Source organism: Pseudomonas sp. LBUM1651 (assembly GCF_059716135.1).
Window position 1 is genome coordinate 3,550,784 of sequence record NZ_CP166805.1, and the last position, 53,681, is coordinate 3,604,464.

61 protein-coding genes and 1 pseudogene (2 of these 62 running past the window's edge) are annotated in these 53,681 nt (G+C 58.9%); 29 read left to right on the forward strand and 33 right to left on the reverse strand.

The features are described from left to right. The 3 genes in view from yghX to ACA066_RS16450 are tightly spaced (at most 59 nt apart) and all read left to right on the forward strand, a layout consistent with a single transcriptional unit that may run on beyond the window. A protein-coding gene (gene yghX / locus ACA066_RS16440; RefSeq protein WP_497695757.1) for a YghX family hydrolase crosses the window boundary here: on the forward strand, positions 1-759 show its 3' portion. It extends 150 nt beyond the left edge of the window; only the last 759 of its 909 coding nucleotides appear in the window; the start codon falls outside the window, past its left edge; the stop codon is at positions 757-759. Positions 760-792: 33 nt separating this feature from the next. Continuing rightward, complete coding sequence (locus tag ACA066_RS16445) at positions 793-1,620, forward strand: glycosyltransferase family 2 protein (RefSeq protein ID WP_497695758.1); 828 nt, start codon at positions 793-795, stop codon at positions 1,618-1,620. A gap of 59 nt (positions 1,621-1,679) precedes the next feature. Next, positions 1,680-2,483 carry a 2OG-Fe(II) oxygenase gene (locus tag ACA066_RS16450; protein ID WP_497695759.1) on the forward strand — a complete coding sequence of 268 codons (804 nt, stop codon included), beginning with the start codon at positions 1,680-1,682 and terminating at the stop codon, positions 2,481-2,483. Between the two features lie 10 nt (positions 2,484-2,493). Here the strand turns inward: ACA066_RS16450 and ACA066_RS16455 are convergent, their stop codons facing one another. Together ACA066_RS16455 and ACA066_RS16460 are read right to left on the reverse strand one after the other, a co-directional pair. After that, on the reverse strand, positions 2,494-3,438 hold the full coding sequence (locus tag ACA066_RS16455; RefSeq protein ID WP_497695760.1) for an aldo/keto reductase: 945 nt from the start codon (positions 3,436-3,438) through the stop codon (positions 2,494-2,496). Next, positions 3,425-4,711, reverse strand: a complete 1,287-nt coding sequence (locus ACA066_RS16460; protein ID WP_497695761.1) for an NTP/NDP exchange transporter — start codon at positions 4,709-4,711, stop codon at positions 3,425-3,427. The genes ACA066_RS16455 and ACA066_RS16460 overlap by 14 nt, the downstream gene beginning before the upstream one ends. Positions 4,712-4,810: 99 nt before the next feature. On the opposite strand from ACA066_RS16460, the gene ACA066_RS16465 reads away from it, so the two are divergent. Continuing rightward, positions 4,811-5,599 carry an alpha/beta hydrolase gene (locus ACA066_RS16465; protein ID WP_497695762.1) on the forward strand — a complete coding sequence of 263 codons (789 nt, stop codon included), beginning with the start codon at positions 4,811-4,813 and terminating at the stop codon, positions 5,597-5,599. A 9-nt stretch (positions 5,600-5,608) separates the two neighbouring features. Here ACA066_RS16465 and ACA066_RS16470 read toward each other — a convergent pair whose 3' ends face one another. Beyond that, positions 5,609-5,938 (reverse strand): hypothetical protein, encoded by a 330-nt coding sequence (locus ACA066_RS16470; protein WP_497695763.1) that lies wholly within the window; start codon positions 5,936-5,938, stop codon positions 5,609-5,611. A 143-nt stretch (positions 5,939-6,081) separates the two neighbouring features. Here ACA066_RS16470 and ACA066_RS16475 point away from each other — a divergent pair, with 143 nt between their 5' ends. After that, the gene (locus ACA066_RS16475; protein WP_497695764.1) at positions 6,082-6,243 is read left to right on the forward strand and encodes a hypothetical protein; all 162 of its coding nucleotides are present in this window, start codon (positions 6,082-6,084) and stop codon (positions 6,241-6,243) included. Positions 6,244-6,256: 13 nt separating this feature from the next. Here the strand turns inward: ACA066_RS16475 and ACA066_RS16480 are convergent, their stop codons facing one another. Both ACA066_RS16480 and ACA066_RS16485 read right to left on the reverse strand, forming a co-directional pair. Next, entirely contained in the window at positions 6,257-7,297 is a 1,041-nt protein-coding gene (locus ACA066_RS16480; protein WP_497695765.1) for a GGDEF domain-containing protein, read from the reverse strand. Between the two features lie 188 nt (positions 7,298-7,485). After that, a complete protein-coding gene (locus ACA066_RS16485) occupies positions 7,486-8,505 on the reverse strand; it encodes an ABC transporter substrate-binding protein (protein WP_497695766.1) in 1,020 nt (339 codons plus the stop codon). A gap of 536 nt (positions 8,506-9,041) precedes the next feature. On the opposite strand from ACA066_RS16485, the gene ACA066_RS16490 reads away from it, so the two are divergent. After that, on the forward strand, positions 9,042-9,632 hold the full coding sequence (locus ACA066_RS16490) for a helix-turn-helix domain-containing protein (protein ID WP_497699896.1): 591 nt from the start codon (positions 9,042-9,044) through the stop codon (positions 9,630-9,632). Between the two features lie 127 nt (positions 9,633-9,759). Here the strand turns inward: ACA066_RS16490 and ACA066_RS16495 are convergent, their stop codons facing one another. The 5 genes from ACA066_RS16495 to ACA066_RS16515 form a co-directional block, all read right to left on the reverse strand. Next, entirely contained in the window at positions 9,760-10,269 is a 510-nt protein-coding gene (locus ACA066_RS16495) for a hypothetical protein (RefSeq protein WP_497695767.1), read from the reverse strand. Positions 10,270-10,761: 492 nt separating this feature from the next. Further along, positions 10,762-12,108 carry a glutamine synthetase family protein gene (locus ACA066_RS16500; RefSeq protein ID WP_497699897.1) on the reverse strand — a complete coding sequence of 449 codons (1,347 nt, stop codon included), beginning with the start codon at positions 12,106-12,108 and terminating at the stop codon, positions 10,762-10,764. A 23-nt stretch (positions 12,109-12,131) separates the two neighbouring features. After that, on the reverse strand, positions 12,132-12,686 hold the full coding sequence (locus ACA066_RS16505; RefSeq protein WP_497695768.1) for a helix-turn-helix domain-containing protein: 555 nt from the start codon (positions 12,684-12,686) through the stop codon (positions 12,132-12,134). A gap of 26 nt (positions 12,687-12,712) precedes the next feature. After that, on the reverse strand, positions 12,713-14,002 hold the full coding sequence (locus ACA066_RS16510) for an NAD(P)/FAD-dependent oxidoreductase (RefSeq protein WP_497695769.1): 1,290 nt from the start codon (positions 14,000-14,002) through the stop codon (positions 12,713-12,715). A 150-nt stretch (positions 14,003-14,152) separates the two neighbouring features. Beyond that, positions 14,153-15,355: an NAD(P)/FAD-dependent oxidoreductase gene (locus tag ACA066_RS16515; RefSeq protein WP_497695770.1), complete on the reverse strand. Its 1,203-nt coding sequence runs from the start codon at positions 15,353-15,355 to the stop codon at positions 14,153-14,155. A gap of 268 nt (positions 15,356-15,623) precedes the next feature. Between ACA066_RS16515 and ACA066_RS16520 the strand changes: the two genes are divergently transcribed. Further along, on the forward strand, positions 15,624-16,187 hold the full coding sequence (locus tag ACA066_RS16520) for an RrF2 family transcriptional regulator (protein WP_497695771.1): 564 nt from the start codon (positions 15,624-15,626) through the stop codon (positions 16,185-16,187). Between the two features lie 3 nt (positions 16,188-16,190). On the opposite strand, the gene ACA066_RS16525 is transcribed toward ACA066_RS16520, so the two are convergent. Both ACA066_RS16525 and ACA066_RS16530 read right to left on the reverse strand, forming a co-directional pair. Then, positions 16,191-16,526, reverse strand: coding sequence for a hypothetical protein (locus tag ACA066_RS16525; RefSeq protein ID WP_497695772.1), 336 nt, complete (start codon positions 16,524-16,526; stop codon positions 16,191-16,193). A gap of 70 nt (positions 16,527-16,596) precedes the next feature. Next, the gene (locus tag ACA066_RS16530; RefSeq protein ID WP_497695773.1) at positions 16,597-16,815 is read right to left on the reverse strand and encodes a hypothetical protein; all 219 of its coding nucleotides are present in this window, start codon (positions 16,813-16,815) and stop codon (positions 16,597-16,599) included. A gap of 170 nt (positions 16,816-16,985) precedes the next feature. Here ACA066_RS16530 and ACA066_RS16535 point away from each other — a divergent pair, with 170 nt between their 5' ends. Further along, positions 16,986-17,225: a hypothetical protein gene (locus ACA066_RS16535; RefSeq protein WP_497695774.1), complete on the forward strand. Its 240-nt coding sequence runs from the start codon at positions 16,986-16,988 to the stop codon at positions 17,223-17,225. A gap of 13 nt (positions 17,226-17,238) precedes the next feature. After that, a complete protein-coding gene (gene osmE, locus ACA066_RS16540) occupies positions 17,239-17,598 on the forward strand; it encodes an osmotically-inducible lipoprotein OsmE (RefSeq protein WP_497695775.1) in 360 nt (119 codons plus the stop codon). Positions 17,599-17,651: 53 nt separating this feature from the next. Here the strand turns inward: osmE and ACA066_RS16545 are convergent, their stop codons facing one another. Continuing rightward, positions 17,652-17,855 carry a DUF2188 domain-containing protein gene (locus ACA066_RS16545; protein WP_497695776.1) on the reverse strand — a complete coding sequence of 68 codons (204 nt, stop codon included), beginning with the start codon at positions 17,853-17,855 and terminating at the stop codon, positions 17,652-17,654. A 219-nt stretch (positions 17,856-18,074) separates the two neighbouring features. Between ACA066_RS16545 and ACA066_RS16550 the strand changes: the two genes are divergently transcribed. Further along, a complete protein-coding gene (locus tag ACA066_RS16550; protein WP_497695777.1) occupies positions 18,075-18,437 on the forward strand; it encodes an NUDIX hydrolase in 363 nt (120 codons plus the stop codon). A 14-nt stretch (positions 18,438-18,451) separates the two neighbouring features. Here the strand turns inward: ACA066_RS16550 and ACA066_RS16555 are convergent, their stop codons facing one another. From ACA066_RS16555 to benA, 4 genes are all read right to left on the reverse strand, one after another. Continuing rightward, entirely contained in the window at positions 18,452-19,225 is a 774-nt protein-coding gene (locus tag ACA066_RS16555; RefSeq protein WP_497695778.1) for a 1,6-dihydroxycyclohexa-2,4-diene-1-carboxylate dehydrogenase, read from the reverse strand. Positions 19,226-19,424: 199 nt separating this feature from the next. After that, positions 19,425-20,438 carry a benzoate 1,2-dioxygenase electron transfer component BenC gene (benC, locus tag ACA066_RS16560; RefSeq protein ID WP_497695779.1) on the reverse strand — a complete coding sequence of 338 codons (1,014 nt, stop codon included), beginning with the start codon at positions 20,436-20,438 and terminating at the stop codon, positions 19,425-19,427. 10 nt (positions 20,439-20,448) lie between these two features. Next, complete coding sequence (gene benB / locus ACA066_RS16565; protein ID WP_497695780.1) at positions 20,449-20,937, reverse strand: benzoate 1,2-dioxygenase small subunit; 489 nt, start codon at positions 20,935-20,937, stop codon at positions 20,449-20,451. Next, positions 20,934-22,298 (reverse strand): benzoate 1,2-dioxygenase large subunit, encoded by a 1,365-nt coding sequence (gene benA / locus ACA066_RS16570; protein WP_497695781.1) that lies wholly within the window; start codon positions 22,296-22,298, stop codon positions 20,934-20,936. The genes benB and benA overlap by 4 nt, the downstream gene beginning before the upstream one ends. A 181-nt stretch (positions 22,299-22,479) precedes the next feature. Here benA and ACA066_RS16575 point away from each other — a divergent pair, with 181 nt between their 5' ends. The 4 genes from ACA066_RS16575 to ACA066_RS16590 all read left to right on the forward strand — a co-directional run bounded on the left by ACA066_RS16575 (position 22,480) and on the right by ACA066_RS16590 (position 25,416). Then, the gene (locus ACA066_RS16575) at positions 22,480-22,980 is read left to right on the forward strand and encodes an Hcp family type VI secretion system effector (protein ID WP_497695782.1); all 501 of its coding nucleotides are present in this window, start codon (positions 22,480-22,482) and stop codon (positions 22,978-22,980) included. After that, the gene (locus ACA066_RS16580) at positions 22,961-24,436 is read left to right on the forward strand and encodes a hypothetical protein (protein WP_497695783.1); all 1,476 of its coding nucleotides are present in this window, start codon (positions 22,961-22,963) and stop codon (positions 24,434-24,436) included. Before ACA066_RS16575 ends, ACA066_RS16580 begins: the two co-directional genes overlap by 20 nt. Then, the gene (locus ACA066_RS16585; RefSeq protein ID WP_497695784.1) at positions 24,433-24,819 is read left to right on the forward strand and encodes a hypothetical protein; all 387 of its coding nucleotides are present in this window, start codon (positions 24,433-24,435) and stop codon (positions 24,817-24,819) included. The genes ACA066_RS16580 and ACA066_RS16585 overlap by 4 nt, the downstream gene beginning before the upstream one ends. A 213-nt stretch (positions 24,820-25,032) precedes the next feature. Next, the gene (locus ACA066_RS16590; protein ID WP_497695785.1) at positions 25,033-25,416 is read left to right on the forward strand and encodes a hypothetical protein; all 384 of its coding nucleotides are present in this window, start codon (positions 25,033-25,035) and stop codon (positions 25,414-25,416) included. 58 nt (positions 25,417-25,474) lie between these two features. On the opposite strand, the gene ACA066_RS16595 is transcribed toward ACA066_RS16590, so the two are convergent. The 4 genes from ACA066_RS16595 to ACA066_RS16610 form a co-directional block, all read right to left on the reverse strand. Then, positions 25,475-26,434, reverse strand: a complete 960-nt coding sequence (locus ACA066_RS16595; protein ID WP_497695786.1) for an AraC family transcriptional regulator — start codon at positions 26,432-26,434, stop codon at positions 25,475-25,477. Positions 26,435-26,662: 228 nt separating this feature from the next. Then, positions 26,663-27,592 (reverse strand): catechol 1,2-dioxygenase, encoded by a 930-nt coding sequence (gene catA, locus ACA066_RS16600; protein ID WP_497695787.1) that lies wholly within the window; start codon positions 27,590-27,592, stop codon positions 26,663-26,665. 51 nt (positions 27,593-27,643) lie between these two features. Continuing rightward, a complete protein-coding gene (catC, locus tag ACA066_RS16605; RefSeq protein ID WP_497695788.1) occupies positions 27,644-27,934 on the reverse strand; it encodes a muconolactone Delta-isomerase in 291 nt (96 codons plus the stop codon). A 10-nt stretch (positions 27,935-27,944) separates the two neighbouring features. Continuing rightward, the gene (locus ACA066_RS16610; RefSeq protein ID WP_497695789.1) at positions 27,945-29,093 is read right to left on the reverse strand and encodes a muconate cycloisomerase family protein; all 1,149 of its coding nucleotides are present in this window, start codon (positions 29,091-29,093) and stop codon (positions 27,945-27,947) included. 127 nt (positions 29,094-29,220) lie between these two features. Between ACA066_RS16610 and ACA066_RS16615 the strand changes: the two genes are divergently transcribed. Next, positions 29,221-30,117, forward strand: coding sequence for a LysR family transcriptional regulator (locus tag ACA066_RS16615; protein ID WP_497695790.1), 897 nt, complete (start codon positions 29,221-29,223; stop codon positions 30,115-30,117). A gap of 83 nt (positions 30,118-30,200) precedes the next feature. Here the strand turns inward: ACA066_RS16615 and ACA066_RS16620 are convergent, their stop codons facing one another. Beyond that, positions 30,201-31,100, reverse strand: coding sequence for a polysaccharide deacetylase family protein (locus ACA066_RS16620; protein ID WP_497695791.1), 900 nt, complete (start codon positions 31,098-31,100; stop codon positions 30,201-30,203). 100 nt (positions 31,101-31,200) lie between these two features. Continuing rightward, positions 31,201-32,148: an ABC transporter substrate-binding protein gene (locus tag ACA066_RS16625; RefSeq protein ID WP_497695792.1), complete on the reverse strand. Its 948-nt coding sequence runs from the start codon at positions 32,146-32,148 to the stop codon at positions 31,201-31,203. A 297-nt stretch (positions 32,149-32,445) separates the two neighbouring features. Between ACA066_RS16625 and ACA066_RS16630 the strand changes: the two genes are divergently transcribed. The 5 genes from ACA066_RS16630 to ACA066_RS16650 all read left to right on the forward strand — a co-directional run bounded on the left by ACA066_RS16630 (position 32,446) and on the right by ACA066_RS16650 (position 36,323). Further along, positions 32,446-33,432 carry an aliphatic sulfonate ABC transporter substrate-binding protein gene (locus tag ACA066_RS16630; RefSeq protein WP_497695793.1) on the forward strand — a complete coding sequence of 329 codons (987 nt, stop codon included), beginning with the start codon at positions 32,446-32,448 and terminating at the stop codon, positions 33,430-33,432. Positions 33,433-33,496: 64 nt separating this feature from the next. After that, positions 33,497-34,339, forward strand: coding sequence for an ABC transporter permease (locus tag ACA066_RS16635; protein ID WP_497695794.1), 843 nt, complete (start codon positions 33,497-33,499; stop codon positions 34,337-34,339). 3 nt (positions 34,340-34,342) lie between these two features. Further along, positions 34,343-35,056, forward strand: a complete 714-nt coding sequence (locus tag ACA066_RS16640) for an ABC transporter ATP-binding protein (RefSeq protein WP_497695795.1) — start codon at positions 34,343-34,345, stop codon at positions 35,054-35,056. Positions 35,057-35,096: 40 nt separating this feature from the next. Then, positions 35,097-35,777, forward strand: a complete 681-nt coding sequence (locus ACA066_RS16645) for an SOS response-associated peptidase (protein ID WP_497695796.1) — start codon at positions 35,097-35,099, stop codon at positions 35,775-35,777. Between the two features lie 273 nt (positions 35,778-36,050). Further along, positions 36,051-36,323 carry a hypothetical protein gene (locus tag ACA066_RS16650; protein WP_497695797.1) on the forward strand — a complete coding sequence of 91 codons (273 nt, stop codon included), beginning with the start codon at positions 36,051-36,053 and terminating at the stop codon, positions 36,321-36,323. A gap of 895 nt (positions 36,324-37,218) precedes the next feature. Here ACA066_RS16650 and ACA066_RS16655 read toward each other — a convergent pair. The 3 genes from ACA066_RS16655 to ACA066_RS16665 all read right to left on the reverse strand — a co-directional run bounded on the left by ACA066_RS16655 (position 37,219) and on the right by ACA066_RS16665 (position 38,455). Beyond that, positions 37,219-37,380, reverse strand: a complete 162-nt coding sequence (locus ACA066_RS16655) for a hypothetical protein (RefSeq protein WP_497695798.1) — start codon at positions 37,378-37,380, stop codon at positions 37,219-37,221. Positions 37,381-37,445: 65 nt separating this feature from the next. Next, positions 37,446-37,757, reverse strand: coding sequence for an AzlD domain-containing protein (locus tag ACA066_RS16660; protein WP_193393033.1), 312 nt, complete (start codon positions 37,755-37,757; stop codon positions 37,446-37,448). Further along, positions 37,757-38,455 carry an AzlC family ABC transporter permease gene (locus ACA066_RS16665; protein ID WP_497695799.1) on the reverse strand — a complete coding sequence of 233 codons (699 nt, stop codon included), beginning with the start codon at positions 38,453-38,455 and terminating at the stop codon, positions 37,757-37,759. The genes ACA066_RS16660 and ACA066_RS16665 overlap by 1 nt, the downstream gene beginning before the upstream one ends. 174 nt (positions 38,456-38,629) lie before the next feature. Here ACA066_RS16665 and ACA066_RS16670 point away from each other — a divergent pair, with 174 nt between their 5' ends. Together ACA066_RS16670 and ACA066_RS16675 are read left to right on the forward strand one after the other, a co-directional pair. Then, the gene (locus ACA066_RS16670) at positions 38,630-39,004 is read left to right on the forward strand and encodes a DUF2784 domain-containing protein (RefSeq protein WP_497695800.1); all 375 of its coding nucleotides are present in this window, start codon (positions 38,630-38,632) and stop codon (positions 39,002-39,004) included. 24 nt (positions 39,005-39,028) lie between these two features. Then, complete coding sequence (locus ACA066_RS16675; protein ID WP_497695801.1) at positions 39,029-39,946, forward strand: LysR family transcriptional regulator; 918 nt, start codon at positions 39,029-39,031, stop codon at positions 39,944-39,946. 10 nt (positions 39,947-39,956) lie between these two features. On the opposite strand, the gene ACA066_RS16680 is transcribed toward ACA066_RS16675, so the two are convergent. Further along, complete coding sequence (locus tag ACA066_RS16680; RefSeq protein ID WP_497695802.1) at positions 39,957-41,534, reverse strand: sensor domain-containing diguanylate cyclase; 1,578 nt, start codon at positions 41,532-41,534, stop codon at positions 39,957-39,959. Positions 41,535-41,612: 78 nt separating this feature from the next. Next, the gene (locus tag ACA066_RS16685; protein ID WP_497695803.1) at positions 41,613-42,140 is read right to left on the reverse strand and encodes a DUF3087 domain-containing protein; all 528 of its coding nucleotides are present in this window, start codon (positions 42,138-42,140) and stop codon (positions 41,613-41,615) included. A 212-nt stretch (positions 42,141-42,352) separates the two neighbouring features. Between ACA066_RS16685 and ppnN the strand changes: the two genes are divergently transcribed. After that, positions 42,353-43,726, forward strand: a complete 1,374-nt coding sequence (gene ppnN / locus ACA066_RS16690; RefSeq protein ID WP_497695804.1) for a nucleotide 5'-monophosphate nucleosidase PpnN — start codon at positions 42,353-42,355, stop codon at positions 43,724-43,726. A gap of 211 nt (positions 43,727-43,937) precedes the next feature. Here ppnN and ACA066_RS16695 read toward each other — a convergent pair whose 3' ends face one another. Next, positions 43,938-44,201, reverse strand: a complete 264-nt coding sequence (locus ACA066_RS16695) for a DUF2790 domain-containing protein (protein WP_497695805.1) — start codon at positions 44,199-44,201, stop codon at positions 43,938-43,940. A gap of 296 nt (positions 44,202-44,497) precedes the next feature. Here ACA066_RS16695 and ACA066_RS16700 point away from each other — a divergent pair, with 296 nt between their 5' ends. The 6 genes from ACA066_RS16700 to ACA066_RS16725 all read left to right on the forward strand — a co-directional run bounded on the left by ACA066_RS16700 (position 44,498) and on the right by ACA066_RS16725 (position 48,221). Then, a complete protein-coding gene (locus ACA066_RS16700; protein ID WP_497695806.1) occupies positions 44,498-45,238 on the forward strand; it encodes a response regulator in 741 nt (246 codons plus the stop codon). Then, positions 45,235-45,408 carry a hypothetical protein gene (locus ACA066_RS16705; RefSeq protein ID WP_497699980.1) on the forward strand — a complete coding sequence of 58 codons (174 nt, stop codon included), beginning with the start codon at positions 45,235-45,237 and terminating at the stop codon, positions 45,406-45,408. The genes ACA066_RS16700 and ACA066_RS16705 overlap by 4 nt, the downstream gene beginning before the upstream one ends. 14 nt (positions 45,409-45,422) lie before the next feature. Further along, a complete protein-coding gene (locus ACA066_RS16710; protein ID WP_497695807.1) occupies positions 45,423-46,358 on the forward strand; it encodes an MBL fold metallo-hydrolase in 936 nt (311 codons plus the stop codon). A 204-nt stretch (positions 46,359-46,562) separates the two neighbouring features. Continuing rightward, entirely contained in the window at positions 46,563-46,910 is a 348-nt protein-coding gene (locus tag ACA066_RS16715; protein WP_497695808.1) for a hypothetical protein, read from the forward strand. 243 nt (positions 46,911-47,153) lie between these two features. Further along, entirely contained in the window at positions 47,154-47,888 is a 735-nt protein-coding gene (locus ACA066_RS16720; protein WP_497695809.1) for a substrate-binding periplasmic protein, read from the forward strand. Between the two features lie 108 nt (positions 47,889-47,996). Next, entirely contained in the window at positions 47,997-48,221 is a 225-nt protein-coding gene (locus ACA066_RS16725) for a hypothetical protein (RefSeq protein ID WP_497695810.1), read from the forward strand. 873 nt (positions 48,222-49,094) lie between these two features. On the opposite strand, the gene ACA066_RS16730 is transcribed toward ACA066_RS16725, so the two are convergent. From ACA066_RS16730 to ACA066_RS16745, 4 genes and pseudogenes are all read right to left on the reverse strand, one after another. Next, on the reverse strand, positions 49,095-50,522 hold the full coding sequence (locus tag ACA066_RS16730; protein ID WP_497695811.1) for an FAD/NAD(P)-binding protein: 1,428 nt from the start codon (positions 50,520-50,522) through the stop codon (positions 49,095-49,097). 14 nt (positions 50,523-50,536) lie between these two features. Further along, positions 50,537-51,304 (reverse strand): ABC transporter ATP-binding protein, encoded by a 768-nt coding sequence (locus tag ACA066_RS16735; RefSeq protein ID WP_497695812.1) that lies wholly within the window; start codon positions 51,302-51,304, stop codon positions 50,537-50,539. Between the two features lie 3 nt (positions 51,305-51,307). After that, positions 51,308-52,511: pseudogene (locus ACA066_RS16740) on the reverse strand (ABC transporter substrate-binding protein); the annotation flags it as partial. A 224-nt stretch (positions 52,512-52,735) separates the two neighbouring features. Continuing rightward, on the reverse strand, positions 52,736-53,681 hold the 3' portion of the coding sequence (locus tag ACA066_RS16745; RefSeq protein WP_497695813.1) for an LLM class flavin-dependent oxidoreductase. Its footprint extends 458 nt past the window's final position; 946 of the gene's 1,404 nt are visible here — the last part of the coding sequence; its start codon lies beyond the right edge, outside the window; its stop codon occupies positions 52,736-52,738.

Consider the following 53,681-nt stretch of genomic DNA (forward strand, 5'->3'; position numbering starts at 1 on the left):
CTGAGTCCAAACTATGCGCTGGCCGAGCAGATTGAGTTCACCGACCCGGACATCATCGCCGAATACATCACCTACCCCTCCCCCAAAGGCAACGGATCGGTTCGCGGTTATCTGGTGCGTCCGGCCAAAGCCACCGGCAAGGTGGCGGCCGTGGTGGTCGTGCATGAAAATCGCGGGCTCAACCCGTACATCGAGGATGTCGCACGGCGGTTGGCCAAGGCCGGTTTCATCGCGCTCGCTCCCGATGGACTGACCTCGGTGGGCGGCTATCCCGGCAACGATGACAAAGGTCGGGAGCTGCAGGCGACCGTTGACCCTGAAAAGCTCATGAATGATTTTTTCGCCGCCATCGAGTGGCTGATGAAACACGACGCGAGCAGCGGAAAAGTCGGCATCACCGGCTTCTGCTACGGCGGTGGCGTGGTCAATGCCGCAGCGGTGGCCTATCCGGAGCTGGGCGCCGCCGTGTCCTTTTATGGCCGACAGCCCGAGGCCAAGGATGTCCCTCGAATCAAGGCACCGGTGATGCTTCATTACGGTGAACTGGACACGCGCATCAACGAAGGATGGCCCGCTTACGAGCAGGCTTTAAAAGCGGCAGGCAAGACTTATGAAGCCTATATCTACCCCGGTGCCAACCACGGTTTCCATAATGACTCGACGCCGAGATACGACGAGGCCGCCGCCAAGCTTGCCTGGGAAAGAACACTGAACTGGTTCCGGCGCTACCTGGTTAGCACAAAAAACGCCAAGCAGTGATTCATCTCTATGTTTTTTAGAGTGCCAAATCCCATGAGCAACATTGATTTTCTATCGCAAAGAACCCCACTCTTCAGCATTGTTCTGGTCAATTACAAGACCATCGAAATAACCCGGATTTGCCTCGACCTGCTGCGTCAGCACTTGGGCGAAAGCAACATCCCGGTCTGGGTAGTCGATAACGATTCCGCCGATGAAAGCACCGATTATCTGCGCACACTGGGCTGGATCAACCTGATCGAACGACCCTCTCCCGAAAAGGAACCGGGCCATATTGCACACGGAAAAGCACTCGACATGGTGCTGGAGCGGGTTGAAACCGACTATCTGTTTTTGCTGCACACCGACACGTTCATTTTCGACAAGAATGTGTTTTCGATGATGTTGAGCAAATGCATTAATAAACCGAACGTCGTGGCCATCGGATGCGTAGAACAAATCAACCGCGGCACCACGAGAACCCTTTGGCGCTTTAGCTCACGACTGGTCAAACATCACGTCAGACGCCTGAAACTGTCCCTGGGATTACGCTCCAGAGAGCCAAAGCCCTACAGGGAGGTTTATTTGAAAAGCTTCTGTACCTTATGGAACTGCAAGCTGATGAAACAACACGGCATGCATTTTCTGATGGATGATCGCGTACCCGGTTATACCCTCCAAGACCGCATGACCCAGCTGGGCTATGTTGTTGAACTGTTGTCGACGCGCAAGATATTCAGCTACCTCGACCATATTCAGGCCGGCACCGTCGCGGCCGCTGGTGGTTACGAAACAACGCATAGACGAATGAAGATGTACAACGACATCCTTAAACGCTTGAACAGTGAACACAGCCAGGTTTCGTCTTCACATGAAAAATAGTGCGTGTAACGCTACCTGGAAGTACCCCAGGTTGTTATGAATAGTTTATTGGAGCGGTAATGAGACCCATCACGCAGACACTGCCCATCACCGTTACGCCAGAGCTTGATTTCGACCAGAACGCCGCCAGCTCGCTGGGTCAGTCGCTCGCAGTTACTTACGCTCAGGCCACCCCCTTTCCACACATCGTCATTGACGACTTTTTACCGCAAGACCTGATTGCGAGCATCTGCTCGCACTTTCCAGTCGAGCCAACCAGCAACGAAATGCATTATGAGCGCGGCTACAAAGGTCAGCACAAACGGCAAATCAGCCCCAACGAATGCGATCCCTATTTGAAGACGGTTTTCAACGCCTTCAACTCTGCACCCATGTTGCAGTTTCTTGAAAAACTAACAGGCATCGAAGGCTTGATACCCGATCCTTACTTTACGGGCGGCGGGCTGCATGAAACGAAAAAGGGTGGTTTCCTGGGAGTGCACTCGGACTTCAGGCTCAACAAAAAACTGAATATCGAGCGCAGACTGAATGCCATTATTTATCTGAATCAGGATTGGCAAGAGTCATACGGTGGCAACCTGGAGCTATGGGATGTCGGGATGAAGACTTGCCTTAAGAAAGTCCTGCCGCTCTACAACCGCTGTGTCATTTTCAACACCGACAAGGACAGCAACCATGGGCACCCGGAGCCTCTGACGACACCGGAACACATTACGCGCCGGTCCATCGCGCTGTACTACTACACCGCAGCCACCGTGGTTGCCGACCCTGCGCAAAGAAACAAAACTCATTACAAACCAAGGCCCAAGGATCGTTTGAGCCTCAAGTACTACCTCAACAAGCTCATCAAGAAAAAGACCTGACGAGTCGCGCCTACCCCACCACATCAATCAACTGCTCGCGCTGCGCCCCCGTCAGCATCGGACCGAACCCCGCACCGGCATTTTCCGCCATGTAGCGCGGGTTGCCGGTGCCGGGGATGACGCAGGTCACCGCCGAATGCGCCAGCAAAAACTTGAGCGCCAGTTGTGCCCAACTGGTGACACCGACTTGCGAGGCCCATCCCGGTAACGGCTTGCCCTTCAAGCGGGCGAGCAAATCACCGCCACCGAATGGCCGGTTGCAGATCACCGCCACGCCGCGTTCCCGACACAGCGGCAGGATGCGTTTTTCGACGCCTCGATCATCCAGCGCATAGTTGATCTGCAAAAAATCCAGTGGCTCGGCTTTCAGCACCGCTTCCACTTCGTCGTACGCCGACGCGGTGTAATGGGTGATGCCGATGTAGCGAATGCGCCCTTCTTCCTTCCATTGGCGCAACGTTGGCAAATGGGTTTTCCAGTCCAGCAGGTTGTGAATCTGCATCAGATCGATCCGGTCGGTCTGCAGCAGTTTGAAAGACTGCTCCATCTGCGCGATGCCTTCTTCACGGCCACGGGTCCACACCTTGGTCGCCAGAAACGCCGGTGAGCGCGGCTTGTGGATCGACAGCAGTTCGCCGGTGGTCTGCTCGGCGCGGCCATACATGGGCGAGCTGTCGATCACCGTCCCGCCCTTTTCGAACAACGCACTGAGGACGGCGGGCAGGTTTTTGTAGGCCGGATCGGCAGGCGCGACATCAAAGCCGCGATAGGTGCCCACGCCGACAATGGGCAATGGCTCGTTGCTGGAAGGAATGGCGCGGGTCAGCATGTTCTTGCCTCCTGTTTCCTTCGACGGCGCGGTGGCTGCAAAGGCCGGATCGAAAGTGAGCACCGCCGAAGCACCGGCAGCCAGCGTGAGTATTTGTCGACGCGTGTATCCATCAGTGTGGCTCATGGTTTCGTCCTTCCACTGCTTTGCTGTTTGCCTGTTGCGCCTGCTGCCCGGCCAGCCACACACATAACCCGCCCCACAGCCCGGCAAACGGCACGATCACCAGCGCCACCAGACCAAAACCCGCGCCCAATGCCGTCAAGCCGGCGGACAACCAGCCGCTGGCCGCGTCGCCGCCGCGATACACCAGGGTTTCGATCACATTCTTGGCCTTGTACTTTTCCTCGCGGCTGACCACCGTCCACAGCACTTCACGCGCCGGACGCACGATGGCGAATTCGACCGCACGGCGCAGCCCTTGGGCCATGGCGACGGTTGTTGGCACCGGTGCGAGGGCCATGGCCGCGAATGCCACGATCGTCGCCAATGGCAACGCGGCCAGCGCCCCGCCAATGCCGATCAGCCGGATCAACGGCGCCGTCAACAGCAACTGGAACGTCAAGGTCAGCGCCGACACGGTCAAATCGACCACGGCGAAGAATTGCGTCCTGCTGGCCACATCAGAATAGCTGCCAGCGACGATTCGACCCTGTTCGAAATACAACAAGGTCGCGGCGCTGGTGTGCAGCAGCATGAACGCCACCATTGCCAACAAATATCGCGAGCGCAAAATCAGCATAATCCCCGCCAGCATGCTGCCGCCCAGACGCCGATCATCCAGCGAACGGCGACCGGACTGCGATGCAGTGCGCAGCAACAGCGCCCGATAGCAACGCACCGCGACTTCCAGCAGCACCGCCGCCGAAAAGGTCAACGCCACCGGGCCAAGACGCGTGGCCATCGTCGCGGCCAACAACGGCCCGATAAACGTTCCAAGGGTGCCGCCCGCCGCGATGAAGCCGAACAACCGTCGCCCCTGTTCGCTGGAAAACCGGTCCACCAGCACGCTCCAGAAGATCGAGACGATGAACAGGTTGTAAATGCTGATCCATACAAAAAACACCCGCCCGACGTCTATCGGCGCGATACGGTTGGCGATCAACACGCCAAACAGCAGCATCGACACGGCGATCAGGCGATAGATCAACGGCACGAAGCGCGTGGCCGGCAGCCGCGAGGCCAAGGCACCAAATACCGGCACCATCAGCAGCATCACCACGAAGGTGGCAGTGAACAGCCACTGCAATTTATCGGCGCCGCCCTCCAGCCCCAAGGCATCCCGTAGCGGTCGCACCAGGTAATAACTGGCCAGCACACAGAAATGGAACGCAAAACCCAGCACCAGGGCCGCCCTTTCGCCGGGCAAAACGTCGAGCCATTTGCCAACGATGGGCATCGGTGCCCTCCTCCACGGCCAGGGCCGGCGCGCGCCGCTGTCGTTCAACTACACTCTGACAGCGATCAGCCGTCGCGGTCGTCAGGCCCAGAGTAGTCAATGCCACCCACTAACGTTAGCCGAATGTCGCGCATGCTGATGTATCTCGTCGTCATCGTTGGCGCGTTGTACCTGGCGCTGTGTGTCGCGCTGTTCGTGTTCCAGCGCGCCCTGATCTACTTCCCGCAACCCGCTGCGCCCGGCGCCCCCGGAACGCTGCTAACGCTGACGGTGGCAGACGCACAGGTACAGGTCACCGTCAGACCGCACGCCGGGCCCAATGCATTGATTTATTTTGGTGGCAACGCCGAGGACGTTTCGCGAAACCTGCCGGAATTCTCCCAGGCGTTCCCCGACCATGCGCTCTATTTGCTGCACTACCGGGGTTTTGGCGGCAGCACCGGGTCGCCTTCCGAGGAGGCGATTTCACGCGATGCCATGACCTTGTTCGACAAGGTCTACGACACACATCCGCACATTGCAGTGGTGGGTCGCAGCCTCGGTTCGGGCGTCGCCGTGCGCCTCGCGAGCCAGCGCCCGGCCGCGCGACTGATCCTGATCACACCCTACAACAGCCTTGAGGATCTCGCCGTCCGCCAATACCCGATTTTCCCGGTGAAATGGCTGCTGCAGGACAAGTTCGAATCGTGGAAATACGCCGCGCATATCTCGATACCGACGTTGTTGCTGGCGGCCGAACAGGACGAAGTCATCCCGCGCTCAAGCACCGAACAACTCTACGAACATTTCGCCAAAGGTGTGGCGACCCTGAAGGTCCTTCCGGGCGTGGGGCACAATTCGATCTCCGACAGTCCCGAATACCTGAAGCTGATGGAGGACGGGCTGTAGCGAACTCGATCATTTGCGCGCCAGCTTAAAGCGCACGCAATCTTCGTAGAAACTCTGCCGCAGCGCCGCGGGCTTGATCCGCGACGGGCTGTCGTAGGTTTGCTCGGTAATACCCATCGCCGTCATGCGCATCCACGGCTTGCTGAACTTGTAGGTCTGTAATTTCTGCCGGGCGGCGTACAACGAAACGCCCGCCAGTTTGAGTTCCTGGGCTCTTGCTGCAGTGCCCGCGCCCCAGCTGCACATGTACCGGTCATTGCTTTGAAGCTCTTTGGCCTGGACGGAGACAGCGATGCCAGTCAGGCCCAACGAAATCAGTGCGATCCATACATTGCGCATTTAAAGCCAGCCCTAACCACCTGAAATTAAAGTGATTCTGTCTGTAACTTTCGGGCTTCGGGGCCAGCAAAATGCCTTGATTCAAACCGCGTCAGTTTCCCGAGACCAGTTTGAGGCCGATAACGCCGCCCAGGATGACAACAATGCACAACACCCGCAGCAGCGTGGTGGAGTCGCCCAACACCGCCATCCCCAGAATGGCGGATCCTCGATTGACGGAACCACAATCCGACCGCGCGCTGGTCGAGTGCCTGCTGGCGGCCGGCATCGCCGAGCAGCACCAAATGAATCGGCCAGCGGCTTGAAAATGCGTTCCAACTAGCTATTTACCCGGTTACGCCCATTGCGCTTGGCCTGGTAGAGCGCGTCATCGGCGCGGGTCACCAGGCTGTCCAGACTCTCACCGGATTGCGCAAAGGCCACGCCGAAGGACGCCGTGATCGTATCGAGCACTTTGCCGTCGACACGCGCCTTGATCCGTAACGCCTGGATTTTCACCCGCAGTTGCTCGGCAAAAACCCCGGCACTCGCCAGGTCGGCGCAGTGTTCCAGAATGACGCAGAACTCCTCGCCACCGTAACGCGCCGCCGTGGCGTGGGGTGGCAGCGAACTGCGCAGTACTTGCCCGACATGTTGCAGGACGCGGTCGCCCAACGGGTGGCCGTACTGGTCATTGAATTGCTTGAAGTGATCGATATCCAGCATGACCAGCGCCACGCCCCGGTCAGTATTACTCAGCGCCTGCTCCAGCAAACGGGTGAAGGCTGTCCGGTTGAGCAGCTCGGTCAGGCCATCGAGTGTCGCCGCCAGTTGTGCCCGTTCAAGTTTGCTGCGCAGGTTTTTGATCTCGTTCTGGGCCGAGTGCAACTGGGAGAGGAAGCGTTCCTGCTGGTTCTGCATGAGCTGGGTGCTCTGTTGCAGCTCGCTCAAAATATCCGGCAAACGCTCGGTGGCGGGTAACTCAAGCATTTCCAGGCAACGTCCCAGACTGCTTTGAAAGTTGAGATTGCCCTCGACGCTGCGCGAAACGTCGCGCTGCATGTCATCCACCAGATTGATTGCCTGTTGCTGCCCGGCGCGGGCCTCCGCCAGCTCGTCGCGAATGATGTAGTCGCGAAACAGCCGGGTGGCGGATTCCGGCGGGAAACAATCGAAGTCCTTGACCACCCGGTCCAGGTGTCGATTGAGCTCGGGGTCCAGGCCTTTGCTGTAGGTGTACCAGAGCGCGTAATGCACCGGATTGGGCGGGATGTTGTGACGAACCATCAGCGGGATGGCTTGTTTGAGCAGCGCCGCAGCCTCGCGGGAATCTTCCGGATACAGCGCCAGGGCAGTCGCACGCGTCTCTATTTGGCTCATGTCATCACTGTGGTTGTTAATGATTGGCAAATGCAAAACGCTGCGAGCATAACCAGACGCGTGGCAAACGGCTATCTCAACGTTTAACAACCGACCTTGTAGAAGCTAGCTTGCTCGCGATGGTGTGTCAGCCACATCGGGGTGACTGACACACCATCGCGAGCAAGCTCGGCTCCTACATGGGTTACTCAGCTGCCCGCACCACCGTGCGCCTCTTCGAAGAAGTAGTCCTTCCAGGTGGCCGCCTTGTTTTTCAGTACGCCCAGTTCCTGCAGTTTCTCGGCGTAGATCGCCGTGCGCTGCGGCACAACCGTAAAGTTGATTTCGGGATCGTTGACGATTTGCTCAACCAGCGGCAGGGACAACTTCGATTGCTCGACGCGGATGTAGGTCTGGGCGGCTGCGGACTTGTCGGCCTTGATGATTTTTTCCGCTTCGGCGAGCGCGTCGTAAAACGCCTTGTAGGTCTTCGGGTTTTCGTCGTGGAATTTTTCCGTGGTGTACAGCACGTTGAACGTGGCCTGCCCGCCCAACACGTCGTAGGAACTCAGCACCTTGTGCACGTTGGGGTTCTGCAGTTCCTGGTACTGGAACGGCGGGCTGGAAAAGTGCGAGTTGATTTCAGAACCGCCGGCGATCAGCGCCGCCGTCGCATCCGGGTGGGCCAGGCTGATCGAGATGTCGTCAAATTTCTTGTAGTGCTCATTGCCAAACTGCCTGGCCGTTTCGATCTGCAAGGTGCGTGACTGGAAACCCACCCCAGCCGCCGGCACGGCGATGCGATCCTTCTCGGTGAAATCGGTCAGGCTCTTCACGTTCGGATTATTGGTCAGCAGGTAGTTAGGCATCGAGCCCAGCGAGGCGATGGCCTTGACGTTCTGTTTGCCCTTGGTTCGATCCCAGATAGTCAGCATTGGCGGCACGCCTGCCGATACCACATCCAGCGCACCGGCCAACAGCGCTTCATTCATCGCAGTGGCACCGGAGATGCTGTTCCAGTCGACCTTGATATCCAGGCCCTGTTCCTTGCCGTGTTTCTCGATGAGCTGCTGGTCGCGAACCACATCCAGAATCAGGTAACCGATACCGAATTGCTGGGCGATGCTGATCTTGCCTTCAGCTTGCGCGCCGGGACTGAGTAACGCACTGACCGCTGCTGCCGCGGCTACCAATAATGTCAACGCTGAACGCTTGTAGGGAGTCGGCATGAAGTTCTCGCTGTGAGTGACCCTTACGCAAAAAAAGCGCGACGCCCAAGCGCCACGCTTCGTAGAACAATAAAGCTAAACGATCTTAAAAATCACATATAAATATCTTTTTCGAATTAGCTTAAACCTTTGCGTTGCTTCTGCTTCTCTCTAATCCCTGCGGCTTGCAGCCGGATCCAATCACCTGGTCGTCATGCATCTGGAGGATGAAATCAAAATAACCAAAAGGTATTAATAAATACAAAATCAGTATTTATCGTTATAAAAATATCCGCGTAATCTCAAGCCATTCCGTCATTCATCACGACAGTGAAGTGCCCTATGAATCCGACTGCCAACGTTATCGATTTCGTCATCCACCACAAACGCAAACAGGCTCAGCAACGGGCACGGGCCATGTGGGAGATGTACGCTCGAAACGCCGGTTTACAGGCCTTTCACTGGGTACAGCCAACTGATTCGACAGGGACCCGTCAGGCGTGAATATTCGTGAACCCTCGCGCTTTCTGGCGAGCGCCGACGAACCCGTGCTGGATTTGAACGCTCTGGAGTCGCTGGAGGAAGATCCGATCTGCGAGCGGGTCGCGCAAAACCTGCAGCGTTTGCGAGGCAAGCGTCATCTGTCCCTCGATGCCCTGTCGCGGCAATGCGGTGTGAGTCGGGCGATGCTGGCGCAGATTGAATCCGGGCGCAGCGTGCCGTCGATCAAAGTGCTGTGCAAAATTGCCAGAGGCTTGAAGGTGTCGGTGGCCGCCTTTCTGGAGCATCGGGCGTTCGAAGGTGTGGCGGTATTGTCAGCGAACCAGAGCAAACGCCTGGTCAGTGCCAGCGGTGCATTTGTCAGCCGGGCGCTGTTTCCGTTTGACGTGGCGCGTCAATCGGAGTTTTACGAACTGCGTTTGAGTCCATTGGGTGAGGACGTATCCGAGGGTCACGGCCCTGGCGTGCAGGAGAATCTGGTGGTGTCACAGGGCGTGCTGGAAATCAGCGTCAACGATGAGCGCTACCTGCTTTCAACCGGCGATTCGATTCTTTTTTATGCCGACCAGCCCCACCGCTATCGCAACCCTGCCGACAGTGAATCGGTGGCGTATCTGGTGGTGACTTACCCGGAACGCCTGGATTGACGACCACCTGAATCCGGACTGGCAAATACCGAAACCGTAGGAGCACGGCTTGCCGGCGAAGGCGTTCTCAAGGGCCCCTTCGCCGGCAAGCCGTGCTCCTACGAAAAGCGCTTCACACGCTGAATGATCAGCAGGTGCAGCACATCAGCGGCATGCCGTTGCAGCTCATCATCATCGGCATGCTGCAATCGTTCATCATTTTCATCATCAGGGCGCAGCAGTTTTTCATCATGTCCATGTTCATGCCGGCCATCGGCATGATTTTGCACATCATGCAATCGGCCATCATGGTGCATTCCATCACGCACTTCATCGACGGCATCGGCATGCCCATCATCGGCATTGGCATCATCATGTTCATCATCGGCATGGCCATGCTCGCCGGGGACATGCACATCATGCTCATGTTGCCGCAGTGCATCATCATCGGCATGCCGCAGTTCATCATCATCTGCATCATTTCGGCGCTGTTCTTGAACATCGCCATGTCCACGCCAGCGGCCGGCATCATCTTGCACATCATGCCGTCGTCCATCATTTCGCAGGTCATGGTCGCCATCATCATCGGCATGCCCATCATCGGCATCATTGGCATGTTGCCGTTCATCGGCACTTGCATCTGCATGGCGTTCATCATGGTGTTGCTCCCTGAAGGATTGAATAGTTGGACGAAGCTGATGGGGCCGATTCTAAGGATTGGGTCAGGGGCGACAAGATGACCATCGAGCAGCGGAATCTGATGCTGGAACCGCTTTAGCGAGGTGGACAGAGCGTGCTTTTCTGCTGTGACGACTATCTGGATTTGATTGCAGACATAACGAAAACCACAACGCCGTTTTCGCGGTCATGGATATGCAAAGGGGGTCTATTTAAATAACCGAAAGAAATAATCGTTCTAACTGACTGAGCGATTTTTCAATCACAGCTTATTTCAGGCAAAAAAAATCCCGGGCAGCTGATGGACGCCCGGGATTTAAAAATGCATAAACCGTGGTGGTGAACGCGGGGCGGATATTACGGAATATTTCACCGTGTAACAAGATATTTTGACTCACCATCCGGTTACTAAATTTTCTAACCCCTTAAATATCCACACTTTTTTTAAGGTCGAGTGACGATAAGCGGTCATCTACAAGTACCAGCGATATTCCCGGGCACTGATGTCCTGCAGAAATGCCAAATGATCCTGACGCTTGTTTTCGCAATACACATTCACGAACTCTGCGCCCAATCCCTCGCGCAATTGCGCATGGCTTTGCATTGAACGCACGGCCTCCAACATCTCCAGCGGGAAATCGATTCCACTGCCACGATCTTCATTGAGCGGTGCGATCGGTTCACGACCGGCTTCCAGTCCTTGTTCCAGCCCCACCAGAATCGCCGCCAGTACCAAGTAAGGGTTGGCGTCGGCGCCGGCGAGGCGATGTTCGATCCGCAGATTTTTCGCGTCCGACTCCGGTACCCGCAGGCACGCGTCGCGATCTTCAAAACCCCAACTGGCACGTGTCGCTACATTCACGGTGCCGCTCAAGCGACGCATTGCGTTGTGGTTCGGCGCAAAGATCGGCATGCAATGCGGCAACAGTTCCAGGCAACCGGCCACCGCATAGCGCAGCGGTTGTTGGTCGTTGGCCGCCAGCAGGTTGTTGCCCGCCTCGTCATACAGACTCACATGAACATGCATGCCGCTGCCGGGGTGTTGCAGGTAAGGTTTGGCCATGAAACTGGCGCGGTAGTTGTGCTTCATGGCCACGCCGCGGGTGCTGCGGCAAAACAGGGCGGCCCAATCGGCGGCACGCAGCCCGTCATTGAGGTGACCGAAGTTGATCTCGAACTGGCCCGGGCCCAATTCGGCGGTGATCACCGTGGTGTCGATGCCTTGCGCTCGCGCGGTCTCGACCATTTCATCGAGCACCGGCGCAAACCGCGACAGTCGTTCAATGTGCATGTTCGGCTGATCGTCCGCATCATCGGTCAGCGGATCGCGCGCGAACTGCGGCAAGCCGTCGCGCAACTGGCGATCGAACAGGTAGAACTCCAGCTCGAAGGCCACCACCGGGAAAATCCCTTTGCGACCGAGCCGTTCCAGCACCTGCGCCAACACTTCCCGCGGTTCGAAGACGATCGGTTTTTCAGTGCCGCTGGAGGTGATCAGCATCTGCCCCAGGGGCTGCTTATCCCAGTCGACGATTTTCAGCGTGCCCGGCACCAGACGGCGCGGCGCATCCGGATCGCCGTCGTTGAAACAGTAGTCGCCGATTTTGAACAGCCCACCCTGGGTGCCCAGCAACACACAATTCTGCGGCAGCTTGAGCGCGCTGCCCGCGGCGACTTTTTCAAGCATCTCGATCGGGTAGCGCTTGCCGTAGAAATGCCCGGGGATGTCCAGGGAAATCAGGTCCACGTAACGCACATCCGGGAAGCGCTGACGAAACGCGCGAACTTCAGCGACCAGATCAGAGCAGACAGCATCCATCATGTTGTTCCTTGTTGTTTTTATCAGGTGTAAACCCAGAGCACCCGGGTGAGCTGATCGGAGAGATTGCCGTAGCGGCAATGGGTATGGCTGGCGAGCTGAAAGCTGTCCCCTGCCCCCAGAGTGACCGGTTGATCGTCATCCAGCCAAAGTGTCAGTTGCCCTTCGAGCACGTAACCGCCCTGCTCCGAGCTGTCGTTCATATGCCGGTCGCCGCTGCTGGCGCCGGGTTCGAGCCGGCTTTCGAGCATCGAGAACGACGCGCGCATTTTCGGCGAGACCAGGATGTCGGTGATGCCGTCGGCGTAATACAGCGTGCGGCGCTCGTCCGGCCGGGTCACCCACGGCAAGGCCATGGGTTTGGGCAGGCTGTAGAAATAGGTGGTCGGCACGCCGAGGGTTTCGCTGATGGCGGTCAGGTCCGCTACCGTCGGCCGTGACAGTCCACGCTCGACTTGCGAGAGGAATCCGACGGAGCGACCGATTTTGTCCGCCAGTTCTTTGAGCGTGTATTTTTTGTGTTTGCGCAGGTCCTGAATCAGGATCGCCAACGCCGAGATTTCTTCTTGCCTGTCCATCTGAAAGCTTCCAGAAAATGTGCGAATCAAAGGCTGTCGCGTAAGCGATACCAGGCCTTGCCGATGGCTTCCAGCGGTGCGGCCATGTACTTGCCGCCAGGGAAAGTCCCGTTGACCAGGCCCTGATACAAGGCCAGCTCATCCGGCTGACCCAGTATCGCGTCGGACACGGCACGGGCCCCGGCCAGGGTCGGTAGCACGCCGTGGCCGGAGTAACCCTGAAGCCAGTAGAGATCGCCGCGACGACCGATATCTGGCGTGCGCTTGAGGGTGAGATCGATGTGCCCGCCCCAGGCGAATTCCAGTTCTACATCCTTGAGCTGTGGAAACACCCGTTGCAGAAAGGGTCGGGTCGCCGCGGCGATGTCCTTCGGCATGCCACCCAGGTAGGTGCAACCACCGCCAAACAGCAACCGGTTATCCGGCGTACGACGGAAATAATCGAGCACGAATTGATTGTCGGTGACGCAGGCATTGCTCGGCAGCAGCGCAGTCGCCTGCGCTTGCGGGAGTGGCGCGGTGGCCACCTGATAAGTGCCAACCGGCAACACACAACTCGACAGCTTCGGATCAAGCCGATCCAGGTACGCGTTGCACGCCAGCACCAGCACATCGGCCCGAATACGACCGCGCTCCGTGGTGACCACGTACCGGCCACCCTCTTCGCGATAGTTCAGCGCCTTGCTTTGCTCATGAATTTTCCCGCCGGCGCGCTCGATGGCGGCGGCCAGACCGAGCGCCAGTTTCAGCGGATTCAGGTGCGCGCCTTCCGGATCGAACAGCCCGGCCTGATAGCGTTCACTGGCGACCCATTGCGGCAGCTGCTCACGCGGGATGAATTGCAAACCGTCGTGGCCCCACTTGTGGCTGGCCTCGTGTTGCCACTCGGTCAGCAGACTCACCCGACGCGGCAACACCGACGTCCAGAGGTGACCGGCCCGGTAGTCACAATCGAAATCATGGCGTTCGGGCAATGCGCGCAGTTCCTGTGCAGCCCAACGCATGCCGTCCCACAACCGCCGCGCACGTTCATGACCCAGCGCAGCCTCCAGCGGCGGCATGTCACACGACCAACCGAGAATCGCCTGACCGCCATTGCGCCCCGACGCCGCCCACGCCACCCGACTGGCTTCCAGCAAGGTCACGCGCTTACCGGCCAAGGCCAGTCGCAACGCCGTGTGCAAGCCGCTGAAGCCAGCACCGATGATCAACACTTCGGTGTCCTGCTCGCCTTCCAGAGCCGCACGCTCCACCAGACGATCCGCGCAAGTGTGGGCGTAGTAACTGGCGACGTGCCGGGTGGATTGCTGGAACATGCGGGCCTCGTGAATTTTTCTATTTATAATTTCATGAAAAACTACACGTTAAATTTCACCGCCGCAACCGTTCCGGCCACAAAAAAAAGTCCCGCCCAGAATACTTGGGCGGGATTTATCCAATCAGGCAACGTTATCTAACAACAGGTCTCAGGCGACAGGAATCATTGGATCTGCGGCAGCCAACGCAGCGGCACGGTCGGCGGCCGGCGGGTAGATCCACACCGTGTTGATCTGCGTCTTCAGGTTCTTGCCTTCCTGTTTGACCAGTTTCACCTGGCGGTCCCAGCCCTCGGTGTACACCGCGCCCCAGCTGCCCAAATCCAGGCAGGTCACATACTTAGGCTGGCTGTACGGTGTCGGATCGACGCCGAGAATGTGCGCGGCAACGTTATTGCCGGCGTGACGACCCAAGGAAATAGCATGCTGGCAGGTCATCAACGCGTAGTTGCCGATGTCGTCGGAAGCGGCGTAGGCAACGTCGCCGGTGGCGTAGATATCCTCCTGACCGATGACTTTCAGGTGGCTGTCCACGTGCAGGCGGCCGAGGTGATCGCGTTCCGCCGGGATCTGCTCGGTCAGCGCGCTGGCGCGCACGCCGGTGGTCCAGACCACGGTTTTCGCATCGATACGCTGGCCGTCGCTCAAGTTGACGCCGTTGGCATCGACGGAAAGCACCGAGGCCTTCAAGTGCCATTTCACGCCGGTTTCAACGCTGGCCTCTTCGATCGACCTGGCGATTTCGGCGCCCATCGACCCGCCAATTTTCTCGCCGCGATCGACGATGATCACCTCGACGTCAGCCTGAGCACCCAGGATGGCATGTAGACGCGCGGTCATCTCGGTCGCCGTTTCAATCCCGGTGAAACCGCCGCCCGCCACGACGACGGTGTTGCGGGCTTTACTTTCCGGCAGGCTGGCCAGGGATTTCAGGTGGTTTTCCAGGCGCACGGCCTCTTCAATCTGGTCAACGTCGAACGCATGTTCAGCCACGCCTGCAGTGGCCGGGATGGCGAGACGGCTGCCGGTGGCCAGAACGAGTTTGTCGTAGCTGCACACTTGTCTGGCACCCGACGCATCGATGTAGCCAACGCGTTTTTGCACAACGTCGATGGTTTCTGCAGCGCCTTTGATGAACTTCACGCCGACCGCATCAAACAGCTCACCGATCGGTGCAGCCAGCTGGTGCGCATTCGGTTCATAGAAGCGCGGACGAACCCGCAGCTCGGCCTGCGGAGCCAAAACAGTCACTTCAACGTCGTTGTGACCATGAATGTCGAACAGACGCGTTGCACTCAAAGCTGTCCACATACCACCGAAACCTGCGCCAATTACCAGGATGTGCTGTTTCATTTTTAACTCCGAGAGAAGGCCGATCAATGAATTCATCAAAGGTCATGCACTTGCCAGCGCAGACCGAACAACTACGAATATATTGATCCGAGTTAGTCGGCGCAATCGATTTTTTATGATGGTTGCTATCGAAAGCTTTGATCCACGGCATAACGCTGCCCAATCAATGTGGAAAGGCAGTGATGGAAGGAGATGAGCGGCTGCGGGGTTCGTTGCTCGGCTAACGTTCTGCTGTTAACATTTACGACAACATTAGTCGGAGATCCAAATGTCTCTTTATAGCGCGGGCGTTGAGTACGGCATTCACTGCCTGCTTTTTCTGGTAGGCAATTGCGGCGACACCCGTGAGGCGAGCGTGCGCGAACTGGCGGAGCTTCAAGGCGTGCCGCAGGACTATCTGGCGAAAATTTTCACCAAACTGGCCAAGGCAAAACTGGTGGTGGCCACTGAAGGCGTGCGCGGCGGTTTCAAGCTGGCGCGGCCCTCCGACGAAATCAGCGTGCTCGATATCGTCAATGCCATCGACGGGCAGAAACTCATCTTCGATTGTCGCGAGATTCGCGGGCGCTGCGCCTTGTTCGAAGGTTCCGCACCCACTTGGGCGCTGACAGACCCCTGCTCGGTACATGCGGTCATGATGACTGCGCAAAAACGCATGGAGGACGCCCTTGCCCAGCAGACCATTCTTGATCTCGCCAGGAGAGTGGGACGAAAGGCGCCGGCTGAGTTCGGTGCGCAGGTGGACAACTGGATCAACGATCGCCGGGAAAAGAAAAGCAGTGCCCAGGCATCTGACGACCAGACTATCCCGATCACCGAGATTTCCGGCTAAGCCTTACAGACAATCGCGAACAGCCTCGCGCAGCGCGCCGGACTTTGCCCAGGGCGGGCCCTGATAAAGCGATACCCGGCTGCCATCCCTGGATTTCACGATATCGACAATCTCGTCAGCCGTGATAATGCTGGGGGCTGTTATCCGGTAGCCATTGGAAATCCCCGTTTGAGCCGACGCGGGAATTTCCTTCTGCCACGCCGGCAGCACGCAGGCGGCATACTCTTTCGGTGCCTTTTCGCTGTATTTACTGACATTCGGCTCACCCGGCACCACAGAAGCCGGCAATGAGCACCCCGCCAGTAACGCCACAACGACTCCCGCGATCAACGTCCGCATGACGCTTCCTTTTTCAGAAAAAAGGCAATGTAGCGCGTTGTTCAGCGGACATCCATGGATTGAACAGCACTTACTGTGGGGCGCTTTCATCTTTGGGGTCCGGATAGGACCTGGCGTTCAAATAGGTCATCCACCGTTCATAGGCTTCGTGCTGCCACTGGCTCACCCGCTCCCATTCCGGGCCGCTCAGTTGATGCGCAGAGATCAACTGCATCATTTCCGTGGTCGCTGCGTCCAGATCGACGATCAGCTCATGCGCGTGAAATCTAAAATCATCAGTCGCCGTCATTTGAAGTTGCCTCGCCCTAGCAAAAGTTCACCACTTGAGTACGACACCAGATCTGTCCATTCCCGTTCAACTTCCCGACCAAAGGCTGCATGGAGTGTTCAGACGAACAAAACGCCCTGATCCACGAATCGGGACTAAAATTTCGTAGCAGAGATGTTCAGGAGGTCAACATGTGGCTTAGCGAATCTGAAAACGAACTTCGGCGTGACCTGCAAAGCGTTGCGTCGGATTTGAGGTGGTCGGCGGTAGAGCTTTTGCGACTAGAAGAGCAGTTTCGTCAGGCAGGCAATGATGTGGACGCACAGGTGGTGCGGAGACTGCACGACCTGTTTCAAGGCGACGAACAGCGATTGGCGGGTTATGCCGAAGAAGTGAAGGCCAAGGTTATCAGTCGAAACAAGGCTCACTGACGGGAGCGCTGTCATGAACAAGCCTCTATGGGCGCTGCTTGTCGCACTGGCAGCGTTGGGCGGCTGCAGTACTGAATCACGCGTCTTCCGTGACCAGCCGCTGGTCGCCAAGGTGGAAACAGGCATGAGCAAGGACCAGGTCCAGCAGATTGGCGGGCAGCCTCAATCGATCAGCGACCGCACGGTCGTGCCCGGCACGTGCTTTGACTACAAATTAGTGAAAGCCGGCCACCAGCAATCGTACAACGTCAGTTTCGATGGCAAGGGCAAGGTCGATCACAAAAGCTTCATGACTTGCGCTGAATGGAGCCATGCACAGCAAAAGGCCAGGGAGCCTTCCCACACGGGCGGGACGGGCGGCGGCGGTTATTAGTCCGGCGGCAAGATATGAAAAGCCCCGGCAAACCGGGGCTTGAAGCTGACTATTTATTTGTCGACTTTACGGCTATCGGCCGGTCTTTTCACCCGCGCCTTGTAACCGGGAAGAGACGCCGCAAAGGCCAGTGCCTCTTCCCTGCTGGCAAAGGCTGCCAACCGGTCGCCTTGTGTGCATACCCGCCAGGGGCCGTTGTTTACGCTGAGTACGTCATAACCGTTCATGTGCATCTTATTCAGCATCGGAACGCTCATAAGCTACCTCCATTTCGGTACTGATTTCAGAACTGACTTGCCTACCTTACACCCACCCTTCGTCCAGATGCCGACCAGATGTCGCGACAGGATTCCGACATCCGGTTGCACTTTCAGCCCCCGAGACAGCTCCAACCCACCAGAGGCCCGCTAAACCGGGGCCGGCCTGAATATTGCATTTTTATTACTGTTTTATGACAACAGGCAATCAGGTAACACATGAAAGTGCGCGCCACCGTTATTTGTGAGCAGGACCGGTACATTCTCCTGGTGCGCAAGCCAAGGTGCCGCTGGACGTTGCCCGGCGGAAAGGTCGAGCGCGGTGAAACCATCGCAGCCGCGGCCATGCGCGAACTGTGGGAAGAGACCGGACTGGGTGCCGACGACTTGCTCTACCTGATGGAGCTGGACTCGGGCGGCACCCGGCACCATGTCTACGAGGCATCGGTGCTGAACTCGAATGAGGCGCGCCCGCAAAATGAAATCTTCGATTGCATGTGGTTTCCGCTGGACGCGGTGCACAATCTGAACACAAGCGACGCCACGCTGAGAATCGTCAAAGCGTTTCAGCGTCGCCTGTAGTTCTCGCCGTTTTTTCAGCCCTGGTCACCGCCACCCACCGGCATGATCATGCCGGTGATGTAGGACGCTTCGTCGCTGGCCAGAAACAGAATAGCGCCTGCCTGTTCATCCAGTGTGCCGTAGCGTTTCATCAGACTGCTGTCGAGGGTCTGGTCGACGATCTGCTGATACCACACCTTTTCCTCAGCACTTTGTTCGGCGCTGTTACGCGGAATCACCCGCGGCGGCGCTTCGGTGCCACCGGGCGCCGTCGCATTGACCCGAACGCCACGACCGGCGGTTTCGAACGCCAGGCAAGCGGTCAGCGCATTCACCCCGCCCTTCGCCGCACCGTACGGCACGCGGTTGATGCTGCGGGTGGCGATGGACGACACGTTGACGATGGCGCCGCTGCCCTGCTCCAGCATGAACGATAATGCGGCGTGACAGCACCACAGCGTCGGGAACAGCGAGCGACGAACCTCGGCCTCTATCTGCTGTGCTTCGTAATGCTCGAAAGGCTTGGCCCAGATCGTCCCGCCGACATTATTGATGAGGATGTCGATACGCCCGAAACGCTCGACGGCGGTTTGCATCACGCGGCTGCATTCGGCGTACTGCTCGAGATCGGCGGTCTGCGCGAGCACCTGGCTGTGCTGGCCCAATTGTTGTTGCACTTCGAACACCAACTCGGAGCGATCGACCAGAATCAAACGTGCCCCTTCCGCCGCCATGCGTTCAGCGACGCGCCGGCCGATGCCTTGCGCAGCGCCGGTGATCAGCGCGACTTTTTCGTGAAATCTGTTCATGTGTACCTCGTGACGACGGATGCCCATAAACCTGTAGGAGAAGCCGGTCGACGCTCGATTGCTCGCGATGCTCGTTAACGATAACGCGTGTTTTCTGAATAGACGCGGCTCTCTGAAAACCATCGCGAGCAAGCTCGCTCCTACAGGGGATTTTTATCGAGGGCGGTATTTGTGTACGTCCCCGTACCCACTGCGCAACTCATGCCGCGCTGGCGGCAAACTTCTCGTAGTAGAAATTCACCGGCGCGATGCCTTGTTCGCGAATGTATTGGCTGACGGCCTCGACCATCGGCGGCGGGCCGCACAGGTAGACATCGACGTCGCCCTCATTCAAGTGCCGCGGCTCGATGTGCTGGGTCACGTAGCCCTTGAGCGGGTGTTGACTGTCGGGGCTGGCCACGCAGGCGCTGAAGCTGAAATTCGGGATGCGCGCGGCGAAGGCTTCGAGGCGATCCATTTCCACCAGATCGAAATCGTTGGTCACGCCATAGATCAGGTGCAGCGGATGCTCACTGCCCTGCTCGGCGATTTTTTCCAGCATCGCGGTGAACGGCGCCAAGCCTGTACCGCCGGCCAGCAGCAACAGCGGGCGACGAATGTCGCGCAGATAGAAACTGCCCAACGGCCCGGCCAGGCTCATGCTGTCGCCGGCCTTGGCCATGCCGGTGAGGAAACTGCTCATCAGGCCGCCGGGCACGTTGCGGATCAGGAAACTGACCTCGCCGTCACGCTGCAACGAGCTGAACGAATAGGCGCGGGTCTGCTCGCTGCCGGGAATCCCGAGGTTCACGTATTGCCCCGGCAGGAACGCCAGTTTGCTCAGCGCCTCACCTTTGATCGACAACGCGATGGTGCTGTCGGACAACTGGCGCACGGCGCTGATGGTCGCGTCGTAACTGGCCTGTTGCGTGCGGCAGACCTCCGAGGAAGCCGGCACGCGCACCACGCAATCGCTCTGGGCGCGCATCTGGCAAGTCAGGACAAAACCTTGCTCGGCTTCGTCCGCCGTGAGGGCGTCTTCGATGTATTCCTCACCCAGGTCGTAGCGGCCGGCCTCGGCGAAACACTTGCAAGTACCGCAGGCGCCGTCGCGGCAATCCAGCGGAATGTTGATGCCCTGGCGGTACGCGGCATCGGCCACGGTTTCGCCAACGTTGGCGTCGATGAACCGGGTGACGCCGTCTTCGAAATTGAATGCGATGGAATGAGTCATGACGGCCGCCTCACAGGTGGTAAACATCGATGACCTGGCGAACGTAATCGTTCTTCAGGATCACTTTCTTGGCCTTGATCAGCGGGTTTTCACCGCGCACATCGAGGGTGTAGAAACTGCTGCCGAAATAGCTGTCGACGGTCTTGTAGCGAAAGCTCAGGGTATGCCAGTTGAAGCGCACCTTGCACAGGCCGTCGACCTGTTCCAGCAGCTCGATGTTGCTGATGTTGTGAGAGGTGCGAGTGTCCGGCACGGTGGCACTGGACCGTTCGGTCTTGATGCGGAAAATTCGGTCTTCCAGACCGGTGCGGTTGCCGTACCAGATCAACGAGATTTCCCGCTGTGGGTCCTCGGTCAATTCGTCGTTGTCGTCCCAGGACGGCATCCAGAACGTCGCGTCCGGGGCGTACAGCTCCAGCCATTCGTCCCACTGCCGGTCATCGAGGTAACGGGCTTCGCGGTAGAGGAAGTCGCGAACGCTGTCGTAGGTAATAGTCATTGCACGGCCTCCACTGCAATCATCCGGGATTCTTCGGCAGCCAGCGCCTTGAGCATCGTTTGCTGCCAATACTTGTGCTGCAACACGAACAGACCTTCGTCTTCGGTGCGCACACCGCTGAGCAGTGGATGCAGGTCGATTTCTTTCGCCGCTTCGTCGGCACCTTCAATCCAGTGCTCGGCGCCACGGGACATGTCGTTCCACGCGGTCACGCTGCCCTGATAGCTGGTCTGGCAGGAGCGGAACTCCTCCAGATCGTCCGGCGTGGCCATGCCGCTGACGTTGAAGAAATCCTCGTACTGACGAATGCGGCTCGAACGGGCGTGGTCGCTTTCGCCTTTTGGGGCGATGCAGTAAATGGTGATTTCCGTGCGGTTGACCGAGATCGGCCGGGCTATACGGATCTGCGAGCTGAACTGGTCCATCAGGTACACGTTCGGGTACAGGCACAGGTTGCGCGAGTTCTCGATCATCCAGTCGGCGCGGGCTTTGCCGAAGTCCTGGGCCAGTTCATCGCGGCGTTCGTACAGCGGACGATCTTCCGGGTTGGCCCAACGGGTCCAGAGCAGCATGTGGCCCCTGTCAAAGGAATAGAAACCGCCGCCCTGCTTGGCCCAGCTGCCGGCGCTCATGGTCGGATTGCTGTCGCCAGCTTCGCGCTGTTTGCGCTGGTTCTGGGTGGCGGCGTAGTTCCAGTGCACCGAGCTGACGTGGTAACCGTCGGCGCCGTTTTCGGCGGTGAGTTTCCAGTTGCCTTCGTAGATGTAGCTGGAGGAACCGCGCAGCACTTCCAGGCCATCGGCGGACTGGTCGACGATCATGTCGATGATCTTCGCTGACTCGCCCAAGTGCTCGACCAGCGGCACGACATCAGCCTTGAGGCTGCCGAACAGGAAGCCGCGATAGGATTCGAACCGCGCGACTTTGGTCAGGTCGTGGGAGCCTTCGCAGTTGAAGCTCGCCGGGTAGCCGGCCGCTGCCGGGTCTTTGACCTTCAGCAGTTTGCCGGAGTTATTGAAGGTCCAGCCGTGGAATGGGCAGGTGTACGAGCTCTTGTTGCCGGACTTGTGCCGGCACAGCGTCGCGCCACGGTGGCTGCAGGCGTTGAGGAAGGCATTGAGCTCACCGTCCTTGTTGCGCGCGATGAAGATCGACTGGCGCCCCATGATGGTGGTGTAGAAATCGTTTTTGTTGGGGATCTGGCTTTCGTGCGCCAGGTACAGCCAGTTGCCTTCGAAGATGTGTTCCATCTCGAGATCGAACAGCCGCGGGTCGGTGAACATCTCGCGCTTGCAGCGATAGATGCCCTGTTCTTTGTCATCTTCAAGCAGGGAGTGAAGGTATTCGGGTCGCAGGGACATGGCCGCCGCCTCCATTGTTTTTATTCAGGCAAGACCAATGCTAGGACGGGGGGATAGGGCGGACTATCCGCTGGGTGCAGACCTTTATCCGTTTAGTGCAGAACGTATATTCGGAATCGGCCTACATAACTGCTTACAAGTTCTGAATAGACTGCCCTCCTGACTACAAGGAGTGGTTTCCATGGCTAATCACGGTTACATGACCATAAACGGTAAAGCTCAGGGATTGATTTCAGCGGGCTGTTCAACCCAGGACTCTATTGGCAACAAGTATCAGGCGGCGCACACCGATGAAATCATGGTGCTGTCTTACAGCCACAACATCACCACTATCGGGAACCTCAACAGGTCGACACACAACCCGATCATCATCACGAAAGCCGTCGACAAATCATCGCCGCTACTCGCCCAAGCGCTTTCAAACAGAGAGGAAATCAACTGCACGATCAGTTTTTACCGCGTGTCATCCTTTGGCATGCAAGAAAAGTTCTATACCGTTTCGATCAGTGGCGGAGTGATTACCGACCTGACGCTCGAAATGCCCCATGCCATTTTTCAAAACTACGCCGAGCCACAAGAACAAGTGGCCATTCGTTACCGCGACATCGCGTGGACCCACCACCTGGCTAAAACTGCCGGTACAGTTCGTGGGGTGAAGAGGGATGAATCCGAATCGTCATGAGCATTGGGACATCAACAGTGCTGCGGGAAAACTGGTGGGGCAAGCTCGCACGCTTAGCACTCGTCATCTTGCGCACGGTATGGCGCGGGAACAGTTCAATCGCGAAGTCGCCTATTACGCGAAGCGTATTGTCGACAATGTTGCACAAGGTCAAAAAACGCCGGAACAAGGTGTACAGGCACTCCTGCAAGAACAACACAACCTGCTCACCCAATCGCAAGCCGTGACGCGCAAAGCTCTGGGCGCGATCACTGAACGGGTTAAGAGAATCCCGACCTCAACGCTCACACAGCCTTTATTAAAGCCTGACCCGGAACGCTTACTGCGCTTTGTCCACGCGCAAAACCTCAAGTCGACTACTACTGCGAATTCGCCCGACACATTGAAGGCAGCCTCCTCGCCGCATCCAGTTCCGGACTTGAAGTTTTTTCCTCAAGAGCAATGGCCCGCGGAAGTCCCACAAGAAGAACCCGGTTTCTACGTTGTTCCCAGAAGTACGACGGCTGACAAACTGCAAGCTCAGCTTTTCACTTCAGCCTCCCCCACCGTCATCGCCAAATTCAAGGCCCTGAACCCGAATCTGGACCAGTTAAAAGCCGGGACGATGATTGTTCTCAGCGATCCAAACAATCATCTATGCACTTTCGAAGAAGCGTTGTTGATGGAAGCGGCGGGTAGTGTGAATAGAGCCTTGGAGCCTCTCAGTTCGGAAGAGGCCGACTTCATGGCGCGGCACTATGACGAAATTGCGTTCCTGATTTCCAAGGGGTCACTTGGCGCAAGCGCCGGGCTGGCCATGTTTTCGAAGAACCTGGATGACGTGGATATCATTCTGCGTGACATCGAAAGTTTGCATACACGGACCTTTCAAGCCAATGGTCACCTGAAGTCTCCCGAATTTTACGCCGAACGCAAACGCCTGCTGACTCAGTTGGATACCCAGCTCACCAAACTTACAAAAAAGAGCATTGGTTTTCCGGATCATCCCAATCTGAAAAACGTGTTGGGCATATCGACTAAAAGCCTTGTTCACCGGTGGAAAAAAGCCGGTGCCGTGGGACAGATTCCCGGTTATGCCACGCATATTCATGGCGTTTCTAAAGCTGCGAAGTACGTCAAGTATGGAGGTTGGATTGGTACAGCTGTTGGCGGTGGAGCTTCAGTGGTCAAGGTGCAGGGTGTTTGTGCAGAAGGGAATGTGGAGGCTTGTGAGAAGGTGAAATTTACTGAAACTGGGGGTTTTGCCGGCGGAGTGGCAGGTGGAGCCTTCGCTTCAGCTGCGATCACTGGTTCGACTGTAGGTTGGGTCTGCGCAGCACTTTCCGTACCGACTGGAGGGACCGCTGCTCTTGTATGCGGTCTAGTGGTAGTCGGTGTCGGTTCTATTGTCGGAGGCGTTGTTGGAGGCAAGGGTGGAGAGTTAATTGGAGAGAAAATTTATGAGACCACTAAATGAACATTGAGACCGTTGATTTATTAATTGCCTGCATCGGACTAATCTATTTTGCAGCCGCACTAGCTTGGATAATTGTCGCATTGCATATGGCCTACACAAAGATGGATATGATGCTCGAACTTTATAAAAACTGTAAGGCGATCATGGTCCGAGCACCTCTCAGACACGGTGGACCATGGGGAAATCTAATGCTCATAGGAGGCATTTCTGGAATTGTAACGTTCCCCAGTTTTTATCTGAAAAGAGGAGAGTTAAGTTTGGAAGATTTGAAAAACACTCCGACTAGCTTGAGACGTAAACTGGCTATTTTGCAGTGGAGCGTATGGGGCCTTTTATTGGTAATGTCGGGATTCGCGATCATAGCTATATTCGACCTTGCCTAACGGTTTTGCTGGAGGAGTAGTTGGTGGTGCCTTCGCATCAGCAGTAATGACCGGTTCCACGGTGGATTGGATCTGCGCGGCGTTAGCAATCCCAACAGGAGGAACGGCCTCTCTCGCATGCGGCCCGATGATAGTCGGAGCAGGATCTTTTGCAGGTGGGTTTAGGGGGCAATCGTGGAGAAGCATTAAGCAAATTAATATACGAGAATACAAATGAACAGAATTGAAATGGTTATCGGTTATTCATCCGGGGCAGTGCTTATTGCGATGTGTATTTGGATAGCTTTAATGCTACATGTGGCCTACACAAAAATGGATTTCATCCTAGAGCATTTAAAAAACTGCAAAGCCATCATGGTTCGTGCTCCGCTCAGACATGGTGGTCCGTGGGGGAACTTGATGCTTGCAGGAGGAATTGCCGGAATCATCACATTCCCTGGGTTTTATCTTAAAAGGGGCGAACTAAGCTTGGACGAGTTACAAGCCTTCCCTCATCTATTGAAAAGAAAGTTAATCATCATGCACTGGAGTGCACTAGGGCTCATGACCACACTAATTTTGCTCGTCTTAGTCGACAGGTTCGAACTGCTCTATTAATTGACATCGTTAATTTAACCAAACCACCTGGGCGCAATAAGCGTTGCGGGACTCAAATTCACTCCCGCCGCTTCAGCGTATCCGACGGCAACTCCCCAAACTGCTTGCGATAGTTATCCGAAAACCGCCCCAAATGCAGAAACCCATAATCCATCGCCACTTCCGTAACATTGCGCACGTTGCAAGTCGGGTCGCTCAGGCAGGCATTGATGCGCTCCAGGCGTTTCTGGCGGATGTAGTTTTTCGGCGTGGTGCCAGCGTTGCGTTCGAACAAGCCATACAACGAACGCAAACTCATCCGCGCCTGACGCGCCAGTTCTTCGCTGTCGATGTCCTGCTTGAGGTTGCGGGCAATGTAGTCGGCAATCACCTCGAACGTCGCGGTCTGTGAGCCGAGGCTGATGCGGCTGACATTGGTCTGCATCAGGCTGAGCATTTTGCTGACGATGATCTGTGCGTAGTGTTCCTGCACCTTGGGAATCTGCTCGGAGGCTTCGGCTTCCTGGCAAATCATCGCCAGCAGCCCGACAAACCCTTCCAGCTCATTGAGCTGATAACGGTTCTCCAGAAACCGCACGCCCTGCGCCGGATACCGCCAGCGCTGCTCGTTGCAGACCGATTCCAGCAAGGACGTCGGGACTTTGAGGATGAATTTTTCGCAATCATCGGAGTACGTCAGGTCCACCGGATCGTCGGGGTTGATCAGCAGCAACTCGCCGGGGGCGAAGTAATGTTCCTGACCGTGACCGCGCCACAGGCAATTGCCGCGCAGCAGCACTTGCAGGTGATAGATGGTTTCCAGCGCGCCGGAGGTGACGCGAACGCTGCCGCCGTAGCTGATGCGGCACAGGTCGAGACTGGCAAATTTGCGGTGATTGAGACTGGCCAGCGGGTGCCCGGCGCGTGGCATCAGGATGCAATGGTTACCGACATGCTGATTGACATAGCCCGACACAGCGTGCGGGTCGGCATGGTCGAATACGGAGCTGCGTTGACTCAACAGTTGCGCTTGCATCATCGGGTCACTCTCGTTGTTCTTATGGGGTGCGTCGGGTGATTCTAAGGCAGTAGCTGCGACGGTGTGTCAGTGGACTGACATGTGGACCTTTCTCGATGAAACCTGTAGGAGCGAGCTTGCTCGCGATGGACTTAAGGACGCCGCGCTTAATCAGGAAATGCGCGTCATCGTTAACGTCCATCGCGAGCAAGCTCGCTCCTACAGGCATTAGCGCAGTCCGCCTGGGGATCAGTCCTCCAGTGCGCGAACCCGCTCGTGTCGCTGCTGCTCTTCTGGCTGGGCGGACGACTGCAAGGTGAAATCGAACTCGATTTCAGCAAAACGACCGCTGACGCCGTACGCCGCTGCACGCTGTTGATCCTCGCTGAAGGTGATTTTAGCGATCAGCTCGTCACGGGTGGCGTAGGCGAAATCGTCGTGCAGGTATTGATCGCCGTCGAGGTTGATCTGGGTGGTCAGGTGACGATGATCCGGTGCCGAGATGAAGAAGTGCACGTGCGCCGGACGCTGGCCGTGACGGCCCAGTTGATCGAGCAGTTGCTGGGTCGGACCGTCCGGTGGGCAACCGTAGCCCGACGGCACGATGCTGCGGAAACGGTAACGGCCCTCGGCATCGGTGACGATACGGCGACGCAGGTTGAATTCCGATTGCGTGGTGTCGAAGTACGAGTAAGTACCGCCAGTGTTGGCGTGCCAGACATCCACCACGGCGCCGGCCAACGGTTCGCCGGCGGTATTGAACACTCGGCCCTGCATGAACAGCGTCACACCTGGATCGACGCCATCATCCAGGCGCGCTTCGCCTTGGGACAACGGTGCACCGGCCACGTACAGCGGCCCTTCGATGGTCCGCGGCGTGCCGCCAGCCTTGCCGGCCTGCTCGTCTTCGGCGTCCATCAGCAGGTCCAGGTAATGTTCCAGACCGAGTCCGGCCACCACCAGACCCGCTTCCTGACGCGCACCCAGTACGTTGAGGTAGTTGACGGCTTTCCAGAATTCTTCCGGCGTCACGGCGAGGTCTTCGATGATGTTCACCGAGTCGCGCAGGATGCGGTAGATCAGTGCCTTGACCCGCGGATTACCGGCGTCATTGAGCAGACCGCTGGCCTCTTCGAGAAATTTCTGGGCGCTGGCAGTGTGGGAAATCTTGACGTTCATGGTGGTTCCTCATCTTGTAATTATTAGCGTGGCGAACTGAACAGGCTGGGTTCAGCGGTCATCCTCGCGGATGGAAGAAGGATGCCGGCACATCGCGGTGACTTCGATCGCCATGTACGGGTACAGCGGCAATTGCATCAGCAGGTCGTGCAGCTCCTGGACGCTGTCGACATCGAACACGCTGTAATTGGCATAGAGCCCGGCGATGCGCCACAGGTGACGCCACTTGCCTTGTTCTTGCAGGCGCTGGGCCAGGGCTTTTTCGTCAGCCTTCAATTGGGCGGCTGCTTCAGGATTCATGTCGACCGGCAGGTTCACGGTCATTTTTACGTGGAACAGCATAGTGCTCTCCTCAGGCTAGATGAATGGCGGTAGAGGTTTTGTCGCGACGGAAGAACGCCAGCCGCTCTTCATCGAGGCTCAGGCCCAGGCCGGGGGTTTTCGGCACGTGCAGCTCGAAATCGCGATAGACCAGCGGCTCGCTGAGGATGTCTTCGGTCAGCAGCAGCGGACCGAACAACTCGGTGTCCCACGCCAGTTTGTTCAGCGTGACAAACGCATGGGCCGACGCCAGGGTGCCGATGCCGCCTTCGAGCATGGTGCCGCCGTACAGGCCAATGCCGGCCGCTTCGGCAATCGCGGCGGTTCGCAGCACGGCACGCGGGCCGCCGTTCTTGGCGATCTTCAGGGCGAACACCGAAGCGGCGCCTTCACGGGCCAGATTGAACGCGTCTTCCACACACTCGATGGATTCGTCGGCCATGATCGGCGCCGGGCTCATAGCGTTCAGGCGCGCCATGCCGGCGCGGTTGTTGCGCGAAATCGGCTGTTCGATCAGGTCGATGCCGTTGATGCCGAGGATCCGGCAGGCGCGCAACGCGACCGCTTCATCCCAGGCCTGATTGACATCGACCCGCACGCTAGCGCGATCACCCAGGGCTTTCTTGATGGCAATGACGTGGGCCAGGTCGCGGTTGACTTCGCCGGCGCCGATTTTCAGTTTGAAGATGCGATGGCGCCGCAGATCGAGCATTTTTTCCGCTTCGGCGATGTCCTTGTCGGTGTCGCCACTGGCCAGGGTCCAGGCCACCGGCAGTGCATCGCGAACCCGCCCACCCAGCAGTTCGCTGACCGGCAGGCCGAGGCGTTTGCCCTGGGCGTCGAGCAACGCGGTTTCGATACCTGACTTGGCAAAGGTGTTGCCCCGGATGCTGCGTTCCAGGCGCAACATCGCGGCGTTCACGTTGGCGCTGTCCTGCCCGAGCAACAGCGGCGCGAAGTGTCGGTCGATGTTGGTCTTGATGCTGTCCGGGCTTTCGTTGCCGTAAGCCAGGCCACCGATGGTGGTGGATTCGCCAATGCCTTCAATACCATCGGCGCAACGCACGCGAATGATCACCAGGGTCTGGTTCTGCATGGTGTGCATCGCCAGCTTGTGCGGGCGGATGGTCGGCAGATCGACGATGATCGTCTCGATCGATTCTATGGCAGTTGCAAGCATGTCGATACCCGTCAGGTTCTTAAAGTTCTGAAACCGATTCTGGTACGGCTTTTTTCGGGAAGCCAATATAGAATTGGTCTGACTTGATACCTTAAAGGTATGCAACCAAATTGTTTGCGGAGGCCCCATGGAACTGCGTCACCTGCGGTATTTTCAGGTGTTGGCTCAAACCCTCAATTTCACCCGTGCGGCCGAATTGCTGCACATCGCCCAGCCGCCGCTGAGCCGGCAGATTCAGCAGCTGGAAGACGAACTCGGGGTGTTGTTGCTGGAACGCGGCAGGCCGCTGAAGCTGACCGACGCCGGGCGGTTTTTCCATGAGCACTCCACCGCCCTGCTCGAGCAACTGGGCAAGGTCTGCGACAACACGCGACGGATTGGCCTTGGCGAAAAAACCTGGCTGGGAATCGGTTTTGCGCCGTCGACACTCTATGGCGTGTTGCCGGAACTGATCCGCCGTTTGCGCAGCGGCGAGCCTCTGGAGCTTGAACTGGGGCTCTCGGAAATGACCACCCTGCAACAGGTGCAGGCGCTCAAGGCCGGACGGATCGACATCGGTTTCGGGCGGATCCGCATCGACGACCCGGCCATTGTCCAGACGGTCTTGACGGAAGACCGGCTGGTCGCCGCCCTGCCCGCCGGCCATCCATTGCTGGCCGGGCCGATCAGCCTCCGCGACCTTGCGAAGGAGCCCTTCGTTTTGTACCCCGGCAACCCGCGCCCCAGCTACGCCGACCATGTGATCGCGTTGTTCGAGTCCTATGGTGTGAGCATCCATGTGGCGCAATGGACCAACGAGCTTCAGACAGCGATCGGTCTGGTGGGAGCAGGAATCGGTGTCACCCTGGTGCCGGCCTCCGTGCAATTGCTGCACCGCGACGACATTGGTTTCACGCCGCTGCTGGAAGACAACGCGACCTCGCCTATCATTCTCAGCCGGCGCGTGGGCGATGTGTCGCCGGGGTTGAATCATTGTTTGCGGATGATTGATGAACTATTGCCGCGGCAGCCGGGATCTTTGTAGGAGCACGGCTTGCCGGCGAAGGCGATTTCATGGACGCCTTCGCTGGCAAGCCAGGCTCCTACAACGGATTGGGGACGAACGTATCAGTTAGCGTCCGCTCCCCAGATCCAGTTCCAGATCCCCGGCAATTTCACCGGCTGTGAACTGTCACGAACAGTGCGCGCCATGGCCGCCCGGTGCAGCGCCGCCTGCTCGTCATAAAACGGCTTTTGCGCCGTTTTCAAGCCGGTCGCCTGTGCGCTATCCAGCAGGATTTGCAGGTACTCGCGGGCATGCCGGGCGGTGTAGCGATTGAGATCGTGGAAGGTCACCACCACCGGGATCACGCCGTCCACGGTTGGCAGCTCGCCCAATGCGATGCGCTCGCGCACTTGCGACAACTGCCGCAGCATGTTGGCCCGCCGCCGGGGACTGGCGTTGAAGCCCCAGATCTTGCCGTCGTTGGCGCTCAGGTCGGTCAGCAACACGTGCAAGCCATGCCGTTGATAGGCCGCGAAGACGCGTTTGTCGTAGTTCCAGAATGGCGGACGCACCAGGGTCGGCGGTGCGCCGGCAATCGCGGCAATATCGGCACTGCCTTTGGTCAGCGACTGTTCCAGTTCTTCCGGGCTTAGAGAGCGGTGATTGGTGTGCCAGTGGGTGGCCGTGTGGAAACCCAGTATTTGCCCGTCGGCCTGTTCGCGACGCATGACCTCGCGGCCGATGTCGCTGTCGCCCGCCCGTGGCGCGCCGGTCTGTACAAAGAACACCGCTTTGAGGTTCGGTTGCACCGGGTTCGTGGCCAGGCTGTCGAGAATCGTCATCGTCGGATTCCAGAAACTCGACGCGCTCGGACCGTCATCGAAGGTCAGCAGAAACCGGATCGGCGGTTGCGCGCGCAGCCGTTGTTCGGTCTGCGCCGTCATTTCGATGGGAGCAGCGATGCAACCCACCAGCCCGACGGCAATGGCAAGTGCGTAGAAAACCTTGAACAGCTGTTTCATGGTGTGCCCTGGACCAGACCGTTGAGCCCGCACACGTGTGCGGGCGCCGGTTGGATCAGGTTACACAGTGTTTGGTTCCGGCGCTGCCGTGCATCGTCGGCTACTGGGCCAATGCGTGCTGGAACGAGCTGTCGATGATCGGCGCGGTTGCCAGTGCCGAGGGCAGCGCCTTGACTTTGAACAGGAAGTCCGCGGTGCTCTGCAAATCCTTGGCCGCCTGCGCGTCTACCGGGCCGACGGTCATGTGCGCCTGACGCAACCAGTGGCGCGAAACGTTCTGGTCGAGATTGGCTTTCTTCGCCCACAGATCGGCGTACTCGTCGGTGTGGTTGTCGACCCAGGCCCGAGCCTTTTTCAGGCGCACCAGGAAATCGGCAATGGCTTCGCGTTTGCTGTCGATGGACGGTGTCGACGCGGCGATGGCGCTGAGACCCGGCATCAGGTTCTTCGCGGTGAGAATCGGTCGGGCGCCGGAGAACAGGATCTGTTGGGAAATGTAGGGTTCCCACACCGGGAAGGCATCAATGCTGCCCTGCGGCAACGCGGCAGCGGCGTCGATCGGCATCAGTTTGATGAACTCGACGTAGTCTTCCGGAAGATCGGCCTGTTGCAAGGCGCGCAGGGTCAATTGCTGGCTCCAGGCGCCGGGCCAGTAGGCGACTTTTTTACCCTTGAGGTCGGCGATGGTTTTGACCGGAGAATCCTTCGGCACCAGCAAGGCGATGGTGTCGGGGTTTTGCCGCGAGACACCGATCAGCTTCACTGGTGCCTGTTTCGCGGCGAGGAACAGGAACCCCGAATCGCCGAGAAAACCCAGGTCCAGCGCACCGGTGTTCAACGCTTCGGCCAGCGGCGCGGCGGCCTGAAAGTGCTTCCAGTCGACGGTATAAGGCGCCCCTTCCAGCACCCCCGACGCTTCCACCGAGGCGCGCACGTTGTAGTAGTTCTGATCACCGACGTGCAGGACGACGGGGTCGGCGGCGTAGGCCATTGGCGCGGCAAACAGCGCGCTGGTCAACAGACCGCGCACAAATCGGGACAGGGTCATCGGGGGGCTCCTTGAGAATAATTTAGTTAGACCATAACGCTCTTAGATATAGGTTTTTAAATTCTATTTATGCATAAGCTCATGACCGTCAGGCAAGACTGTTTGCCCAGCAACAGTGACTCGACACACTGTTTTCCCACCAACATCCCCTTAGCCTAAGCTTGCGCGCCAAGCCTTGATTCAGCGCGAAATCCGCAACATGGCACAGAGCCTGCAATATTCCTTTTACGCAGGATTAATTCATAAAAAATGATCTTTTAGAAATAAGACATTCAACGCCTTGCCGGAGCTGATCTCATGAAGTCCACCTTCCGTTTTCCCACAGTCAGGTATCTGCTCAGCGCCTGCGCCCTGGCCTTGAGCCTGCAACCCGCAGCGCAGGCTGCCGAAACGCCGCCGGCCGAAGTGCATCTGGATTACGCCTATTACTCACCGGTCAGCCTGGTGCTCAAGCACTTCGGTTTCCTCGAGAAAGCCCTTCCGCAAACCAAAGTCAGTTGGGTACTCAGTCAGGGCAGTAACCGCTCACTGGAATACCTCAACAGCGGCGGCGTCGACTTCGCGTCCTCCGCCAGCCTCGCCGCGGTGCTCAGCCGCGCCAATGGCAGCCCGATCAAATCGGTTTACGTCTACAGCCGCGCCGAATGGACCGCGCTGGTTGTACGCAAGGATTCGCCCTACAAGACCGTCGCCGACCTGAAAGGCAAGAAGATCGCCGCCACCAAAGGCACCGACCCGTACCTGTTCACGCTGCGCAGCCTGCAACAGGCCGGCCTGAGCAAGGACGATGTGGAACTGGTGCACTTGCAGCACCCGGACGGTCGCACCGCGCTGGAAAAAGGTGACGTTGAGGCCTGGGCCGGTCTCGATCCGCACATGGCCGCGAGCCAGGTGCAAGCTGGTTCGCGCCTGCTGTATCGGAACACCAATTTCAACAGTTACGGCGTGGTCAGCGTCACCGACACCTTTGCGAAAGAGCAACCGCAGACCATCGAAACCGTCCTTAAGGCGTACGAACAGGCTCGCGAGTGGGCGGTGAAAAATCCTGAAGAACTGGCGAAATTGCTCGCCACCGAGTCAGGTCTGCCGCTGGAAGTGGCCACGCTGCAACTGTCGCGCACCGACCTTAGCAGTCCGCAACTGACCGCCAAGGACGTGATCGCCTCCAAGGCGGCCGCGCCGATTCTGGTCTCCGAAGAACTGGTTCGTCGTGGCGTGAATGTCGATCAAGTTATCGATCAACTGATTGACACCGGCTTCAAGGAAACCGTGGCTCGTCAGTAAACAACCGCTAACGAGCAAGACCGAATCCGCGCCTGTCGCGGATTCGTCGTGACTGGAGAACTCCATGACCAGCAAAAGCAAACCCCTGCCCCTCGAATTGCCAACGCCGCGTCGCGCCACGCTTTCCTTGAACAACGCCTGGCGCCTGCGCCTCAAAGGCCTGGCGCTGCCGGTGCTGATCATCCTGGTGCTGGAATTTATCGTACGCATCGGCTGGCTACCGTCCTACCAAATGCCCGCGCCCAGCGAAATCGCCCTGACCCTCAGAGACCTCGCCGAAGGCGCGCTGTGGAAACACATCAGCGCCAGCCTGTTGCGAGTGCTGCTGGGTTTCGCCATCGGTGCCGGTCTGGCCCTGGTGTTTGCTGCGTGGGTCGGCTTGAGCCGCGAAGCCGAAGCCTGGCTGGAGCCGACGTTCGCCGGCCTGCGCTCGATTCCGAGCCTGGCCTGGGTGCCGCTGTTGCTGCTGTGGCTGGGCATCGACGAAACCTCGAAAATCGTCCTGATCGCCATCGGCGCGTTCTTCCCGGTGTACCTCAACGGCGTCGCGGCCATTCGCGACATCGACCGCAAACTGGTGGAAGTCGGGCAAATGTATGGTTTCAGTCGGACCCGGCTGGTTCGGCGAATTCTGCTGCCGGCCGCCCTGCCCGGCCTGTTCACCGGGCTGCGCAGCGGCATGAGCCTGGCGTGGATGTTTCTGGTGGCCGCCGAGCTGATCGCCGCGACCAAAGGCCTGGGTTATCTGCTCAGTGACGGTCGGGAAACTTCTCGCCCGGACATCGTGCTCGCGGCAATCATCGTGCTGGCGCTGCTGGGCAAACTGAGCGACGGCATCCTCGCGGGCCTGGAGAAACGTTTCCTGGCGTGGCGCGACACCTTCAACGGCCAAAGCGCAGAGGATTGAGCCATGACCGACCACCTGCTGGACATTCGCGTCGAGCGCAAAACCTTCGCCACCACCACCGTGCTGCAAGATATTCACCTGCAATTGCAGCCCCGGGAAACCGTCAGCCTCCTGGGCCCCAGCGGTTGCGGCAAAAGCACGTTGCTGCGGATCGTCGCCGGACTGGAAAAGGACTTCCAGGGTGAACTCGACAGCCGCGCCGGTGAAGTCGCGTTCGTGTTCCAGGAACCGCGCTTGATGCCGTGGCTAACGGTCGAGCAAAACATCGGCTTCAGCGCTGACAGCGATTACGACAAAGCCTGGGTGACACAACTGATCGATGAAGTCGGCCTGACCGGCTTCGCACACGCCTTGCCCAAGGCGCTTTCCGGCGGCATGGCGCAACGGGTCGCCATCGCCCGCGGCCTCTACTCGCGACCCGATGTGCTGTTGCTCGACGAACCTTTCAGCGCGGTGGACGCCTTCACCCGGATGAAACTGCAGGACCTGTTGCTGGAACTGGCTGGGCGCCACGCCATCGCCCTGCTGCTGGTCACCCACGATGTCGATGAAGCGCTGTACCTCAGCGATCGGGTGCTGGTCATGGACAATCGCCCCAGCCGCATTCGCCAGGAACTGGCCGTGGAATTGGCGCATCCCCGTGACCGCCGCGATCCGCTGCTGGCGCAACTCAAGGCGTTGTCGTTGACCGAGTTGCAGCGGGCACATGTGATCTGAGGCGCGACTATGCTGAAACCTCCAGCGGGAGGATTCGGTCATGTGCGGACGACTGTCGCAGTACCGGGGTATCCACGATTTTGTCGCGGTGCTGAGCATTCCCGACGCGCTGATCAACCACGTCGGCGACGAGCCGTTGGCCCGCTACAACGCCGCGCCGACCAATCAACTGGCGTTGTTTCACCTGGAGGACGTCGGGCCTGTGGCCGACAAGGTGCGTTGGGGCTGGCGGCCGCACTGGGCGAAGGATCGCGCGGCGCCGATCAATGCCCGCGTCGAAAAAGTCGCTCATGGCCCGTTCTTCCGCGCTATCTGGCCGCACCGCGCAATCGTGCCGATTGATAACTGGTTCGAATGGGTCGATGCAGGAGATTCGACCCGACAGCCGTGGCTCATCCGTCGACGGGACCTCGCGCCGATTTTCTGTGCCGCGATTGGCCGGTTTCCTACGGGTAGCGAGGAAGCGCGAGACGACGACGGTTTCGTGATCATCACCGCAGACAGCGCCGGCGGCATGCTCGATATTCATGATCGCCGGCCGGTGGTGCTGTCGCCAGAACTGGCAAGGGAATGGCTCGCCCCCGACACTCCCCGGGAACGCGCGGAACAAATGGCGTTGTTGCAAGGCGAAGGCAGTGAGGTTTTCGAGTGGTACAAGGTCGGCAAAGCCATCGGCAACGTCAGAAACCAGGGCGCAGAGCTTATTCATGAGCAGATATGAAACTATCAATACCGATACAAGCGCAGTCGTATTTAACGCCTGTCTATGAAGGCTAATAACTGCAGCGTTACAGAGAGTGTTTCACCCAAGAAACACTTATAGAAGTCTGGCGATTTGATCCTTCAACCGCTTGTCTGACATCTGCATCGACATACATACATTTAGAATGACTACGGATAGCATGCGCGCCGCATTTCCATTGGCACCGCCCAGTTGACCAAAGAGTCAACAACTAAGGAAATCCCTACAACAACAAGCCTTGCAGAGAACTAAATGCGCGACGATTTTGCAAATGATCAAGTCGTTAGTCTGGAGTGCGTTTATCTTTCGATGACAGAACACTATCGACTCAACTGTTTTATCGAACAATACATCAAGACCCGGAACTTGCGATCAGTTCCGGGAATCGACGGCGTCCTGCGTTCAACCCTTGGGCACTATCCGGGCAAACCTCCGGTGATGGTCAATGAACTGAATGCGTGGATCGACAAGACCCTGGGCTATCGGGCCGCTCACCCTGATGTGTTGCAGCTGGACGACGCTTGAAAAAGGTTCGGGATGTCATTTGGCAAAAGAACTGGATAGTCCCGAAGCTTGCTGCAAAAAAAGCCCCGCTCAGTGCGGGGCTTTGTTGTATGCGTAGATCGGTTGGGATCGGGATTGGGATTGGGATTGGGGACATATCCGTTTCTTCGGTAACGGCTGCTATTGGTTCCGCTTTTACAGCGGGTCACTTGGAGAAGCGCCAAGTAACCAAGCGCTTTTGCCCCTTTCGTTCGGCCCTTCGCTTAGGCTCAGGGTGCCCTCGCACCGGTCCTGCTCCGTGGGCCCGCCGCGATCGGCCATCCATGGCCGTGCGCGGCTAACCCGGCATCCATGCCGGGTTGCCCACTGCGCAGAACCGGAACGAAGCCTCTCGAGGGGGCGACTGCCGCCAAAGCACCGCGAGGCGGCCCGCGGGCCGACCTGGCTCTTCATGTGTATGCATTTCCCCTGTGGGAGCTAGCCTGCTAGCGATGGACGTTAACGATTACGCGTGCGGTCTGAATGAACGCGGTGTCTGGACGTCCATCGCTAGCAGGCTAGCTCCCACAGGGGATTTTTGGCGGGCATGATATGGGTGTTCACCACCGATGGCCTTGACGGAAAACAGGCCGGCTATCAGGCCGCCTCGCTTTGGCTTTTGATCTGGCTTTTGATCTTGATCTTGATCTGCCCCGTCGGAAGGCCGAGTGGAGGTTCTGCGTAGTGGGCAACCCGGCATGGATGGCCGATGGCGGCGGGCCCACGGAGCAGGACCGGAGTGAGGGCATGCCGAGCACTAGCGAGGCACGGTACGTCAGGGGCGCAGGCGCTTGGTTACTTGGCGCTCTTCCAAGTAACCCGCCGCAAGGGCGGAACCTTAAGCCGCCGTTACCGCAGAAACGGATATGTACCCCGTTCAGGGCTTCAGCGGAAACTCCATATCACGATCTGACAGTTCTTTCCCGTCATCGGGATGCTTCCAGGTCGGCGACGAACGCTTCTGCCGCTCGATCTCTTCTTCCGTCGGTTCATCCATGTCTTCATCATCCGGATCCGGACGCTTTTGTTCAGTTGCCACGCTCACCTCTCTTCCTAAGGGATCAGTCATCAGCTTTAAGCGTAGAACAGTTTCGAGCACCCGGTTCAAAGCCACCAGCGCAGCAAAAAGAAAAACCCCATGCTCAACAGCATGCTGAGCAAGGTATTGCGGGTGTACAGCACCAGCCCCACCGCCACCAGCGAACTGATCAGATACGGGTTGTCCCACTGCAAATTCAGCTGCTTGTCCGGCATGAACACAATAGGGCCGCAAATAGCGGTCAGCATGCCCGGCACCGCAAAACCGAGAAACTGCCGGGCATTGCTGCTAAGTCGCAGCGGAAGGCGAGGTTCGAGAAACACGTAGCGGTTGAGGAATACCAGAATTCCCATACCGATAATCACTGCCCAGACCATCATGTGCGTCCACCATAAAATTTATTGCAGACAAAGCCCGCCGTCATGCCCGCCAACCCCGACAGCACCAGCGCCGAGCCCCATTGCCAATAGCTGAACAACACCGAACAGAACAGCGACACCGCCACGCAGACCACGGTCGGTACATTGCGCACCACCGGGGTGATCAAGGCAATGAAGGTCGCGGCGATGGAGAAATCCAGACCCAGATGTTCCAGCCCCGGAATGCTGCTGCCGAGCACAATGCCGGCGAGGGTGAAGAGGTTCCAGGCGATGTAAAACGTCAGGCCGACGCCCAGTGCGTACCAGCGATTGAACTGCTGTTTGTCATGCTGGCTGGTCAGGGCAAACAACTCGTCGGTGAGCAAAAAGCCCAACCCTGCACGCCAGCGCCCCGGCAGCGGCGAAATCACCGAGCGCAGGCTCATGCCATAGAGCAAATGCTGGGAGGTCAGCAGCAACGTGGTCAGCAGAATCGAAAAAATACCGGCACCGCCCTTGAGCATCCCGATGGCCACCAGCTGCGCCGCACCGGCAAACACGATGCTCGACAACCCCTGGCCTTGCAGCGGCGTGAGGTTGGCTTCGATGGCCATGGAACCGGCCAGCAATCCCCACGGTGCGGTTGCCAGGGACAACGGCATGATCGCCGCGGCGCCGCGGAGAAACGCGCTGCGCGGCAGGAGTGAATTGGACATAACGCTCTACAACCAGAGAAAGACGTCAGACTGTGCCAGCAGTTGCCGCCGATGGCTTGAACAATCTTGCGCACTGCTGCGAACGGCAGGATGCGCGCCGGGTTCGCTGATTTTCGTGATTAACGCTCCGCCCGAGTACCATGGAGCGATCGCATAACGTGTCAGGGAGTCGACATGCTTTACCGAATCGCCGCCGACGGGCTGGTGCTGTTTCACCTGTTGTTCATTCTGTTCGTGCTGTTCGGCGGGCTGCTGGTGCTCAAATGGCATCACCTGATCTGGTTGCACCTGCCGGCCGCCGCATGGGGCGTGTGCGTGGAGTTTTTCCATTTGTTCTGCCCGCTGACGGACTGGGAAAACCGCATGCGCCATGCGGCCGGGCAAACCGGCTATGGCGGCGGTTTCATCGAGCATTACGTGTGGCCGGTCATTTACCCGGCGGGCCTGACACCCGCTATTCAACTGGGCCTCGGCAGCGTGGTGCTGGCGCTCAACGTGCTGGTCTATCTTCGGTTGTTCAGGCTGCGCAAGTTACGCCGGGCCGCCTGAACACTATCCTCAGAGGATCTGCACATGTTGTCCATCGAAGACCTGGCATTGCTGCAAGCCATTCGGGAAACCGGCAGCCTGTCACGAGCGGCGGCGCATCTGGGCAAGGCGCCGTCGACGGTGTCCTATGCGGCGCGGCAACTGGAAGAGCGTTTCGACGCGCTGCTGTTCGATCGGCGCCGATACCGCCTGCAGCTCACCCCCGCCGGGGAACTGCTGGTGAATGAAGCGGCGCGGCTGATGCAGGACGTCTCGCGACTGACCCAACGGGTGCAGCAAGTGGCCAACGGTTGGGAGAGCCGGCTGTGGATCGTCACCGACGAACTGCTGGAGTTCGACGCCTTGATCCCGGTGATACACGAATTCGACGCGCTGCAATCCGGCGTACCGCTGCGCATCACCCATGAAGTATTGAAAGGTGTGTGGGAAGCCCTGCGCGAGGGCCGCGCGGACCTGATCATCGGCGCCACCAACGAACCGCCGGCGATCCCTTCCTTGCGCTGGATGCAACTGGGGGAAATGGAATGGGTATTTGCCGTCTCGCCCAGGCATCCGTTGGCCAAGGTTAAAGAACCGATTTCCCGGGCAACGGTGACGCAGCACCGGGCGATCGTCGTGGCGGATTCGTCCAGAGCCACCGAAGGCAGCACCTATGGCGTCTCCGGCGGGCAACCGGTACTCGCCGTGCCGACCATGCGCGCGAAAATCCTCGCCCAGTGCGACGGCCTGGGCGTGGGTTGGCTGCCCAGGTATCGGGTTGGCTCGTTGCTGAAGAACGGCACGCTGGTCGAGAAACAGATGGCCGATCCGCGCGAACCGAACATTCTGTACGCCGGCTGGCGCGGCGATCATGATGGCCGCGCCCTGGGCTGGTGGCTGGAAAAACTCAAGCAATCCTACCTGGCGACCAGGCTGGTCCAGGGCAGCGACCGGTTCGTCTGAACCGGCACACTCAGTTGGCAATGACGCTCATGTTCCGACCGCTGGCCTTGGCGACATAGAGCGCCTTGTCCGCTGCGCCAATCAGGTCGTCAGCCTGGGCTTGTGAGGCCGGATCGTAAGCGGCGACGCCCAGGCTGACCGTCACCACGCCTTCGGCGCCTTCACTGTGGCGAATACCGGCATGCAGCACCGCGCGACGGATTTTTTCCGCCACCAGAAACGCCCCGACATAGTCGGTCCCGGGCAGCACCACCGCAAACTCTTCGCCGCCGTAGCGAGCCGCCAGATCCCCGGGGCGCTGGATATTTTCGGTGATGATCGCACTGATGTTGCGCAAACACTCATCACCGGCCAAGTGACCGTAGTTGTCGTTGAACAGTTTGAAGTGATCGACATCAATCATCAGCAAGGCGAGGCCGGTCAGGCTGCGTCTGGCACGGCCTATTTCCGAGTGGATGAACAGATCGAACTGGCGGCGGTTGGACAGCCCCGTCAACGCGTCCTCCAGGGCCAGCAATTCCAGGCTGCGATTGACCTCGATCAGTTTTTCCTGGGCATCCAGCAACTGGTTCTGGATGCGGTTCTGCTGCTTCATCAGATTGATCAGGCGATAACCCAGCACACCGAGAAAACCCAGCAGCAGCGCGACAATGCCCGCACTGAGCAAGGATTCCTCACGCCAGCCGGCCAGGACTTCATCCTTGTCGAGTGCGGCGAAAACGATCAGCGGATACCCCTCGACCCGGCGAAACCCCACCACCCGCACAACGCCATCCATCACGGACTTGACCATTGCCGTGCCTGAACTGCCCATGGGCAATAGCTGTTTGAACAGCGGGCTGTTGGCGAGGCTGGTGCCGATTTCCGCTTCATTGAACGGCCGACGAACGACGATGCTGGCGTCGTCGGCGATCAGGTTGATCACGCCGTTGCGGCCCATGTCGATGCTGTCGTACAGGGACAGAAAATGGCTGAGATAGATCGTCGCCAGCGCCACACCGGCAAAACGGCCATCGGCGTGATTGATCCTGCGCGACACCGTCATGATCCATTCGCCGCTGGAACGGCTTTTGATCGACGGACCGATGTGCGGCCCACGGTCGGGATGATCGCGATGGTAGATGAAATACTCACGGTCTGCGTTGTTGGCATCGGGCACGACCGCACCGTTGGAATTGGCAATCCAGCGCCCCTGCTCGTCATAGACGAACATGCCGTGCAACTGGCTCAGCTCACTGCGCTGGGCACTGAGCAAGCGTTCGAGGTGAGGCAACCGGGCCGGCTCGAAGCCGTCGGTTTCCAGGCGTTCCACCAGCGTAAACAGCAGCGTATCGGCTTGCTTGATCGTCGCCTGCGCTTGCGAGGCCAGGGTCTGCGCAAGGTTGGACATTGCCACTTCCTTGTCATGCAGATGGTACTGGCGCGAATTCCAGGCTTCCCAGATCACGATGGCGATCATGGACAGGCACACAGCGACAAGCAAAACCACCGCTGAGCGGACCTTAAGCGTTGCCCCGACCTGCTCGGTGACCAAAGACACGCCGTGGCGGGTTTGTTCGATTCGGTCTTTGACGGACGGATTCCCCATGACGCTCCTTGAATCTCGATGAGTGGCGACTGATCCCATTCGCCTTTTTATTATCACGACGCCTCAACAATACACCGGTTAGCGTGGCGTCTGTTTCAATGCCTCAAGCCACGCCGGGTTCAATTGCGTCTGTTCGGTCTCGATGCCCAGCGCTTCCATCCGCGCCTTGTGCAGGTCCATCTCGCGAACCAGTTGGCTGTGATCACTGGAGTTGCCGTCCAGCTCGTGCATCTGGCTCAACCCAAGATGATAGAAGCGCAGCAGCTTCATGGCGCCTGGATCATCCTTCTCCACCGCCGCCGTCACCTGATGCATGACGTTGGTGATGCTCATCAGGCTGCGCTTGAGCTGCCAGCCGTACACGGCGGGCGCCATCCACTCCTGATTCCAGAACGTGCCGCGCATCAGTGCCACCATCAATAGCACCGCGACAAACACGCCGCCCACGTTGAAGCGTAGATTGTCGCCCCCCGGTTCGCCGAACATCGCCACCGCCGCGGTCGACAGCACCATTGCCAGAGCCAGGAAAACCAGGGCAATGATGATTGTGCTGCGGCGCGTCTGGCTTCGATAAATCTCGGGGTTTTGCGGCTGGATTTCGAACATCGCGACGGGTTTCCTCGGGGGCATGGGCAAAAAGACTGCGGGGCATTATCGCCTCTGCGGGGGATTTAGCTATGCTGGGGCTCCTTTTCATCTTTTCATCGTCAAAGGGGAACATGGCGATAGTGCGCAGTTCGTGCCATCTTCTTTTATGGATACATACTATTCGGATGTCATGCGTCCTCGGCGGGTGACATCGTTTTAAGGATCATTGAATGTCCCAACGACAAGTAATCAACGCTTCGGTCAGCCCGAAAGGCAGCCTGGAAACCCTCTCTCAACGTGAAGTACAGCAACTGAGCGAAGCCGGATCCGGCAGCACCTACACCCTCTTCCGCCAGTGCGCCCTGGCCATCCTCAATACCGGCGCCCATGTCGATAACGCCAAGACCATCCTCGAAGCCTACAAAGACTTCGAAATCCGCATCCACCAGCAGGACCGCGGCGTGCGCCTGGAACTGCTGAACGCCCCGGCCGACGCCTTCGTCGACGGCGAAATGATCGCCAGCACCCGGGAAATGCTGTTCAGCGCCCTGCGCGACATCGTCTACACCGAAAACGAACTCGATGCCCAGCGCATCGACCTGAGCACCTCCCAGGGCATCAGCGACTACGTCTTCCACCTGCTGCGCAACGCCCGCACCCTGCGCCCCGGCGTCGAGCCGAAGATCGTGGTGTGCTGGGGTGGCCACTCGATCAACACCGAAGAATACAAATACACCAAGAAAGTCGGCCACGAACTGGGCCTGCGCAGCCTCGACATCTGCACCGGTTGCGGCCCGGGCGTGATGAAAGGCCCGATGAAAGGCGCGACCATCGCCCACGCCAAGCAGCGCATCCACGGCGGTCGCTACCTCGGCTTGACCGAACCCGGCATCATCGCCGCCGAAGCGCCGAACCCGATCGTCAACGAACTGGTGATCCTGCCGGACATCGAAAAACGCCTGGAAGCGTTCGTGCGCGTGGGCCACGGCATCATCATTTTCCCGGGCGGCGCGGGCACGGCCGAAGAGTTCCTGTACCTGCTCGGCATCCTGATGCACCCGGACAACAAGGGCCTGCCCTTCCCCGTCGTCCTCACCGGGCCGAAGCACGCGGCGCCGTATCTGGAGCAACTGGACGCGTTCGTCGGCGCCACCCTGGGTGAAGCGGCGAAGCAACATTACGAGATCATCATCGACGACCCGGCTGAGGTTGCACGGCAGATGACCGCCGGTCTCAAAGCGGTGAAACAGTTCCGTCGCGAGCGCAACGACGCGTTCCATTTCAACTGGCTGCTGAAGATTGACGAAGGCTTCCAGCGCCCGTTCGATCCGACTCACGAAAACATGGCCAACCTGAAACTCAGCCGCAACCTGCCGGCGCACGAACTGGCCGCCAACCTGCGCCGCGCGTTCTCCGGCATCGTCGCCGGCAACGTCAAGGACAAGGGTATCCGCCTGATCGAACAGCACGGGCCGTATCAGATCCGTGGCGATGCGGCGGTGATGCAGCCGCTGGATCAACTGCTGAAAGCCTTCGTGGCCCAGCACCGGATGAAGTTGCCGGGTGGCGCGGCGTATGTGCCGTGTTATCAAGTGGTTGCGTAACCCCAGATAGAGCATTCCCACGCGCGCGGGAATGCTCCCCGGTTTGAGCGAGCCTTTGTGGCGAGGGAGCTTGCTCCCGCTCGGCGGCGAAGCAGTCGCAAAGCTTTTGGCGCCGCTTCGCGACCCAGCGGGAGCAAGCTCCCTCGCCACAAAGGCTGGTTCACACAGGCTCGTTCACACAAATGTCGGTATCCGCCCCCCCTCCAGGCTATCAACCGCCTTGGTTGCCACACTCGGCAAACTTGCTGTAATCCAGCACTTTCTGTGTGCCGCTGGAGTCCAGGTACGTCATCCGCGCATTGACGATCCCGCAATGGCTGCCGCCGTCTTCTACAGTAGAAATAACCTTCTTGACGTCCAGATGGGTGCCAGCGGCGTGTGTCTGCGCTGGGGTCTGGACATCGGCGTGAGCGGAAAACGCAGCGACGTTCAGAATGGCAAAGAAGCTGGCAGCGAAGAGTTTGTTCCGGTTCATGGTGATTTCCTCAAGGTTTCAATGGGTAGTCGGTGTGAGGCAAGTTGTCTTGCTTCGATGGAACCCATTTAATCGACCCGAGGTATCTGCCATGTGTCGTAGAACCGGGGCTTTTAAGGCGTAAGGTGTCACACGGGGCGCTCGATACACTTCGATACACCCGCCCCCGAAAAAAGCTGCCTTGTATACCAATGTATCAATTACATCCTCAGATACAGTGAGAGACAAAGGCCGGCAGGCAGCAGCGACGCGGCTCCCTAGAATGCGCAACCTGCGAATAACAAGAGGGTTGAGTGATGGAACATGTGAACCACATCCTGATCGTCGACGACGATCGCGAGATTCGCGAGCTGGTCGGCAATTACCTGAAGAAGAACGGCCTGCGCACCACGGTGGTTGCCGATGGCCGGCAGATGCGCAGCTTTCTGGAAACCAATCAGGTGGACCTGATCGTGCTGGACATCATGATGCCCGGCGATGACGGCCTGTTGCTGTGCCGCGAATTACGCTCGGGCAAGGACAAGGCCACACCGATCCTGATGCTCACCGCACGCAACGACGAAACCGACCGCATCCTCGGCCTCGAAATGGGCGCCGACGACTACCTGACCAAACCCTTCGCCGCCCGCGAACTGCTGGCGCGGATCAATGCCGTGCTGCGCCGCACCCGGATGCTGCCACCCAACCTGCTGATCACCGAAAGCGGTCGATTGCTGGGTTTCGGTCGCTGGCGCCTGGACACCACCGCCCGGCACCTGCTGGACGAAGACGGCACCATGGTCGCCCTCAGCGGCGCCGAATATCGGCTGCTGCGCGTGTTCCTCGATCATCCGCAACGGGTGCTCAGCCGCGACCAGTTGCTGAACCTGACCCAGGGTCGCGACGCCGACCTGTTCGACCGTTCCATTGATTTGCTGGTGAGCCGCCTGCGTCAACGGCTGATGGATGACTCGCGGGAATCGACTTACATCAAAACCGTACGCAGCGAAGGCTACGTGTTTTCCTACCCCGTGGAATTGCTCGGGGCGGAGTCATGAAACTCGCCCTGCGCTGGCCGCGGACGCTGGCCTCTCAGCTGTCGCTGATTTTTCTGGTGGGCCTGGCCATCGCCCAGCAACTGGCACTGGCCATTGGCGGCTCGCTGACGCTGAGCAACCGTGAAGGGGGCGGCTTGTGTGCGGAACTGGCGCTCTCAACACCGACATAGCGGCGCTGTAAACGATGATCTCGCTACCCGATCTGCTGCGGTTTTGCGCAGCGCTACTGCTGGCCGCAACGCTCTGTGTCAGCCTTGACGCCAGCAGCGCCCTGGCCGCGGAACCGGGCGTGGCGCCACTGGAACTGGTGGTGCTCGGCTCGGGCGGACCAGGCGCCGGCGGCCGTGCCGGCGCCGGTTACGTATTGCTGTTGGATGGCGCGCCGCGAATCCTGCTGGATGCCGGGCCGGGAACGTTCGTGCGGCTGGGTGAAGCGAAAATCGATATCCGCCGCCTGGACATCGTGCTGCTGTCCCATTTGCACGTGGACCACGTGGCGGAACTGCCGGGCATCGTCAAGGCACGGGCCGTGGCGTCACGCTCGGACATCACCTTTGAAGTGTTCGGACCGGGTGCCGCTCAACCCTATCCTTCCACTCGTCACTACATCGACCTGATGTTCGGCAAGCACGGTGCCTTCAGCTATTTGCAGGACTTCGCCGGCACCGTGAGTTTCAACACCACAGACCTTGATAACGTCACGGCACCCAAAACCCTCCTCAACCAGAACGGCCTGGTGATCAGCGCCGTGACCGGCCACCATCGCGATGCACCGGCCGTGATCTACCGCGTCGATTACCGGGGTAAAAGCATCACCTTCAGCGGCGATATCGATGCACAGGGCCATGCCGCACTGACGCACATCGCCAAGGGCTCAGACTTGCTGGTGTTCAACGCGCCGGTCCTCGATCCACCCGACGCCCCACCCGCGCTCTACAGCCTGCACACCGCGCCCGGCGACATCGGCAGGATCAGCGCTGCGGCGCAGGTGTCGAGCCTGCTGCTCAGCCATCTGTCCCGAGACATCGACGAATCCCGCGATGCGGTCACGCAGTCCATCCACCGCACCTACCAGGATCCGGTGCAGTTCGCCGAGGATGGCTTGCACATTCGGCCATGAATGCGAACGGCTGGGTCAGGCAAGCACCGCGGGGATTTTTCAAAGGGATTTGTATCACTGTGTATAGGAAGCCACGACAGATACGCAGAAGCCGATTTCGCCCCGTTCAGGCACACATCACCGATACACCCGAGCGTTTAACTGTGTTCACCGGATAGCAGCAGCTACCGACTCACTCAAACTTAAGCGCAAGGAGAATCACCCATGTTCAACTTCTCGAAAGTCTCGTCCCTGGCACTCGGTCTGGCACTGGTAGGCGGTCTTGGCCTGTCGAACCTGGCCTCGGCCAACACCGTGAGCGCCGCTTCCCGCACTCAGGTCCAGCAGTTGCTGGTGGAAGGTGGTTCGGATCGCCTGCAACAGAATCGTGTGGCTGAAGGTGGTGCCGAGCGCCTGCAGGAATTGCGTGAACGTGTGGCTGAAGGCGGTGCGGATCGTCTGCAGGAACTGCGCGAACGTGTTGCGCTGGTCAGCCCGGGCAACGCAGTGCGCGGCGGTGTGGTGGTTGCGGAAAACCGTGCCGAGTTCGGTTCGAAATATCAGCGGTATTGATCGCGATCTACGCCGCAACAAAGATCCATTGTGGGAGCGAGACCGGCTTGCCGGCGATTGGGCTCTGACATTCAACATTAATGTTGTCTGTCAGTCCGCGATCGCCGGCAAGCCGGTCTCGCTACCACAATGGTAAGCGATACGCATAAATCCTGAGTTCTGACGCAAAAGCCCGACGATTGCGCGGGACAGTTGCAGCAGGCGCGTACTAAGATTTGCGCTTCATTTCATCAAGGACGATTCATGAAGCGCTTTGCCGGTTGTCTGCTGACTTTCCTGACGTTCACTGCGGTCGCGGCAGACCTGAACATGCTCACCGACAACCACCCGCCCCTGCATTTTCAGCAGGGCAACGCGCTGGTGGGGTTTGGCGTGGATGTGGTGCAGGCGCTGGCCGACACCGCTGGCGATCAGGTGCACTTTCAACAAGTGCCGTTGCTACGCGCCTTGCGCGTGGCGAGCACCGAGCCCGCCACTGGGGTGTTCACCGTGTTGCGCACCGCCGAGCGTGACAGCCAGTATCAGTGGGTCGGCCCCTTGATGGAGGTGGAAACCGCGCTGTTCTCCACGGACAGCAACCGGCAACGGGTGCGCAGTTTGCTGGAGGCCGGCCGTCAGGGCCGGATTGCCGTTCCACGAAAATGGCTGGTCTACAGCTACTTGCAGAAACAGGACCTGAACAATCTCTACGGCGTGGAAACCCCCGAACAAATGATGCGTCTGGCGCGACTGGGCCGTACCGAATTTGTGGTAGCCGACACGCTGTCCGTCACAAGCATGGCCCGTGAGGAAGGTTTGCCGCCCGAGCAGTTGCACTATCAGATTCCGTTGATGAAGCAAGCCACCTACATTGCCTTTTCACCGCTGACCGATGCGCGCCAGGTCGCGCGCTGGCAGCAGGCGCTGGACGAGATGAGCCGGGACGGACGCCTGGAGCAACTCAAACAGCGCTGGCTGGTGGACCGCACGCCGCGCTGACGGCGGATCAACGTTCTCGATAACGACTATGCGTCAGGGTGTTTTTTCATCGTGAAGCTCCAGCACTAGAGTGGACTCATCTTCTTCCCACGCTTCTGGAGCTACATCATGAAAAGCATTATCGGTCTTGGTTTCGCCCTGTCGGTTCTTGGTGCTACGTCGGCTATTGCTGCACCCCACGCTACTTTGCCCGTGGTGGCGGCGGCGAAGGTCAGTCAGCCGGCTACGTTGAATGTGAATACGGTTGGTGTTGATCACAAGGACAGCCAGGCGAGCACACTTTACGTGGCTGAAAACCGTCCTGAGTTTGGTTCGAAGTATCAGCGTTATTGATTGGCGGGTTTGTGCTGTTTGGAACGGGGAACCTCGGGGGATTTGTTCTTTCCGGGGTTTCTTTTTGTTTGTTTGGGTACATATCCGTTTCTGCGGTAGCGGCGGCTGGCGGTTCCGCCCTTACGGCGGGTCACTTGGAGACGCGCCAAGTAACCAAGCGCTTTTGCCCCTTTCGTACGGCCCTTCGCTTAGGCTCAGGGTGCCCTCGCTCCGGTCCTGCTCCGTGGGCCCGCCGCCATCCATGCCGGGTTGCCCACTGCGCAGAACCGGAACGAAGCCTCTTGAGGGGGCGACTACCGCCACAGCAGCGCGAGGCGGCCTGCGGGCCGACCTGGCTCTTCGTGTGTATGCATTTCCCCTGTGGGAGCTAGCCTGCTAGCGATGGACGTTAACGATTACGCGTGCGGTCTGAATGAACGCGGTGTCTGGACGTCCATCGCTAGCAGGCTAGCTCCCACAGGGGATTTTTGGCGGGCATGATATGGGTGTTCACCACCGATGGCCTTGACGGAAAACAGGCCGGCTATCAGGCCGCCTCGCTTTGGCTTTGGCTTTTGATCTTGATCTGCCCCGTCGGAAGGCCGAGCGCAGGTTCTGCGCAGTGGGCAACCCGGCAGGGATGCCGGGTTAGCCGTCCCCGGCCCAGAGTGTGTAAAAACGTTTTTCAGCGATTTGGCGCCCCCAATCAGGGCTGAAAACCGCGCATCTACGCAAAATCCAGGTCTGCCAACCAGCCGATAAACTTCAGATTTCACATAGAAACGCAGACTTCAATTTTGACTGAGCGTTTTTACACACTCTGGGCCATGGATGGCCGATGGCGGCGGGCCCACGGAGCAGGACCGGAGCGAGGGAACCCTGAGCCTGCCCCCATCACGCCACCAAACGCAGAGCCAAAGCCTTGGCCTGACTAGCCACATCAGTCACCGCCGTACTCTCCCACCACATCCCCCGCAACGGCGGCCCCATGGCAAACAACCGACTGGCAACCCGCCCATCTCCCCCCAGCACCGCACCATCAACCGCCGCTGCAATCCCCAACGCCAACGGCCCCGGCCGCACCAACCCGCGAGCCAGCAACTGCTGCGGCAACGGTCGCGCCACCCGCCGCCAGTCGTACTCGATCCCGCTGGAATTGATCAACGCCGCGCCCCTGACGACAACCGTTTCACCTTCACCACGACGGCGGATACGAATGCTCACTTCACCACCCGAAGAAGGCTCAAGCCCCTTGTACGAAGCCGCCTGAATCCGCAACCGCCCTTCCCCATGCAGTCGCTCCACCAACTCCGCACTCAACGGCGGCGATCGGTGATGGTGACTCTCCCACCAAGGCCGCACATGCCGCACAAATTGCCGACGCTGCACGTCCGTCGCCTGACTCCACAAACGGCCAATGTGCACCCGCACAGTGTCCAACGGCGCCTGCCAGTCGATGCCCTGCGCAATGGCCTCCCGACAATGCCGGCGCAGTTCACGCACCAACTGTCGCGGCGTGCGAATACTGTGATCCTCGGCAAGAAAATCCACCCAGGCCGGCGGTTGCCGGCGCACATGCGGCAACAGTCCGTGCCGGGAAAACACTTCGATGGGCCCACGATGCCCGGCCTGTTCCAGCGACACAACGGCATCGACCATGGTCAGGCCGGAACCGATGATCAGCACCGTCGATTGCGGGTCGAGCTGACGCATGGCCGCCACATCCCAAGGATCGAGCGCCGCGGCGTTCAAACCGCTGGACTCGGTCTGCGGCGTCCGCGCAGCAGGAAACATCCCCGTCGCCAACACCGCATAGGCGCCCTGCAACCGCTGCCCGTCACTCAAGTTCAGCCGCACCGAATCGCTCAACGTTTCCAGGTCAACCACCTCGGCCCGCACATGCTCGACGGTCGAGCCATTCAAGGCGCCCACCGCTTGCGCCTCGGCCAGGCGCTGCTGCACGTACAAACCGAAAAGCCCTCGTGGCGGAAACAGTTCGCTGACCGGCACATGCTGCTCATCGGACTCCGGCCAGCCGGCGGCGGCGATGTACTCGCTCAGCCACTGAGTCAGGTCATCGGCATTGTCCGGGTCGACGCTCATGCGCGCCGCGTTGCCGTTCAGCGTATGGCCCAACTCGACCGCGCTGTACGCCTCGCCCCGTCCGAGTTCGGCCCGTGGCTCGATCACCAGCAACGAGCGCTTGCCGGGCAGACGCAACAACTGCGCCGCCAGCATCGCGCCACTGAGGCCGCCGCCGATGATCAGGATGTCTGCGTGGCGGATGACGTCGGTTGTCTGTCCGCTTCGAGTTTCAGTCATGGCGTTCTCAATGTTCAGTGTTTACCTAGATAGAAGTCATGCAGATCGCCCCGCGCCAGTAACGCCTCGCTGCTGCCGGACAACACCACCCGGCCGGTGTCGAGGACGTAGGCCTGTTGAGCGTACTTGAGCGCCACATTAATGTTTTGCTCGGCAATCAGGAAGCTCACCTGCTCCTCGCGATTGAGCTGGGCGACGATCTCGAAAATCTCCTGGACGATAATAGGCGCCAAACCCATGGAGGGTTCATCAAGCAGTACCAAAGTAGGATGTGTCATCAACGCCCGGCCGATGGCGACCATCTGTTGTTCGCCACCGGACGTCAGCCCGGCCTGGGTCTTGCGCTTGGTTTTCAGGCGTGGAAACCAGGCGTAGATCCGCTCCAGGTCCCGGGCCATGTCCTGGCGACTCAAACCCCGCACAAAACCGCCGCTGCGCAGGTTGTCATCGACGGTCAACTGCGGGAACACATGGCGGCCTTCCAGCACATGCACCATCCCTTGGCGCACCCGCACACTCGGATCGACACCCGCCGTATCGCGACCGAGAAACTCGATCGTGCCGCGACTGACCTCCGCCCTCTCGGCCCGCACCAACCCTGAAATCGCCTTGAGCGTGGTGCTTTTGCCCCCGCCGTTGGCACCGAGCAATGCGACGATGCCGCCCTTGGGCACCGCCAGCGAAACCCCGGCCACCGCCAGGATCGCGCCGTCGTAGATCACCTCGATGTCGTTGACTCGCAGCAGTTCGTTCACAGCAATGACGCTGGCGGCTTCGCTCATGGGTTACTCGTCCCCGGTGCAGGTGCGTGGCGTCAGGCCTTTTTCCTTGGCGAAGGCTGCGGATTTTTCGTCGATCAAGGGCCGGAGCAAGGCGCGGTCGGCGGCGATCCAGTCGCTGATCAGCATCCAGTTGGCGCCGTCCCACTGCTGCCCCCGCGCCGAACCGCCGCCCTCGTGATCCTTGCACGACAGTTTGAGGTTCTGTATCAGGCCGAAATAGCCCATGTCCTTGAGCCGCGCATCGTCGATATTCAGGTGTTCCAGCCCCCAGCGACCCTCTTCGCCATTCAAGGGACGCTTGCCAAATTTGCCCTGGGCGGTGCGGATCGCTTTCACCATCACCGCGGCGTTCACCAGCCCGGAGTTGTAGTAGACGCTGCCGAAATTCTTCAGGTCCTTGAGGTCGCTTTTGCCTTTGTCGAGGATGTGCTGCTTGAGGCGCTTATGGATCTCGAAATCAGTGCCGGCCGGGTATGGCGTCAGCGCCAGGTAACCCTTGGCGGCGGCGCCTGCGGGCAGTACGTCCTCGCTGGAACTGGCCCAGATCTCGCCGACGATGTGGTCCACCGGGAAGCCGAAACGCGCAGCGGTCTTCACCGCTACCGGCGTCGACACGCCCCAGGTGCGCAGGAACACCCAGTCCGGGTTGACCTGGCGAATCTGCCACCATTGCGCCGATTGTTCGTTGCCCGGATCGGCTACCGGAATCTGGATGTTCTCGAAGCCGTATTTCTCCGCCAGCAACTTCAGCGGGCCGAGGGTTTCACGTCCGTACGCCGAGTCGTGGTAGACCGTGGCGATCTTCTTGCCCTTGAGCTTGTCGAAGCCACCCTCACACTCGGCGATGTAATTGATCAGGCTCGACGCCTCGCTGTAGAAGGTCAGCATCACCGGGAAGTTGTAGGGGAACATCGTGCCGTCGGTGGCTTTGTGCGGCCATAGCCGAGGGTGATCAGCGGGATCTTGTCGACTTCCGCGCGCTCGCTCAGCGCATACGCCGCCGGCGCGCCGTTGGGTGAATAGATCGCCACCGGCGCACCATCCAGACCTATCTTGAAGCGCTCGTAGCATTCGATGCCCTTCTCCGCCGTCCACTCGGTTTCGCATTCCTGCCACACCCGTTTGACGCCGTTGATCCCGCCTTCCACCTCGTTGATGTAGTTAGGTAATCGAGCATGCCGGCCCAAACCTGGTATCCGCGAGGGGCGGACGTTTGAGTTCATGCACGCTCATGGGTGGACCTCCTGTTCATGGGCAAAAGCGTTCGGTGGTCCGCTGGGCTGAAATCTTTGGAACGACCGAAATTCAGTGTGGGAGCGAGCCTGGTCGCGATGGCGGTCGGTCAAACAACATCCATGTTGAATGTGCTGGCCTCATCGCGAGCAGGTCGAATCGTCGCACCGTCGCTCCCACAGGGGATGTGTGTTGCGTTTAGGCAGACACCACTTTTTTCTCCTGTTGCCGTAATGCCGCCAAGTCCCGATATCCCGCGCCCGGATGAATCTCCGGCAACCGCGCCCCCTCCCCGAACAACTTCTCGCGCAAGGTCCCTGGCGCGTATTCGGTCTTGTAGACCCCACGTTTTTGCAACTCCGGCACCAGCAGTTCCACTGCGTCGATGAAGGTTTCGTGAGTCAACGCATAAGCCAGGTTGAAGCCGTCCACGTCGGTTTCCTCAACCCACTCCTGCAAAAGATCGGCAACAGTCTCGGGACTACCGACAAACAACGGCCCAAACCCACCAATTCCCACCCAATCGGCCAGTTCGTTCGGCGTCCACACCTTGTCCGGATCGGCCGTGGAGAATGCTTCCACCGCCGATTGAATGGCATTGGTGTGCACATGCTTGAGTGGCTCATCCGGTTTGAACTCAATGAAATCGATCCCCGTCCAGCCCGAAATCAGCGCCATGGCACCTTCGTAACTGACCCAGGTTTTGTATTCCTCGAACTTGGCTTTGGCCTTGGCATCGGTCTCGCCGAGGATCACGGTTTGCAGGTTGAAGATCAGGATCTTCGACGGATCGCGCCCCGCCTCGGCGGCACGACGACGGATGTCGGCCACGGTCTTTTTCAGCAGCACTTTCGAAGGCGCCGCGACGAACACACATTCGGCGTGTTCAGCGGCAAACTGCTTGCCGCGACTGGATGCGCCGGCCTGATAGAGCACTGGCGTACGTTGCGGTGAGGGTTCGCAAAGGTGAATGCCCGGCACCTGGAAGTGTTTACCAACATGTTGGATTTCGTGGATTTTGCTCGGGTCGCTGAAGATCCGACGCTCGCGATCGCGCAGGATGGCGCCCTCTTCCCAACTGCCTTCCCAGAGTTTGTAGCAAACCTCCAGGTATTCCTCGGCGAAGTCGTAACGGGCGTCGTGT

What these genes read in the sequence shown, in the direction of transcription:
- catA (WP_497695787.1), bottom strand. Translation starts at nt 27,592, where the DNA reads ATGAACGTCAAGATTTCCCACACTGCCAGCGCCCAGAAATTTCTCGAA.
- ACA066_RS16575 (WP_497695782.1), top strand. Translation starts at nt 22,480, where the DNA reads ATGGCTAATCACGGTTACATGACCATAAACGGTAAAGCTCAGGGATTG.
- ACA066_RS16680 (WP_497695802.1), bottom strand. Translation starts at nt 41,534, where the DNA reads ATGGGGAATCCGTCCGTCAAAGACCGAATCGAACAAACCCGCCACGGC.
- ACA066_RS16485 (WP_497695766.1), bottom strand. Translation starts at nt 8,505, where the DNA reads ATGCCGACTCCCTACAAGCGTTCAGCGTTGACATTATTGGTAGCCGCG.
- ACA066_RS16500 (WP_497699897.1), bottom strand. Translation starts at nt 12,108, where the DNA reads ATGGATGCTGTCTGCTCTGATCTGGTCGCTGAAGTTCGCGCGTTTCGT.
- ACA066_RS16555 (WP_497695778.1), bottom strand. Translation starts at nt 19,225, where the DNA reads ATGAACAGATTTCACGAAAAAGTCGCGCTGATCACCGGCGCTGCGCAA.
- ACA066_RS16735 (WP_497695812.1), bottom strand. Translation starts at nt 51,304, where the DNA reads ATGAGCGAAGCCGCCAGCGTCATTGCTGTGAACGAACTGCTGCGAGTC.
- osmE (WP_497695775.1), top strand. Translation starts at nt 17,239, where the DNA reads ATGAACAAGCCTCTATGGGCGCTGCTTGTCGCACTGGCAGCGTTGGGC.
- ACA066_RS16650 (WP_497695797.1), top strand. Translation starts at nt 36,051, where the DNA reads ATGCGCGACGATTTTGCAAATGATCAAGTCGTTAGTCTGGAGTGCGTT.
- ACA066_RS16510 (WP_497695769.1), bottom strand. Translation starts at nt 14,002, where the DNA reads ATGTTCCAGCAATCCACCCGGCACGTCGCCAGTTACTACGCCCACACT.
- ACA066_RS16725 (WP_497695810.1), top strand. Translation starts at nt 47,997, where the DNA reads ATGAAAAGCATTATCGGTCTTGGTTTCGCCCTGTCGGTTCTTGGTGCT.
- ACA066_RS16695 (WP_497695805.1), bottom strand. Translation starts at nt 44,201, where the DNA reads ATGAACCGGAACAAACTCTTCGCTGCCAGCTTCTTTGCCATTCTGAAC.
- ACA066_RS16470 (WP_497695763.1), bottom strand. Translation starts at nt 5,938, where the DNA reads ATGCGCAATGTATGGATCGCACTGATTTCGTTGGGCCTGACTGGCATC.
- ACA066_RS16585 (WP_497695784.1), top strand. Translation starts at nt 24,433, where the DNA reads ATGAACATTGAGACCGTTGATTTATTAATTGCCTGCATCGGACTAATC.
- ACA066_RS16620 (WP_497695791.1), bottom strand. Translation starts at nt 31,100, where the DNA reads ATGAAACAGCTGTTCAAGGTTTTCTACGCACTTGCCATTGCCGTCGGG.
- ACA066_RS16495 (WP_497695767.1), bottom strand. Translation starts at nt 10,269, where the DNA reads ATGATGAACGCCATGCAGATGCAAGTGCCGATGAACGGCAACATGCCA.
- ACA066_RS16505 (WP_497695768.1), bottom strand. Translation starts at nt 12,686, where the DNA reads ATGGACAGGCAAGAAGAAATCTCGGCGTTGGCGATCCTGATTCAGGAC.
- ACA066_RS16480 (WP_497695765.1), bottom strand. Translation starts at nt 7,297, where the DNA reads ATGAGCCAAATAGAGACGCGTGCGACTGCCCTGGCGCTGTATCCGGAA.
- ACA066_RS16545 (WP_497695776.1), bottom strand. Translation starts at nt 17,855, where the DNA reads ATGAGCGTTCCGATGCTGAATAAGATGCACATGAACGGTTATGACGTA.
- ACA066_RS16630 (WP_497695793.1), top strand. Translation starts at nt 32,446, where the DNA reads ATGAAGTCCACCTTCCGTTTTCCCACAGTCAGGTATCTGCTCAGCGCC.
- benA (WP_497695781.1), bottom strand. Translation starts at nt 22,298, where the DNA reads ATGTCCCTGCGACCCGAATACCTTCACTCCCTGCTTGAAGATGACAAA.
- benB (WP_497695780.1), bottom strand. Translation starts at nt 20,937, where the DNA reads ATGACTATTACCTACGACAGCGTTCGCGACTTCCTCTACCGCGAAGCC.
- ACA066_RS16455 (WP_497695760.1), bottom strand. Translation starts at nt 3,438, where the DNA reads ATGAGCCACACTGATGGATACACGCGTCGACAAATACTCACGCTGGCT.
- ACA066_RS16640 (WP_497695795.1), top strand. Translation starts at nt 34,343, where the DNA reads ATGACCGACCACCTGCTGGACATTCGCGTCGAGCGCAAAACCTTCGCC.
- ACA066_RS16520 (WP_497695771.1), top strand. Translation starts at nt 15,624, where the DNA reads ATGTCTCTTTATAGCGCGGGCGTTGAGTACGGCATTCACTGCCTGCTT.
- benC (WP_497695779.1), bottom strand. Translation starts at nt 20,438, where the DNA reads ATGACTCATTCCATCGCATTCAATTTCGAAGACGGCGTCACCCGGTTC.
- ACA066_RS16720 (WP_497695809.1), top strand. Translation starts at nt 47,154, where the DNA reads ATGAAGCGCTTTGCCGGTTGTCTGCTGACTTTCCTGACGTTCACTGCG.
- ACA066_RS16610 (WP_497695789.1), bottom strand. Translation starts at nt 29,093, where the DNA reads ATGCTTGCAACTGCCATAGAATCGATCGAGACGATCATCGTCGATCTG.
- ACA066_RS16515 (WP_497695770.1), bottom strand. Translation starts at nt 15,355, where the DNA reads ATGAAACAGCACATCCTGGTAATTGGCGCAGGTTTCGGTGGTATGTGG.
- ACA066_RS16665 (WP_497695799.1), bottom strand. Translation starts at nt 38,455, where the DNA reads ATGTCCAATTCACTCCTGCCGCGCAGCGCGTTTCTCCGCGGCGCCGCG.
- ACA066_RS16530 (WP_497695773.1), bottom strand. Translation starts at nt 16,815, where the DNA reads ATGACGGCGACTGATGATTTTAGATTTCACGCGCATGAGCTGATCGTC.
- ACA066_RS16595 (WP_497695786.1), bottom strand. Translation starts at nt 26,434, where the DNA reads ATGATGCAAGCGCAACTGTTGAGTCAACGCAGCTCCGTATTCGACCAT.
- ACA066_RS16685 (WP_497695803.1), bottom strand. Translation starts at nt 42,140, where the DNA reads ATGTTCGAAATCCAGCCGCAAAACCCCGAGATTTATCGAAGCCAGACG.
- ACA066_RS16660 (WP_193393033.1), bottom strand. Translation starts at nt 37,757, where the DNA reads ATGGTCTGGGCAGTGATTATCGGTATGGGAATTCTGGTATTCCTCAAC.
- ACA066_RS16535 (WP_497695774.1), top strand. Translation starts at nt 16,986, where the DNA reads ATGTGGCTTAGCGAATCTGAAAACGAACTTCGGCGTGACCTGCAAAGC.
- ACA066_RS16635 (WP_497695794.1), top strand. Translation starts at nt 33,497, where the DNA reads ATGACCAGCAAAAGCAAACCCCTGCCCCTCGAATTGCCAACGCCGCGT.
- ACA066_RS16465 (WP_497695762.1), top strand. Translation starts at nt 4,811, where the DNA reads ATGCCACCCACTAACGTTAGCCGAATGTCGCGCATGCTGATGTATCTC.
- ACA066_RS16705 (WP_497699980.1), top strand. Translation starts at nt 45,235, where the DNA reads ATGAAACTCGCCCTGCGCTGGCCGCGGACGCTGGCCTCTCAGCTGTCG.
- ACA066_RS16730 (WP_497695811.1), bottom strand. Translation starts at nt 50,522, where the DNA reads ATGACTGAAACTCGAAGCGGACAGACAACCGACGTCATCCGCCACGCA.
- ACA066_RS16590 (WP_497695785.1), top strand. Translation starts at nt 25,033, where the DNA reads ATGAACAGAATTGAAATGGTTATCGGTTATTCATCCGGGGCAGTGCTT.
- ACA066_RS16450 (WP_497695759.1), top strand. Translation starts at nt 1,680, where the DNA reads ATGAGACCCATCACGCAGACACTGCCCATCACCGTTACGCCAGAGCTT.
- ACA066_RS16710 (WP_497695807.1), top strand. Translation starts at nt 45,423, where the DNA reads ATGATCTCGCTACCCGATCTGCTGCGGTTTTGCGCAGCGCTACTGCTG.
- ACA066_RS16460 (WP_497695761.1), bottom strand. Translation starts at nt 4,711, where the DNA reads ATGCCCATCGTTGGCAAATGGCTCGACGTTTTGCCCGGCGAAAGGGCG.
- ACA066_RS16675 (WP_497695801.1), top strand. Translation starts at nt 39,029, where the DNA reads ATGTTGTCCATCGAAGACCTGGCATTGCTGCAAGCCATTCGGGAAACC.
- ACA066_RS16550 (WP_497695777.1), top strand. Translation starts at nt 18,075, where the DNA reads ATGAAAGTGCGCGCCACCGTTATTTGTGAGCAGGACCGGTACATTCTC.
- ACA066_RS16445 (WP_497695758.1), top strand. Translation starts at nt 793, where the DNA reads ATGAGCAACATTGATTTTCTATCGCAAAGAACCCCACTCTTCAGCATT.
- ACA066_RS16645 (WP_497695796.1), top strand. Translation starts at nt 35,097, where the DNA reads ATGTGCGGACGACTGTCGCAGTACCGGGGTATCCACGATTTTGTCGCG.
- ACA066_RS16625 (WP_497695792.1), bottom strand. Translation starts at nt 32,148, where the DNA reads ATGACCCTGTCCCGATTTGTGCGCGGTCTGTTGACCAGCGCGCTGTTT.
- ACA066_RS16615 (WP_497695790.1), top strand. Translation starts at nt 29,221, where the DNA reads ATGGAACTGCGTCACCTGCGGTATTTTCAGGTGTTGGCTCAAACCCTC.
- ACA066_RS16670 (WP_497695800.1), top strand. Translation starts at nt 38,630, where the DNA reads ATGCTTTACCGAATCGCCGCCGACGGGCTGGTGCTGTTTCACCTGTTG.
- ACA066_RS16700 (WP_497695806.1), top strand. Translation starts at nt 44,498, where the DNA reads ATGGAACATGTGAACCACATCCTGATCGTCGACGACGATCGCGAGATT.
- ACA066_RS16715 (WP_497695808.1), top strand. Translation starts at nt 46,563, where the DNA reads ATGTTCAACTTCTCGAAAGTCTCGTCCCTGGCACTCGGTCTGGCACTG.
- ACA066_RS16525 (WP_497695772.1), bottom strand. Translation starts at nt 16,526, where the DNA reads ATGCGGACGTTGATCGCGGGAGTCGTTGTGGCGTTACTGGCGGGGTGC.
- ppnN (WP_497695804.1), top strand. Translation starts at nt 42,353, where the DNA reads ATGTCCCAACGACAAGTAATCAACGCTTCGGTCAGCCCGAAAGGCAGC.
- ACA066_RS16580 (WP_497695783.1), top strand. Translation starts at nt 22,961, where the DNA reads ATGAATCCGAATCGTCATGAGCATTGGGACATCAACAGTGCTGCGGGA.
- catC (WP_497695788.1), bottom strand. Translation starts at nt 27,934, where the DNA reads ATGCTGTTCCACGTAAAAATGACCGTGAACCTGCCGGTCGACATGAAT.
- ACA066_RS16475 (WP_497695764.1), top strand. Translation starts at nt 6,082, where the DNA reads ATGCACAACACCCGCAGCAGCGTGGTGGAGTCGCCCAACACCGCCATC.